Source organism: Sedimentisphaera cyanobacteriorum (assembly GCF_001997385.1).
GTDB lineage: Bacteria > Planctomycetota > Phycisphaerae > Sedimentisphaerales > Sedimentisphaeraceae > Sedimentisphaera > Sedimentisphaera cyanobacteriorum.
This window is the reverse complement of sequence record NZ_CP019633.1, coordinates 1,499,460-1,557,130: the sequence shown is the minus strand read 5'-3', so window position 1 is coordinate 1,557,130 and position 57,671 is coordinate 1,499,460. Positions and strand designations below refer to the sequence as shown.

The window sequence follows — 57,671 nt, the reverse complement described above, 5'->3', positions numbered from 1 at the left end:
GAAAACGCACAATATGCTTCATGCCCTAAAGTTTGCACCCGAAGATACAGAGATTCTCGCTTTTGCAGATTCAGATGCAAGGCCCCTGCCCGAATGGCTCGGAAGCCTTGTTCACCCGCTCAAGCAGGAAAAGAAAGTTGGTGCGAGTACGGGCTATCGCTGGTTTATCCCGATAGACGGGAATATCCCTGTGCTGTTCCTCTCAATCCTCAACGGCAAGGTTGCTCAGATTCTCGGGAAAACCAGATTCAATCAGGCTTGGGGCGGGTCTATGGCAATCCGGAAAGAGCTGTTCTACAAGCTCGAGCTGCATAAAATCTGGCAGACCTGCGTAAGCGACGATCTAACCCTCAGCCTTCAAGTCCTCAAAGCAGGCTATCGAATCCGCTACAGTCCGCTGTGTATGGTGGCCTCATACGAGGCGTTCACTTGGAAAAGGCTATTCGATTTTATTTACAGGCAGCTTATGATTACCCGAGTTACCTCGCCGATTGTCTGGATTCTCGGGGTTATAGCAGCGATGTTTTCGGTTTTTGGTTCGTGGGGAGCTCTTATTTACGGCCTCTACGCCCTTGCAAACTCACTGCCCTCGGCTTACTATGCACTGGGAACATCGCTAATCTTCTTTTCTGCTATGTGCGTCCGGGCATACTGGAGGCAGAAAACAATGCAGAATCTGCTCTACAGATACCGCGAAGATATACAGAAATACTCCATCTATGATATCACACTCTCCAGCATTGTTTCGCTTTTTATGATTGTATTCCTGTTTGTTTCAGCCTTCGGCAGAACTATAACTTGGAGGGGGGTACGGTATAAGATGATAAGCGCATACAGGGCTAAGCGGATTTAGCAGGCAATTCAATATTTAACAATTCTTTTTTGAACAAATATTTGTTTTCTTTAGTAAAAAACTTGACTGTAAATTCTGGTTTGGTAACCTTTATAAAGATTAAACAGTTTATTAGAATATTTTAGGAAAAGGAGAACAATATGGCGCTGGAAAGTCTCCACGAACCTGTGGAAAATTTACCCGAGCAGATCCTTGAGGAGAGAAGAGCTATATCAAGCCTTATGGAAGAGCTTGAAGCGGCTCATTGGTACGGCGAAAGGGCATCTTGCGCAAAAGACCCCGAGCTTAAAGAGATACTTGAACACAACAGGAACGAAGAGCTCGAACACGCTGCTATGCTTACTGAGTGGCTGAGAAGGAAGATTTCTGCATTTAATGAAGAGCTTCAGACTTATCTCAACACAACTGCACCCATAACTCAGATTGAGGATGCAGAAGAAGGCGGCGGCGAAGACCAGCCCGCAGGGAGCGATGGTTCAAGCCTTAATATTGGTTCAATGAAGAATGGAGGATAATTATGCCTACTATACTTAAAAGAGAATTTGCCCCAGTTAGCGAAAATGCATGGGCTGAAATAGACAATGAAGCAGCAGATGCCATTAGAAATGTTATAACCAGCAGAAAAGTGGTGGATTTCAACGGCCCATTCGGCTGGGAGCTCGGCGCGGTAAACACCGGAAGGCTTGAGCTTGAGAGCAAAGGCAAGGATCAGCTGTGCTGGGGAATAAGAAAAACTCAGAGCCTAATAGAGGTTCGCGAGCCTTTTGTTCTGAAGCAGATGGAGATCGATAATCTCACGAGAGGCTCAAGCGACGTTGATCTCGACCCAGTACAGGAAGTAGCAGCGAAGGCCGCTGTATTTGAGGATAAAGTGATTTATCAGGGCTTCAAGGAAGCCGGAATCACAGGAATCATTGAGGCCAGCGAGCACGATAAAATCAAGCTTCCTGAATCTGCATCTAAATATCCTGCTGCTGTTGCCAAGGCTGTAAAAGCCCTTACCTCAGCAGGAATTACAGGCCCGTTCAATCTTGTACTTTCCGCAGACCAGTACTACGAGCTTATGGGAGCTGCCGGCGGAGGGTATCCGCCTTACAGAACAGTTTCAGACCTGCTCGCCGGCGGAGAAATAATCTTGTCGAAGGCTGTCGATGGCGGCGTCCTGCTTTCTGGAAGAGGCGGAGATTTCGAGCTCACAGTCGGCAAGGATTTCTCTGTAGGATATGCAAGCCACAACAAAACAGATGTAGAGTTCTTTATAACAGAATCATTTACTTTCAGAGTTCTCGAACCGAAAGCCGCTGCAGTGTTCGGCTGAATCTGAAATTATCATAAAGCTAAGTAAAGCTGCCGTTAATTGCGGCAGCTTTTTTTTTTATGCGCAAATTTAAAGCAGGGATGGTAAATTTCGAATTAAATTGCAAAAATTATTAGAAAAATTGCAAAAATTGTTCTTAAACTTGTATTTGTATATAAAGCGTTTTAATGTAAATGACTGACAAAACCGTAGGAATTAAAAATTTGTGTTTAGTCAGGCAAAAATAAGTAATTAGTAGCGGCGTCGCGGACGCTGCCTGTTAATATTATTTTTTTTATTTCGGAGGCATTATTATGAAAAAAGTGCTTTTAACCTTTCTTTGTTGTTTTTTTGCGGCATCCGCCATGGCAGGGGATATAGTCTCTTGGTTTGACGACGGCGATGCCCTCGTGGATTACACTGCTGCAAAAGACGGTTCAGGTGGAGATATTTCTGCATTGAATCCCGGCAGCACTATCACACACGCAGCCAAAATCACCCCCTCACAGCTGGACGTTACCGAAGAATCCGGCCCAGTTGTAATAATCGAAGCAGGCGGAACGCTTCACGGAAGCGGAATTTACATCTGCAACGGTGAGTTTGTATTCGCCCTCAGAACCGGCGCAGATGATGGAGCTCGCGAACTGACAGACCTTGACGGTACTGACGGTGCTATGTCTGTTGAGATGGGAGAGGCGATAGCAGGGCAGGAAAATACTGTTTATGCATCGCTTAATCTAACTACCGGCATGATCTTAACTTCCGTAAACGGAAACACCGAAATCCGCTATCTTGTTAACGCTGTCAGCTCTGATAACCTTACTGGAAATCAGACAGTGGCTTTCTTGGGTGATCAGGCTCTGTCTATTCATATGGGCGGATTGAGCGGCGGAAATGATCAGGAAAATCCTTTCTTAAATCAAAGTAACACATGGATATTTGACGGAGTTGCCGGCGAGCCCGTAAGAGGGCAGATTTTTGGAATTGCTGTAAACCCCAACCTTATGGCTAACAACCCAGCTCCTGCAACATCTTCCGTTAATATTGATCCAGATGTTGTTTCTGAGGCAGCCTTTGAAACCGCAGAAGACCCTGCTAACCCGGGTTCTCAGCATCCTGATGTTACAGGTCATTTCGTTACATTCTATCAAGGCCTGAACGGCGATCCGAATCTTGGGCTTCCTCCGCTGTACGAAACTTTTGTTCCAGCAGGAAGCGATCCTATTACTGTGCCCATCAATACCCCTGAAACATTCGAGCTCGATCTCGGGCAGGAAGTTTTCTGGAGAGTTGAGGAGCAGATAAACGGAGCTCCTGAAGGTGATTCGGCTAACATACTAAGCCCGGTATGGAGCTTTGAAACGCTTCCTCCAGTTCCTGCTGCTGTTTCTCAGCCGGAAGATCAGGCAGTATTTGCAGGCGAGCAGGCTGTTTTCGAATTTTCTTTCACAAGCAAAACCGCTGCATCCGCTGCTTGGTATAAAGAAGGCGACCCTGATACCGAGCTTCTTGAATCCGATCCGGATGTAACCATTGAGCTTGCTCAGGACGGGGACAGCTACACCTCAACGCTCTACATTGATAATGCAGAAGTTGCAGACCAAGGCTATTACTACTGCCTTGCATCTAATACCGACGGAGATACTCAGTCCAGCTCAGCGGCTTTAGCTGTTAAGCGTATGGTTGGCTACTGGCCTCTCGACGGGGACTATCAGGACTATTCCGGGGAAGGTCATGATGTTACGCCTTACGGAGAACCTGATCCGGCACAGTGGGTTGACGGCGTTGCTCCAGCTCAGACAGGCCAGGCATTAAGCACAATCGGCAGAAGGGAATCAACAGGCGAAACCGAGCCCTTCAACGCCGCTGAATACACAGACGAAATTACGGCATCTCTCTGGCTGAAATGGCCGGGCACCGATGATTACGGCGTAATCTGGCGCGGCATTTTCAGCTCTCGTGATGATTCAGTGATTAACTGGTTCTTGGAGATAGACAACAGAAACGGAATAGTCAGGGTAAATGCTCCGGGATATGACGCCTATCAGTTTGCCCAGATTTCTCCTGATGAATGGGTGCACATAGCATTCACCTCTTCAAAAGATGAAGTAGGAGCGTTCTATATCAACGGCTCTCAGGTTGCTATAACCAATCCTGGCAGATACAGCATCAACGACACCTCCCGTCCTGTTATCCTTGGCTCTACTCAAGAGAACATTGACAATATGATTGAGGCGGTTATGGACGATGTAAGGCTGTATAACTATGCTATGAGTCCTGAAGAAATTGCCGGAATCTATTACGACGTAACCGGCGAGCAGATTTGTGTTGAGCCGAATGCTGAGAACCTCGTTTACGACATAAACGGCGACTGTGAAGTAGGGCTTGATGACCTTGCTGCTGTATCAGTTGACTGGCTGAATAGTAAGATATTCACCGGAGCAGCTGAGTAGTCAGCGTTTATAAGGTAGATACTAACTTTTTTATGGAGAATATAAAATGACGAATATATATAAAATTCTTGTATTTATATGCTGTCTTGCTGTTTCATCATCGCTTTTTGCAGGGGCTATTGTCCCCGGCTTTGATGACGCCCAGGCCATGGTTGATTATACAGAAAGGCAGTGCGGCAACGCCGATGATATGGGGGGCATAACCGGTTCAGGCACGATCACGTTAGCTGCGAAGTTTACACCCTCTGAAGCTGATACCACTAAAACCGACGGCCCTGTCGTTATTCTTGAAGTAGGCGGCGTGCATTACGGAAACGGAATCTATATCTGCGACGGTATGCTTACGTTTGCCTCAAAGGGGGCTAACGGAATTGGCGGTTCAAATCAGCCAATAGACGGCCTATATGATACCGATGCATCGGACAGCACAGCAGCAGTTGTTATGGCTCCTGTTTATCCGAACATAGAAACAGAGGTTGTGGCTTCATTCAACACGAATACAGGCGAGCTAACTGTTCTTATCAACGGCCGGCTTTATACCGAAACAATTTCCGGAACATCAGGCTCAGCGAATCTCTCAGGCAATACTTCTGTAACTTTCCTCGGTTTTACACCGGAAGGCGGAGGCAACTGCTTGGATTACGGGGGACTTGGGACTCCGGAGGACGACGTACCCGAACTTCTTGTGCAGGGTTACTCTGATAATCTGAACGGCACCACCGGAATGGAAATGAGAGGACAGATTTTTGATGATGTAATCGATATGGAGCAGCTCCCGAGGAATCCTGTCCCTGCAAACGGGGCAGTAAATGTTGACCCTGCTGCCGTTACCTCGCTTCAGTTTGATACAGCAGGCGATCCGGCCAACACATCTAATCCAAACCCCGATGTTACAGGCCATTTCGTTACAGCGTATTCAACTTACGACCCGGAAGACCCGAGCAATAATGTTGAAGCTGTAAGCGCGTTTTTGCCTGCCGGCAGCGACCCTCTGGAAATTCCAATATCGTTCTCGCTGGGTGATGAGATCTACTGGCAGGTGGAAGAGCAGATCAGCGGGGCAGCTGAGGGCTCTCCAAGCAACATAACTGGCCCTATCTGGCATTTCGAGGCTCTTCCTGCAATACCCGCTATTACTGACTCCCCGGAAGATGCTGCAGATTTTCCGGGCTCTGAGCTTACATTCAATGCAGCCTTCACAAGCAAAACTCCAGCAGCAGTTGAGTGGGTGAAGGCAGGCGACCCGGAAACAATAGTTGACGATTTTGATGCCGATATAACAATCTCAGTTTCCCAGCATGGCGACAGCTACGCATCAAGCCTCACCGTTTCAAATATTGAAAAAGCAGATCAGGGCGAATATTTCTGCCGTGCGAGCAACACAAACGGAAATGCTGATTCTGATTCTGCCAGGCTCGGCGTTAAGCGTATGATTGGCTACTGGCCTCTCGATGGTGATTACCTCGACTATTCAGGCGATGAGCATCATGCAGACCCGAACACCACGCCTCTGGAAAGCCAGTGGGTTGACGGGGTTGACCCTGCAAGCACCGGACAGGCTCTTGATACAGAACCCAATGCTCTGGCAGCAGCTGAGACTGAGCCTTTCGAGCCGGCAAAATACACCAGCGAAATTTCAATAACTTTCTGGCTTAAATGGGCAGGCCCTGAGGCAGCTACCGATTTTTTGACAGGACTCGTTTGCTCTACCGACCGTGAGCTTGAGAATAACTGGTGGTTTGGTCTTAACCAAGATGGGCAGATTGCTGGAAACACCCCTAATTATAATCCCTTAACAGCCCCCATAGATAACCAGATTACTCCAGGCGAATGGTCGCATCTGGCTTTCGTGAACAATGAAGACTCACAGCTGAATCTGTATGTTAATGGTGCACTGGTCGCAGCAAGTGATTCGTTTGAAATTAATAAACACCTGCTCCCGGTTCAGCTTATGTGCGATAGGCGTGATCAGGACGGCGTTCTCTGGCGGCATACCCCCGGCGTTTTCGATGAGATAAAGATGTACAACTACGCACTCACAACTGACCAGATTGCTCAGGAGTATTACGATATTACAGGAGAAAGCTTCTGTAAAGATCCGTACTCTGAAGACCTCCAGTTCGATTTCAATGGAGACTGCAAGGTTGATTTGGCTGATTTCGCTATGATGGCCGTGGACTGGAATGAATCTAATCTCTATCCTCAGCTTGACTAATCTTTACCCGAAGATACTTTAATAACTCTAAGGAGCTCCCTGAAAAGGGGGCTCCTTTTTTTTGCTATCTCGTAAAAATGAGCAAGGCAGTAAAATTATTTCAAAAATTGTCTGAGGATTTCGTAAAAACATTCATTCAGCTGATATATGAAATAAACGTAAAATGCTTTTTGATTTATAAAGCATTGCGTGTGGAATATTATTTAATTAAAAGGATTTTGTGAAATGTTGTTTAAATTAAAGCTTACTGTTTTCTTTATCTGCTGTTTGCAGGTTTTCTGCCTTGCATCGAAGCTGGATTTCCTTGAAGGCGGCGAGATTCAGCCGTCCGGCTGGATCAAAGAGCAGATGCATCTCGACCTTGAAGAAGGCTACTACGCCCGGTACGACGAGGTGAACCACACAGTTACTCATAATCTGTTTGTAAAAAAGGACAGAATCAGCGGAGAGAGGTACCACGGGCTTAAGTGCTGGTGGAGCGGCGAGCACGAAGGCTACTGGAAAGACGGCGTTTTGCGTATGGCTTTTCTTTCCGGCCATAATGCCTTCAAACAAAAAGCGATTGCATGGCTTGATGAAATTGTTGAGGCTCAAAAACGCTACATTGGAATCTATAAAGCAGGAGACGAGCCGAATACCCGTTTCAACCATACAGGCTTGAATGGTGAGCTTTGGACGCAGAGCAGGATTTTTCAGGCTCTTATTGCAGGTTATGAGTTTACAGGAGAGCAGAAATACTTTAAGGCTGTGAAAAAGGCTGTTGATCTAACTATAGCCGAAGACCCCGGAAACTATTTCAATGCAAAACAAGGCGGCGCGAGTCATGGTGTAGGCTTTTTTGATACGCTCTGGTATCTCTATAATAATACAGGAGATAAAAAATACGCCGCCTACGCCGTAAAGCTCTACGAGGATTTCAATTCAGGCACACCCAGAGACGACGACCTTAAAACTGATATCCTGCTGAGCGATAAGTACTTCCAAAGACACGGCGCTCATATAGCGGAGGGGTTTTTCGTTCCGCGGTTTATTGCTTCTTTAACAGATGATGCAAAGTATGATAAAGCCGCAGACAGGGCTGTCGAGAAGCTCAAATACCACCTCACCCCGAGCGGGGCGATGGTATGTGCGGAAAATGTTAAAGGAAATCCGGGAACAGCAGAAGCAGGTTATGAGTATTGCGGAATTGCTGAATTAGTGCAGTCTCTAACCAAGCTTGTGGCATTGACAGGCAAAGCAGAAATTGCCGAAATTGCAGAATCTATGACCTTTAATGCAGGGCAGGGAGTTCGTTTGCCTGTTCTTAAAGCCGTCGCTTACTTGAGCACTGACAACAGAATTGCCGCATCACCGGAAGGCCACGGACAGCGCTACGCATACGCATCCTTCCATGGAGCTGCTGCATGCTGCAGCCTCAATGCTGGACGTCTTATGCCTTATTACGTTGAAGGTATGTGGATGAGAAGCCAAAACGGGCTTACTGCCCAGCTTTTAGGACCCTGTACGGTTGATACAGATGTGAAGGGGACGAAGGTGCAGATTAAAGAGCTTACGGCCTATCCGTTTTCTGATAAGCTCGAGTTTGAAGTTTCTCCTGCAAAGCCCGTCGAGTTTGTTCTGTCTTTGCGTATTCCTGAAAAGGCCGAAGGAGTTAAAATCGCAGGTTTGAAAAACTTCCGCCGCAAGGGTGATTATCTTATTATCAGCCGCACTTGGGAAAGCGGGGACAGCTTTGCTGTTTCGTTTGATTTTCCAATTGAAATTACCCAAGACAAGCCTGATTCCCAGTTTTACATCCAAAGAGGCCCTCTTGTGTATGCTCTGCCGATAGAACATCAAATGACTAAGCTCCCGACGAACGGCAAGGTGTATGACACGAAGGCAAAAGAACGTAAAGGCTGGAATTATAAGCTCCCGCACAAACCGAACTTCTCATTTGAGAAAATTCAAGGCGATTACATTCACCCATGGGCAAAGCCGACGGTTCAGCTCTCAGGGGTAATGCTTGATAAAAAGGGGCGGCCGGTTAATGTAAATCTGAAGCCTATAGGGGCAACAGTACTTCGCCGAACGTCCTTCCCGCTCGCAACGCAGGGAAATTGAGGATATCGTAATATAATTACAAGGCTTTGTATAATAAAATCAACGATACTGCCGCAGGTGTAAGCTTGCGGCAGTTTTTTTATAACGCCGCGGTTCGTCTGGTTGGCTCATTTACCATTATTTTTAAGCTGATTAACCCTGCCGGCAGGCATTCTTTTAATAAACTCAGCAAAATTTCAAAAAATTATATTTTTATCCTTGACTCCCTCCGCACCTGTGGATATTATCTTAGCTCTTCACAGCCGAAGCGAGCACAGTTAGTAATGCTGTGCGTATCGAGTGGGGCTATTTGCACGCAGGGCTGAAGCAGTCTTGCAGGCTAATATCATCCCGCTCACTTACCAAACCTTGCGGTTCGCTTCGCTGAAGTTAGAAGAAAATTTTACTTTTAGTTAATGCCTCCGGCATATATTAAGCTGAAACTCTAAGGGAAATTATGGCAGCTGAAGTTGAAAAGATACGTATCCGTATGGAAGCATACGATCACAAAGCCCTCGACGGCTCGGCAAAAGAGATTGTTGAGCAGGCGAGGCGGACCAACGCTAAGGTATCAGGTCCGGTTCCGCTTCCAACAAGGATAGAACGCTACACTGTACTTCGAAGTCCTCACGTGAACAAAAAGGCTCGTGAGCAGTTTGAGATTCGTACTCACAAAAGGCTCATAGATATTCTCGAAGCCAACAGCAGAACAGTAGAGGCTCTCAACAGATTAGTCGTTCCAGCGGGTGTATTTGTAAAGATCAAGGCCTGATATGAAAAGCTGATAAGCTTTATTTAGGCTGAGAACTGAAGGAAACGTAAAATGACAATGTTGCTAGGAAAAAAAGTGGGCATGACAAGAATCTATGATGAAGACGGAAGCATCAAGCCCGTTACTGTCATAGAAGCCGGCCCCTGTATCGTTACTCAGGTAAAAAACGAGCAGACAGACGGTTATGATGCCGTACAAATTGGCTTTGATGATGTTAAACCGTCAAGAGCTAAAAAGCCTATGGTTGGGCATTATAAAAAGGCCGGCGCTGCTCCTAAAAAGTTTGTGCGGGAGATGAGGCTCAACGGTAATTCCGAATCTGAATTTGAGCTTGGTCAGAAGATTAATGTAGATGTGTTCGATGGAACAAAATATGTTGATGTGGTAGGCACAAGCAAAGGTAAAGGTTTTGCTGGCGGGATGAAAAGGCACGGCTTTGGAGGTTTCCCTGCTACTCACGGTACAGAAAGAAAACACCGAGCTAGTGGTTCGATTGCAAGTTTTGCCAGCGATGCAGGTGAAGGCGGAAACATCAAAAAGGGCAAAAAGATGTCAGGGCATACCGGAAACGTTAAAGTTACTACGAAAAACCACGAGTTGGTGAGCATTGATTCGGACAAGAATCTGCTTGTAGTTAAAGGAGCGATTCCAGGCCCTTCAGGCGGATATGTAATTGTGAAAACAGCCAAGACCGCTAAGAATAAGCAATAAGACAGGAAGCCGATAAAATGATTGACGTTACTGTATTTAATAAAGACGGCCAGCAGGTAGATACGATTTCTGTGAACGAAGAGTCGTTCGGAGGCGAAGTTCGCTACCCGTTGCTAAAGCAGGCAATCGTAATGTACCACGCTAATAAACGCGTTGGTACTGCGGCAACAAAGAGCCGCGGAATGGTTGCCGGTTCTTCGAAAAAGCTTTTCAGGCAGAAGGGCACCGGAAACGCTCGTGTTGGTAATATGAGAACCCACAAGCGTGTAGGCGGTGGTGCTGCATTTGCAAAAAGCGTGAGAGATTTCGGTAAGAAGATGCCGAGAAAGCAGAGAAATCTGGCTTGCAAAAGTGCTTTGCTTGCGAAGCTGCAGTCCGGTGCTTTGTTTGTGATAGATGAGCTTTCTTTCTCCGAGCCTAAAACAAGAGAAATGGCCGGAATACTGAAAAATCTCAATATAGACAGAAGCTGCCTTGTTACACTTGGCGATTATGATACGAATGTATATAAGTCAGCAAAAAATATTCAGAAAATTGATGTAGCTGCCCTGAAAGATTTAAATGCCGGCGAGGTCTGCTCTAAGCAGAAGCTCCTTTTTACTAAAGAGGCATTTGAAAAGCTGCTTAATGGTTGAGCGGAAGATTTGAACACGTATAAACCTGATTCGACAAGGTGAAAAAGTGGATTATTGCAACGTAATAATAAAGCCGATAATAACCGAACAGAGCATGCATTATGCTACCAGCAAAAATGCATACGCCTTTGAGGTTAATAAAAAGGCGAACAAATTACAGATTCGCAAAGCTGTAGAAGACATCTATGGTGTGAAAGTTGAAAAGGTTCGCACGATGAACCGCAAAGGCAAAACTCGAAGAAGAGGGCGCAGTTTCGGTATGACCCCAAGCTGGAAGAAAGCTGTGGTTGTGCTGAATGAGGAAGACAGAATAGACCTGTACTAAAAGTTGATTAAGGCATTATTATGGCTATTAGAATATATAAACCAACAAGTCCGGGAAGAAGATATTCTTCTGTAATTGATTACAGAGCTGTTCTGACTACAGACAAACCCGAAAAGACGCTCTGTAAAAGATTGCGTAAAAGCGGCGGAAGAAATCATCACGGCAGAACAACCTGTCGTTTCAGAGGCGGTGGAGCAAGAAGGATATACCGCATCATAGATTTCAACCGCGATAAAGACGGGCTCAGCGCTGAGGTTCAGAGCGTTGAATACGATCCAAACAGAAACTGCTTCATTTCACTTGTAGAATATGAAGACGGCGAAAAAAGATACATACTTTCGCCCCGCGGGCTTAATGTTAATTCAAAAATAATAAGCGGCGAAAATGTTGAGCCGGTAGTAGGCAATGCAATGCCTCTGAAAAATATACCGGTAGGCGTTGCCGTTCACAACATCGAGATGAATCCCGGTCAGGGCGGAAAGCTCGTGAGAAGCGCCGGGGGCACAGCCAGAGTGATGGCTAAAGAAGGCGGCTGGGCAACAATTATCCTTCCCAGCGGTGAAATGAGAATGGTTCGTGTTGAGTGCCGCGCAACAATCGGCCAGCTCGGCAACAGCGACTACCAGAATGTACGTATCGGCAAAGCCGGCAGAAAACGCCACATGGGACGCAGACCTCACGTACGAGGCAAAGCCCAAAACCCTGTTTCACACCCGATGGGTGGTGGTGAAGGCAGGAGCAACGGCGGGCGGCACCCCTGTTCTCCAACCGGCAGGTTTGCCAAGGGCGGAAAAACCCGCCATAAGAAGAAGCAGAGCAGTAAGAGAATAATCAGGCGTCGTAAGAACAACCGCGGCGAGCAGTTGGTTCTTTAATCCAATAGTGATAAAAAGGTGAAGTTTAATGGCAAGATCGCTGAAAAAAGGTCCTTTTGTAGATGACCATCTCCTTGAGAAGGTCGCACAGCAGATGGAAGCTGGGACAAAACAGCCAGTTAGAACATGGTCTAGAAGGTCAACAGTTATTCCTGAGTTCGTAGGTTATACCTTCGAGGTGCACAACGGACGCAGCTTTGTTAAGGTTTTCATAACTGAGGATATGGTTGGGCACAAGCTCGGGGAATTTGCCCCTACTAGAACCTTCAAGGGCCATGGTACTCGTCAATAATATTCGGTTGATGCCGGAGATATACATTAAGGTTTGCTATGTTAAACGTTAGAAGACTAAACGAAATTATCGACAACAGCACTTTCAAAGTGGAAGATATTGCTTCCTCTCTGGAAAGCACGCTGGGCGGTTCATCGAAGAAGGCTGTTAAAAACTGGAAAAACGGTCTTATGAAGCCCCAGCCGAAAAACGACCATATTGATGCCTTGGCTCAAACCCTGAACGTGGATGCCTCCGAGCTAAAGGCTTGGAATGCCACTTTCAGATACGCTCCTCAGTCTGCCCGGAAGGTTAGGCTTGTTGCAGACCTTATCAGGGGAAGACATGTGCGGGATGCTGAAGATATACTCAAATTTACCCCCAAGCGTTCTGCGTCTATGATTCTTCAGGTGCTTAAAAGTGCTGTGGCCAATGCAGATGAAGAAGAAGCGGATGTGGAAACCCTTTACGTTGCAGAGGCTCGGGTTGACGGGGCAGGAAGACGTATCGGGACAAAAGGTTTTATACCTAAAGACCGCGGTAGAGCTCATCCTATAAGGAAAGAGGCTTGTCATATTTACGTTACGGTTGCTCAATTTACAGAGGAATAAAATAGTATGGGTCAGAAAACATCACCAGTTGGTTTCAGGACAGGAATTAGGCTTGATTGGCAGAGCACTTGGTTTGCCCCTAAGGCAAATTACGGCGATTTTATTGTCGAAGACTGCAAAATCAGAGAATTTGTTGAAGAACGATTCAATAATCAGCCTCCCTACTCAGCCGTAGCGAAAACCGAAATCGCAAGAACCCGCAATGAAGTAAAGGTTACACTTCATACTGCAAGGCCGGGTATGGTAATCGGCCCGAAGGGTGCTGAGGTCGATAAGGTAAGAGAAGAAATCGAAGCGCTGATTAACAGAAAAGTCAGCGTGAATGTGGTAGAAATTAAGGAAGCCTCGCTAAACTCAAAGCTCGTTGCAGATTCAATTGCAATGCAGCTCAGCAGAAGGGCATCTTTCCGCCGAGTAATGAAAATGCAGTGCGAGGCGGTAATGAATGCTGGAGCGAAGGGCGTTAAGATCATCGTTTCCGGGCGTCTGGGCGGTTCTGAAATGTCCAGAAGAGAAACTCAGAAAATGGGCTCTATCCCGCTTCAGACAATCGATGCCAACGTTGATTACAACAATTCAATTGCCCGTACTACATACGGTACTATAGGCGTGAAGGTATGGATTTTCAAGGGCAAGTTTGGCGAAGAGGTTCAGCCGGATAACAAGGGACGCAGGCCGCGCGGCGGCAAAGGCGGCGGCAGAAGAAATAAACCGAAAAGAAACGGCTCATTTTAGATAGAAACTAACACTTATTACAGTGCGAGGATATTGCTATGGCTTTAATGCCGAAAAGAGTTAAATACCGCAAGCAGCAGCGGGGAAAAAATAGAGGAAACGCCACACGCAACAATACTGTTGCTTTCGGCGAATACGGAATACAGTCTTTGGAGCATTCCTGGATTACAGCCAGGCAGATTGAAGCCGGCCGTATTGCAGCTACTCACTACCTCAGAAGACAGGGAACTATTCATATTCGTATTTTCCCCCACAAGTCTTTTACCTCAACACCGCTTGAAACTCGTATGGGTAAAGGCAAAGGTGATATTGAGGGCTGGGTGGCTGTCGTCAAACCCGGTACTGTGATGTTCGAGATCTCAGGCGTTGATGAAAAGCTTGCTCGCGCAGCTCTTGCAAGGGTTGCTCAGAAGATGCCTGTCAGGTGTCGTTTCACTCAAAGAAAACACTCAATGGCGTAAGGTGGTATGCAGATGAAAGCTTCAGAATTAAGAGAATTGAAAAAAGAAGATTTACCCTCAAAGCTCAAAGAGTTTCAGAAAAAGCTTTATGAGCTGAGGATGCAGTCTGTTACTGAAAACCTTGAGGATAAATATGCAATATCAAAATGTCGCAAAGATATTGCCAGAGTTAAGACATTAATTAGAGAAAATCAGTTGAAGGCTCAATAATGGAAGGCAAGGTATTTAAAACAAGACGCGGGACAGTGGTCAGCCGCAGCGGTGATAAAGCTATTAGGGTGCAGATTGATTATAATGTCAAGCATCCTGTGTATGGCAAATACGTTAAACGCCGCACTAAACTCGGCGTACATGACCCCAAAAACATTGCCAGTGTGGGCGATATTGTCGATATTGTTGAGTGCAGGCCTGTCAGCAAGACCATTAGCTGGCGTCTTGTAGGCCTCGTTGAACAAGCAAACATTAAATAATCGGTGAGGACACTCAAGTGATACAGCAAGAGACAATGTTGGAAATAGCCGATAACAGCGGCGTAAAAACTGCTCAATGCATCAAAGTCCTTGGGCACAGCGGTACAAGCAAAGGCAAATACACAAGGCCTGCTGCTTCTGTCGGGGATATCGTAAGCGTTACTGTTAAGAGACACCTGCCGACCTGTCAGCTCAACGAGAAGAAGGTTTACAAGTGTGTGATTGTCCGAACAAAAGCACCTGTACGCAGACCTGACGGCAGTTATGTGCGTTTTGACAGCAATGCAGCGGTTATGATTGATGCGGACAACAATCCCGTCGGTACTCGTATCTTTGGTGCGGTAGCCAGAGAGCTTCGTGAGAAGAACTTTATGAAAATAATTTCACTTGCCAGTGAAGTAGTTTAAGAGATACAAATATGGCAGCACGTATTAAAAAAGGCGATCGAGTAGTAGTAATAAGCGGCACTAATAAAGACCGCAAAGGTGATGTTCTCAGTGTTATTAATTCTGAGAAGGTGATTATTGAAGGCGTCAATCTTGCTAAAAAGCACGTTCGCCCATCTCAGAAAAACCCCCAAGGCGGGCAGATTACTGTTGAACAGCCGATTCACATCAGCAATGTAATGCCTGTGAATCCGACTACAGAAAAAGGCGCTCGGGTTAAATTCGTTGAAAAAGAGGGCGGCAAAAAACGTGTTGCTCTCGATGGAACTGAGCTTGGTGTAGCACGCAAGAGGAAAGCTTAAAGATAGGTACGTAAATGGCACGATTGAAAGATCTATATAAATCTAAAATTGCTGAACAAATGCAGGAGAAATTCGGTTACAAGTCTGTTATGGCAATACCGAAGCTCGAAAAGGTTGTTTTGTCTATGGGTGTGGGCAATGCAATTCAAGACAAGAAATATCTGGACCAGGCAGTAAAAGATCTTACTGCAATATCGGGGCAGAAGCCGCTGGTTTGTAAGGCAAAGATCAGTGTTTCAAACTTCAAGCTTCGTGCTGGTGAGCCCATTGGATGCAAGGTTACTCTCAGAGGTGAGATGATGTATGAATTCCTTGACAGGCTTATTAACCTTGCGATTCCGAGAGTTAAAGACTTCCGCGGACTGAGCACGAAAAGTTTCGACGGAAGAGGCAATTATTCTATTGGATTTGCAGAGCAGAGCATCTTTCCCGAGATTGATTCGGTTAATATGTTTGCTCCTCAGGGGCTTAATGTAACGTTTGTTACCTCAGCGGATACCGATCAGGAGTGTCGTGAGATGCTTACTATGTTTGGTATGCCCTTTAAAAAATAATGTTAGCGGAGTGATCGATGTCAACAAAGGCACTTGAAAACAAAGTAAAAAAGAAACCCAAATTCAGGGTACGCGGATACACAAGATGTGAGCTCTGCGGTAGGTCAAGAGCGGTTTACAGAAAATTTAAGATTTGTCGTATTTGTTTCAGGAAGCTTGCCAACGAAGGCAAGGTCCCGGGCGTTAAGAAGACAAGTTGGTAATACAGAATTATTCCACTACGGAGTTTTATAGATGAGCTTAAGCGATCCAGTTGCTGATATGCTGACGAGAATTAGAAATGCAGTTATGGTGAAAAAAGAAGAAGTAACCGTAAAGGCAAGTAAAGTATGCGAGGGTATAGCCCAAGTGCTTTTAAGTGAAGGGTTCATAAAAGACTATGACCTCATCAAGGATACAGGCCAGGGTATTCTTCGCATAAAATTAAAATATTCTGAGCTGGGCACTCCGGTTATCAGTGATTTGCAGAGAGTCAGCACACCCGGAAAAAGGGTTTACAGCTGCTTTGAGGATCTGCCCAGGGTTCTCGGCGGATTGGGCGTGTCAATCGTCTCAACAAGCAAGGGCGTGTTGAGTGATGTTAACTGCCGCAAGAAAAAAGTTGGCGGCGAAATTCTATGTACGGTGAGCTGAATTATGAGTCGTATCGGAAGAAAACCTATAGATTTACCCTCCGGCGTGAGTGTCGAAGTTAGCTCAGGCAAGGTCAAAGTAAAAGGGCCTAAAGGCGAGCTTTCAGAAAATGCTTACCCGGGCATAGACATTAAAGTTGAAGAAAGCAGCGTTGTTTTTGAAAATACAGATCCTGCTGACAGAAAGCTGCAGGCTATGTTTGGAACAATGCGGGCTCTGGTAAATAATATGATTACCGGCGTTACCAGCGGCTTCTCAAAACAGATGCAGGTCTTTGGTACTGGATTCAATGTTAAGGAACAGGGCGGCAAGCTCATCCTAAACGTTGGTTACTGCCATACTGTTGACATCCCTGTTCCAAAAGGGATTTCGATAGAGATCAAAACCGCTGCTACTAAAGGTAATGATGTTCCGGCAGTGTTCACCATTTCCGGAATCGACAAACAGCAGCTTGGTCAGTTTGCGGCTAACGTAAGGGCGGCAAGACCACCTGAGCCGTATCAGGGCAAAGGTGTGCGTTATGCTGATGAATTTGTACGCCGAAAGGTCGGTAAGGCATTTGCATCCTAATTTGTCAGGTGAAAAATTTTGTTTCGGGCTTGAAAAATGAGATATAAAAGACTTAAGCAATCAAATAAAAGGCGCAAATACAGAGTTAGAAAAAAGGTCAAAGGTGATGCTGATCGCCCCAGACTCTCTGTTTATCGCTCTAATAAAAATATTACAGCTCAGGTAATTGATGACCGCAGCGGGGTTACCCTCGCTTCTGCGAGCACTATGCAGGAAGCTTTGAAAAAAGATATAGGCCACGGAGGCAATTCCGAAGCAGCGAAAGCTGTTGGTGAAACTCTGGCCAAAAGAGCTTCTGAAGTGGGCATTAAGCTTGTAAGATTTGATCGCGGTGCATACAGGTATCATGGCAGAGTTAAGGCTTTGGCTGATGCTGCCAGAGAAGCCGGACTTGTATTCTGAATTTAACGTTAGCGGAGATATAAATTGGCTAAAGCATCAGATAATTATACAGCTCAAAGCGATTCGGCATTTGAAGATCAGGTAGTTAAAATATACCGCTGTGCAAAGGTGGTTAAAGGCGGTCGCAAGTTCAGTTTCGCTGCTCTTGTTGTCGTCGGAGACAGAAACGGCACAGTTGGTATCGGCTACTGCAAAGCAAATGAAGTGCCGAATGCGGTAGAAAAGGCCGTTAAGGAAGCCCGTAAGAATACGGTGAAAGTGGCTTTGAACGAAGGTACTATAACCCACGAGGTTGTCGGGAAATGCAGGGCAACGGAAGTTAGATTGCTTCCTGCCAGCTCGGGTACTGGAGTTATTGCAGGTTTGAGCAGCCGTGCTGTTCTTGAGCTTGCAGGTGTCCACAACGTTCTAACTAAGATTTACGGGAGCACGTCTCCCAAGAACGTGGTTAAAGCAACTCTCGATGGGTTGTGCAAACTCAAAAGCAGAGAAGAAGTAAAAACTCTTCGCGGTGTGGAACTTGAAATCTGAAAAGGTGGTGAAAGTCGCTATGTTGAGTCACGAGATAACGAAAAATACCGGCAAAAATAAGGCTCCTTCCCGTGTAGGAAGAGGTCGGGGCAGTGGAAATGGAAAAACTGCTGGTCGAGGACATAAAGGACAGAAATCTAGATCTGGGCACTCCCGCAAGGCTATGTTTGCAGGCGGAAACATTCCGGTGTTCCGCAGACTGCCCAGAGTTGGTTTCAGCAATTATCATTTTGCAAATAACTACGAAATTGTGAACGTAGTCCAGCTTGAAAAATATTTCGACGACGGCTCTACAGTGGGCGTTGAACAGCTCGCAGAGCATGGGCTTGTTGGAAGTTCTTCAAGCAGGGTCAAGATTCTTGGTGATGGACATCTTACTAAGAAACTGACAGTACAGGCGCATAAATTCAGCAAAAGTGCACAGGAAAAAATATCCAGCTGCGGCGGTACGGCAAGTGTCGTGGCCTGAGGCTGTAAATGAGGTGTGAGTAATGTTCAGCAAGTTAGTAAACGTTTTCAAGATACCTGACCTACGCAAAAAGATTTTGTTTACAATAATGCTGCTATGCATTTACAGGGTAGGATTCCATATCCATGTACCCGGAACAGATAATGAAGTGATCCAGCAGCAGACAAGCAGCAGGGATTCTTCATCACCGCTGGGCAGAATGGCCGAGACAATGCAGATGTTCACCGGCGGTACACTGAGCCGGAGTTCGCTATTCGGGCTTGGAATTATGCCTTATATCTCTGCATCGATTATTTTGATGCTCTTGGGTGAAGTTTGGGAACCTCTCAAAAAGCTCAGACAGGAAGGTATGCAGGGGCAGCGAAAAATACAGGAGTACACCCGATATCTCACTGTGCCCTTGTGCGTCATTCAGGCGCTTATGATTATGACATGGCTAAGGTCGATGGGCGGTATTTATCCCGGAATGGAATTTTCCACAACCCTTCTCGGGGTCATAGGTATGACCGCCGGAACGCTCTTTTTGATGTGGCTGGGTGAGCAGATAGATGAATACGGCATTGGAAACGGCATCAGTCTTTTGATTATGGCTGGTATCCTTTCGAGAATGCCGGGAACTGTGGTTCAGGTTGCACAGAATTCCACATTGAAAGTTGGGGCTATTGAAGGGCAGTACGGCCCGGGTAAGATTATGTTTATCATTGCAGCTTTCTTGTTTGTGGTTGCAGGTGCTATCCTAATCACTCAGGCTCAGAGAAGAATACCCATCCAGCAGGCACGTCAGATGAGAGGACGCAAGATGGTTGGCGGGGTACGCCATTACCTCCCGCTGCGTGTTAATCACGGCGGTGTTATGCCGATTATCTTTGCCTCAAGTTTGATGATGTTCCCCGGAATTATTATCGATCAGATTGCAAAAATCGGAACGCTGGGAGGAAGTCCGGTAATGATGTATCTTGCTGGCGCATTTACCCCGCAGGCATGGACATACAACTTCGTTTATATAGTAATGATTTTCGCCTTCTCATACTTCTGGACAACGGTACAGTTCCAGCCGAAGGATTTAGCGAAAAGCCTTCGCGATCAGGGGAGTTTCGTTCCAGGACTTCGCCCGGGACACAGAACCGCTGAGTATCTCGAGAAGGTAATGACAAGAATAACCTTTTACGGGGCAGCTTTCCTTGCAGTGATTGCTGTAGTACCCCAGCTTGTTACAATACTTATGGGTGTTGACTGGGTAGTAGCCTCGTTTCTTGGGGGTACTGGTCTTCTGATTGTGGTAAGCGTTTCGCTTGATCTTGTTCAGAGGATTGAATCTCAGCTTGTAATGCACAATTATGAAGGCTTCTCTGATTCAGGTAAAATTAAAGGAGCTAGAAGATGATAGTCATACTTGTAGGTCCTCCGGGAGCAGGCAAAGGGACTCAGTGCAAGAAACTGGTAGAACAGTTTGATATGAAACATCTCTCCAGCGGCGACATCTTCAGAAGTGAGATTGCAGGCAAAACCGAGCTGGGGCAAAAAGCCAAGCAGCACATAGATAAGGGTGAGCTTGTTCCTGATCAGCTGGTGATTGGAATGATGATTTCAGCCGTTAAGGATGCTGATTACAACTGCATACTCGATGGATTCCCAAGAACTCTGCCTCAGGCTGAGCAGCTCGATATAGCTCTTGATAAAGAAAATACGAAGATTAATGCTGTGATAGAGCTCGCTGTTAATGATGAAACTGTTGTGAAGAGGATTTCAAAACGCAGAGTTTGCCCTGAATGCGGGGCTGTTTATCATCTTGAAACTATGCCTCCGAAAAAGGATGGTATATGCGATGAATGCGGGAGCAAAATTATCCAGCGAGATGACGATAAAAGGGAAGTTGTTCTTGAAAGACTCGAAACTTATCATAAAATGACAGAGCCGATTATTAGTCATTATAAAGAATCGACTGCTGAATATATTGAAATAGATGGTTCCCAGCAGCCAAAAGCGATAACTGATGATATCGTTAAAAGGTTGAAAGAAGTGTAATGAATGGGTTTTTCAATTAAAACAGAAAGTGATATTGAAAAAATGCGAGTCTCAGGCGGAATTGTCCGCAAGGCTCTTGAAAGTGTAAGAAATATATGCAGGCCCGGCGTTACTACAGCCGAGCTTGACCAAGCAGCAACTGAGGTTGCCGAGCAGGCAGGGGCTGCAACGCTCTTTAAAGGGCAGAAGTCCCCGCATACTCCAAAGCCGTTTCCCGGTGCAGTTTGTGCATCGGTGAATGAACAGGTAGTTCACGGGATCCCTTCCAGCAGGGTAAAGCTTGCTGAGGGAGATATAGTTAGCGTTGATTTCGGCGTAAAGCTTGACGGATACTGCGGCGATTCAGCCGTTACAATTCCCGTCGGTGAGATTTCCGCTCTGAAACGCAGGCTGATGGACGTAACTAAGGCAGTCTTGGATATTGCTATTGATAATATGGCTCCAGGGAAGAAATGGAGCGGGATAGCTGCTCAGATGCAGGCGAAGGCAAAGTCTGAGGGATTTTCCGTGGTGAAAGAGCTCGTAGGCCATGGTATTGGCAAAGAAATGCACGAGTCTCCCCAGGTGCCGAATTTTGTTGACAGATTTACGCTCAACAACGATTTCACCCTTAGAGAAGGGATGGTAATTGCTGTTGAGCCGATGATAAATGCCGGAAGAGGTGCGGTTAAAACTTTAAGAGACGGCTGGACAGTGGTTACCAGAGATGGAAGACCAAGTGCTCATTTTGAGCACACTATAGCCGTTACAGCCTCCGGCTGTGAAGTATTAACTGGATAGCTGAAAAGGTTACTATGGGTAAAAACGACGGAATAAGAATCGAAGGAAAAGTGCTTGATGCGATGCCGAATGCTGTGTTCAAGGTTGAACTTGAAAACGGACATCAGATTGAAGCACACGTTTCCGGTAAAATGAGAATGCATTTTATTCGCATTCTGCCCGGAGACACTGTAGTAGTAGAAATGAGTCCATACGACTTAAGTAAAGGTCGTATTGTTTTAAGAAAATAGAACGCCGCTTATTTAGCGGCCATTTAGCGGACAGGTGCTGATATGAAAGTTAGAAGTTCAGTAAAGCGTATCTGTGAAAGTTGCAAAATCATAAAGAGGAAGGGCGTGATCAGAGTAGTCTGTTCTGCCAATCCGCGTCATAAGCAGAGACAGGGCTAACCCTTTTATAACGTAAGGAGCAATTATGCCTCGTATAGTCGGTGTAGACGTACCAAACAATAAACAAATTTATTTCTCTCTTCTGTATATACACGGAATTGGGAAACATTATTCTAAAATGATCCTTGAAAAGGTTGGTATAGAGCCAACACGTAAGGCCGATCAGCTTACTGATGAAGAGCTTACCAAAGTTTCTCAGCTTATCACTGATGAGTATGAGATTGAAGGACAGCTCAGAAGGAAAGTTGTTCAGGATATTAACAGGCTCAAAGAGATTGGCTGTTACAGGGGATTCCGTCATAAGAGAGGTTTGCCCTGCAGAGGACAGCAGACACAGTGCAACTCCCGCACGCGTAAAGGCAAGAAGAAGACAGTTGCAGGCAAGAAGAGTGTTAAGGCATTACGCTGAATCTGTGAATTTTTTAGCAGGATGATATTAAATGGCTAAAGCTACGAAAAGAAAAACCAGAAAGAATGTGCCCAAGGGCGTGGTGCATATTAAATCCACTTTCAACAATACTGTCATAACTATAACCGATATGGAAGGCGCATCTCTATGCGCAGCTTCTGCCGGTCAGATGGGATTCAAGGGATCAAGAAAGAGCACCCCGTTTGCCGCTCAGAAGGCCGCTGAAAAGGCCGCCTCTGAAGCAAAAAGGCACGGCCTTAGAGACGTTGAAATACAGGTTAAAGGACCGGGACAGGGAAGAGAATCAGCTATTACTGCGATTCAGAGCTCAGGGATCAGAATTTCTTCTATTGAAGACGTAACACCTATACCGCACAACGGATGCCGTCCTCCTAAACGTCGTCGTGTGTAGGGTGCTGAAGATAACGATCTAATAAAAAATGGATTACAAGTAACAGATTGCATAATCCGGTTTGCCGATCGGTTATGCGGGAACCTTGTTTGAAGAGGCAATAATATGCGTATTACATGGAGAGGCATCGAACTGCCTACAAAGTTCGAAATCGACAAAGAAATATCGAATAAGTATTATGGCAGGTTTGTCGTAGAGCCGTTTGAAAGAGGCTTCGGTACTACAATCGGAAACAGCCTGAGGCGTGTTCTGCTCTCCTCAATCGAGGGAGCAGCAGTAACTCGTGTAAAGATAAATGGTGTTGACCATGAGTTTACAACTATCCCGGGCGTTCTTGAAGATGTTACTGACATCATCATCAACATAAAGAAGATTGTACTCAAGCTTCAGGGCAGCGGCGAGAGAAAAATCAAACTCTCGGCAAAGAAAAAAGGCCCTGTAACAGCGGATATGATCGAAACAGACCCCTATGTGGAAATAGTTAATAAAGACCACGTGATTTTCAGCCTTACCGAAGATAAAGAGGTCGAAATGGAGATGACAGTTCAAAAGGGCAGAGGCTACTGGGCTGTTAAAGACCGTATCGCCGACATGGACAGGTTCGATCAGGAAGTGGGAAATATCGAAGTTGATGCCCTCTTTTCCCCGATAGTTCGTGTACGTTACAACACTGAAGATACAAGGGTTGGCCAGCGTACAAACTATGATAAGCTCATCCTTGAAGTTTGGACGGATGGAACGGTAACCCCGCAGCTTGCGGTTATTGAGGCCGCCAAGATACTTCGCAAACATATTAATCCGTTCACCCATTTCAGTATTCCGGGAGAAGAGGTCGTTGACGGCGAGCTCGTAGTTCAGGACACTGAGAAAAGAGGAGAGGATGAAGAGCTCAACAGGAAGCTTGATATGCCGATCGGAGATCTTGAGCTGTCTGTTCGTGCAGGCAATTGCCTTGAATCTATCAAACTGCAGTCTGTCAGAGATTTGGTAAGATATAACGAAAGCGACCTTCTCAAGGTTCGCAGCTTCGGAAAAACCTCGCTCAGAGAAATTAAGCGTAAGCTTGAAGAGCTTGGACTTTCGCTTGGAATGGATGTATAAGAGCAAAGCCTCTTATTAGCGTTTTGATATAATAATGAAGTTATAAAGATATAAGGGAACAGAACAATGCGTCACCGTTTAGCAGGACGTCATTTAGGCAGAACATGCCAGCACCGTACAGCGATGCGTAGAAATATGGCCAGCTCCCTTTTTGAGCACGGCAGAATATGCACTACTCTTGAAAAAGCCAAAGAAGTTAAGCCGTTTGCAGAAAAGCTTATTACCCTTGCGAAGAAAGGCGACCTAGCCTCACGCAGGCGGGCGATAGCTCTTCTGGGCGACAGGAATATCTTTGAAGAAAAAGACGGCGTAAACCAGAGAGTGGGAACTGTTGTAGGAAGGCTGTTCAGTGATATTGGTCCGAAATTCATAGACCGCCCGGGCGGCTATACCAGAATTATCAAGCTCGCTAAAAGACGCCTTGGAGACAGCGGAAGCCTCTGCTACCTCCAGCTGGTGGAAGAAGAGCTTGAATTCAAAGAGAAAAAGGAATCGGCTCCGGTAAAATCTCAAAAACAGCATAATCAGCAGCAGGCTCAGGCCGTGGAAGCTGAAACACCTACCGCTGAAGAGCTTGCTCAAGACCAGCAGGCGGAAGATGCTCCCGAAAAGGGAGAAGAAGAAGGCAAAGAAGACAAGAGCTGATTTGCGATTATGGATTGTGTATTCTGCAAAATCATTGCGGGCGAGATACCCTGCAGCAAGGTTTATGAGGATCAGAACCTGCTTGCATTTATGGATATCAATCCCCTCGCAGAGTTCCATACTCTCGTTATACCCAAAAAGCATATTGAGTTTTTGTGGGATTGTCCCTCAGAGATTTCCTCCGCTTTAGGGGAGGCTTTGCCGAAAATCAGCAGGGCTGTTCAGAAGGCTTCGGCCAGCGACGGCTGCAATGTCCTAAACAATAACGCTTCAGCTGCGGGGCAGGTTGTTCCGCATATACATTTCCATATAATACCCCGTTTCGAGAACGACGGGGTGTTCACCGAGTGGCCGGCAAAGCAGCTTCCCGTTGAAAAGGTTCAGCAGGCCGCCGATAAAATCAAAGTATTGATTGATTCTTAAATGATTAAGAAAAAAGTTTTGGAATTGCTTATTTTTTGTTTGACAAAAAAATCTTATATAGTATCATTACAGTTCTAGTTTTAATTGCGGGATAGAGCAGGCTGGTTAGCTCGTCGGGCTCATAACCCGGAGGTCACAGGTTCGAATCCTGTTCCCGCTACTTACTGATATAAAAGGACTTGCATTGATTTGCAGGTCTTTTTTTTGTTTAAAACAAGCGATTTGTAAGTGAAATTGTTCCCTGCAAAATTTCATTTAGGCAATAGACACTTTACTCGCCGGCGGCTTATGATTTTAAAAATACTTGCATCTAAACGATTCCTCGAAGCAAGTATATATCAGTTCTCGCTTCGATTGCATCCGTTATAGACATCTTTGCACGGTTGCTTATAATGAAACTGAAGGTAAAGCAGTTTATTTAATTGTGCTGAGGAAAATAATGCTAAAAAAAGTTGCGGCAGCATTTATATTTGCAGTTTCGGTATTTACAGCCCCTTTTTCGTATGCTCAAGACCAAGAAGAGACCGGACTGCGTAAGATGGCCGGCCAGATGCTGATGGCTGGTTTCCGCGGGCTCACGCCAGAACAATGCCCCGAGATACTCGAAGATATCGAGAAACGCAATCTCGGAGGCGTGATACTGTTTGATTATGATGTATCGCTTGGTAAGCCTGTTCGCAATATCCAAAGCCCTTCACAGCTGAAAAAGCTTGTTGCTGCACTTAAATCCCGCGCGAAAACCCCTCTTCTCGTGGCAGTAGATCAGGAAGGGGGGCAGGTTTCGAGGCTCAAGGAGAAATACGGCTTCCCGAAAACATACTCAGCACAGCATTGGGGGAATCTGGACGAGCTGGAAAAAACTATGGCAGCAGGCAGAAGAATTGGCCGAACGCTTGCTGAAATGGGAATAAATCTGAATCTCGCCCCGTGTGTTGATGTGAACATTAATCCGCAGAATCCCGCTATTGGAATGCTCGAACGAAGCTTCTCGGCAAACCCGCATAAAACTTCCGTTCACGGCAGGGCCTTCGCACAAGGGCTCAGGGAGGCTGATGTGCTCAGCTGCATAAAACACTTTCCGGGGCACGGCAGCGCATACAACGATTCCCATAAAGGCCTTACCGACATAACAGATACTTGGCAGTCTGAGGAGCTTGTCCCGTTTCGCAGTATTATCCAGTCTGGAGCGGCTGATATGGTTATGACCGCGCATCTGGTAAATGAAAACATCGATCCCCGATACCCCGCAACGCTTTCAAAAAACTTTCTCACCACAATGCTTCGCCTCGGTATCGGCTGGGATGGAGTTGTTATTACTGATGATATGCAGATGAAGGCGGTAGCAGATGAGTATTCGCTCAAGAAGAGCATTGAGCTTTCGATAAACGCAGGTGCTGATATCCTGCTTTTCGCAAACAATCTGTCATGGCAGCCCGATATTGTGGAAAATGCCCTTGGGATGATAGAAGGCTTGGTGTTGGATGGCAGGATTAAACGAGCCAGAATCAGGCAGAGCTATGAGCGTATTATGAACCTCAAAGGAAAGCTACCAAAATGAGATTACGTCCCCTGTTCGCATATTGATTTATCGCACATTTATGCCGCTGTAGTTATTTAAAGCTTGATATTCTGCTTAAAATCTCCTATGTTTTTTTATGCCTTCAATCTTTACTGCTTCAGCTGTGTTGAGTGCTTTGTAAAATGGCTGCAATCTCTTTAGACGGTTGAGGTCGTTTTGAAGTGTTATAGCTGAATTCTTTAAGTTTCGTTAAATATTAAGGAGCCTAAAATGGATTTTAAATCAGTTGGTCGAAGAAATTTTCTTAAAAGTGCAGCATTTGGGATCGCCTCTGCATCACTTTCAAAACAGGCATTTTCAGCCTCAGGCAACAGCCACTCTCTCAGACCCAAAGACCTCAAAAACAAGCCCAACATACTTTGGGTTTATCTCGAAGATACCAACCCTTGGATGAGCTGCTACGGCGACAATACCATCAAAACGCCCAATATCGATAAGCTTGCAGAAAGAGGCGTACGCTTTAACAGAGCTTATATGCCCGCTCCGGTTTGCTCGCCCACACGTTCGGCACTGATAACAGGAATGTATCAAACTTCCATTGCTGCTCACGAGCATTACAGCTCTTTCAGCTCTTGGCGGGGCAGTGAAATGGAAACTTGGCATCCCAATCATATCGGCGTGCGAACTCTTCCAGAGATATTCAAAGCAGCAGGCTATTACACCTTTAACGAGGGCAAAAACCACTACAACTTCGTTTTTTCCGATGAAGACCTCTACGACCGCAAGGGAGATAACGGCTTCAAGGGAGCTGAAAACGGCACAGAATGGACAAACAGAGCAGATGGACAGCCTTTTTTCGGTCAGATTCAGCTCAGAGGCGGGAAGAAAGGCAGCTCTCCGAAAAGGGTCAGTCCGGAAGATGTTACGGTGCCGCCGTACTATCCCGACCACCCTGTTTACAGAAAAGAGATTGCCCATCACTACGATACAATCCTTAAGATGGACGAAATTCTCGGCGATATAATACGTCGCTTGAAGGAGGACGGGCTTTATGAAAATACAGCAGTATTCTTCTTCTCCGACCACGGTATGTGCCTGCCCAGACACAAGCAGTTTGTTTATGAGGGCGGAATAAGAGCTCCGCTGATAGCAGCCGGACCAGACATACCTGCAAATAAAGTTCGTAATGATTTAGTGAGCGGGCTCGATATAAGCGGAGCGGCGCTAAAGCTTGCCGGCATAGAAATCCCAGACCATATGCATGCAAAAGACCTCTTCGCAGACGATTTCCACAGAGAGTTTGTTTTCTCTGCAAGAGACCGCTGCGACTATACCCTCGACAGGATACGTGCGGTGGTAGGCAAAAGATATAAGTATATTCGCAACTTTATGACAGACCGTCCATACCTCCAGCCGCAGTATAGAGACGAGCATAATTATATGAAAGTCCTCAGGAAGCTGCACGAAGAGGGCAGGCTCAATGAAGTGCAGGATAGATTTGCCTGCGAGCGCAGACCCGCAGAAGAGCTCTACGACCTAAAGCAAGACCCCTACGAAACGGTTAATCTCGTTCATTCATGGAAAAAAGAACACGCCTTGGCGCTTGCAAAAATGCGGGATGCGCTATATCGCTGGATACTGGAAACCGACGATAAAGGCCGATTCCCCGAGACCGACGAAGCCCTGAAGGCTGTTATAGACCGCTGGGGCAGTGAGAAAACCTCTTGCCCCGAATACAACCGAGTGAAATAATCTTGCATAATCTAAAAATGACTGCTTTAGCGGGAATCGCAGAAGAAGGCCTAAAATAAGCCTTTTTGCAAGGATACTGTGATTTCTCGGCTTGGCAGGGGGGTATGTCGCAAAAAGACAAAATAATGTCGCATCGATGGGTTACGGTGCTGTCTATGAATTATTAAAATTAAAATGAAGATTTTAATAATGGTATTTATGGTTTAACGACAAGGTTAATATGAGCATTAATATCGAAGCTGAATACAAATTTGCCAAAGAGCAGTATGCCTCTTTAGGGGTTGATACTGAAACTGCAATTCAGGCATTAAAAAGCATATCAGTTTCAATACATTGCTGGCAGGGGGATGATGTTGGCGGCTTTGAACATAACGGTTCACAGCTCTCCGGCGGCATTCAGGCCACCGGCAATTATCCCGGACAAGCAAAAAACATCGAGCAGCTCCGCAGTGATATAGAGTTTGCAATGTCTTTGATTCCGGGCAAACACAGGCTGAATCTGCATGCCTGCTACCTTGACAATCTCGGCGGCTTTGTTGACAGAGACCAGATCGAGGTAAAGCATTTTGAAAGCTGGGCACACTGGGGCAGAGAGAGGCTTCAAGGCATAGACTTCAACCCCACTTTTTTTGCCCACGATAAGTTTTCCGACGGGCTTACTCTAAGCCACCCGGACAGGGCAGTCAGGGATTTCTGGATTGAGCACGGTAGAAGATGCAGGGAAATAGCAGCGTATTTTGGCAAACAGTTTAACACCGAATCAGCAAACAACTTCTGGATTCCGGACGGTTTTAAGGACGTGCCGGTTGACAGAGCTGCCCCGAGAGAAAGACTAACCGAATCTCTTGATGAAATTTTCGAAAAGGATTATCCTAAAGAGCTAACACTTGATTCAGTTGAGTCTAAGCTGTTCGGCATTGGTGCTGAGAGCTACACTGTCGGCTCGCACGAGTTTTATATGGGGTATGCGTTGAGCAGGGGAAAGATGATATGTCTTGACTCGGGACACTTCCACCCAACAGAGATGATCTCTGAAAAGATCTCAGCGATTTTGTTGTTTTATGAAAAAATGCTTCTGCATGTAAGCAGGCCGGTACGCTGGGACAGCGACCATGTTGTTACACTCAACGAAGAGCTAATAGAAATCGCTCACGAGCTTGTACGCAGCAGAAGGTTAAGCGATATACACATCGGACTTGATTTCTTTGATGCGAGTATAAACCGCATAGCGGCATGGGTGATAGGTGCGAGGAATTTGCTCAAGGCGATGCTGTTTGCGTTTCTCGAGCCTACAAAAATGCTTCAGGAGAAAGAGCGAGAATTCGATTTTACTTCAAGGCTTGCATACAGGGAGGAGCTCAAAACTATGCCTTTCAACGCTGTGTGGAAGTATTACTGCGAGCAGATGTGCGTTCCGGCGGGCATAAGCTGGCTTGATGAGGTAAGGCAGTACGAAAAGGATGTTCTGTCAAAGAGATAGACCAGCGAGGGCAATATGATTCTTGAAAACTTTCTAACTGAGATTAAGAAGACAACTGCCGATATGTGGCATAAAGGCTGGGTTGAAGCCAACGGCGGCAATATAAGTGTCCGAATTGATAGAGCTGTACTCGAAGAGATAAACCCTTGCGCGGGCAAGTGGGAAGAGCTGCCCAAAAAGTGTCCCAATCTTGCAGGTGAGGTGTTCTACACTCCCGGCAGCGGCAGTTACATTCGTAATGTAGAGATTTCTCCATCCTCAAACGGAGGCCTTATAGAGATTTCGCCTGAGGGCGGGGCATATCGTACTTTGTGGGGCTTTCAGAACGGTTTAATGCCCACATCAGAGCTGCCTTCTCACCTCTTAACGCATAATGAGGTTGCATCAGGCCAGCCCGGAGGCACGCGCGTACTGATACATTGCCATACGCCGAATCTCATCGCACTTTCCTGCGCTGTTAAGCTCGATTCAAATATCCTCAGCAAGCTGCTCTGGGTGATCCAGACAGAATGCCTGGTGGTATTCCCTAAAGGCGTTTCTTTCCTGCCTTGGCACGTGCCGGGCACTAATGAGATCGGCGAGGAATCTGCAAAGCTGCTAAGGCATCGGCCGGTTCTTCTTTGGGAGTATCACGGCCTGCTTGCGGTTGGAAACAACCTTGATGAGGCCTTCGGCAGGATACACGTTGCCGAGAAAACGGTTGATATATTTTTCAAGGCGCGTCTGTGTTCACCAAAGCTGAATTATCTAAGCGATGAACAGCTGGAGATGCTCTGCTCACGGTTTGATTGCCAAATCGACCACGATATAATGAAAACTAAGCTCCCTTTTTGATTAGAGGCTGTTATGCAGGAAGCTATAGCTGTGCTGGATGTAGGCAAGACGAATAAAAAAATCGTCTTGTTTGACCAGCGTCTGAATACTTTATCGATAATCAAGAAGGCCTTCCCGGCTGTTGAGCGAAACGGCCTGTTTATTGAAACTCCCGATAGGGTCTTGAGCTGGTTTCTTGATAACTTAAAGCATTTTAGCCAAGAATACAGAATCAGGGCGATATCTGTTGCAGCTCACGGAGCAGAGGCTGTTTTTGTGGACGAAAACGGGGAGCTTACAGTGCCTCCTCTAAGCTATACAAATTCCTCTCCCGCCAGCATTGTTGAAGATTTTTACCGAAAATTCGGCTCACGCAAACAGCTGTATATTTCCACTGCAACACCTGAAGTGGGCGATATGGTGAATTTAGCAAAACTGATTCATTTTGCTCAGCATAAGTTTCCGGAGCAGTTCAGAAATACCGCACGAATCTTGCCTTATCCGCAATACTTTGTTTACAAGCTCACAGGAAAGGCAGTTGCAGAGCCCACTATCCTAGGCTGCCATACGTATCTGCTTGATGCACAAACAAGAAAATATTCCTCCGTTGTTGATGGGCTGGGCATACGAAAAATGCTGCCGAAAAAAATCTCAAAATCTTGGGATTCCCCAGGCAAACTGCTTAATCATATTTGCCAAAATTATTCTTTGCCTGAAGACTGCGCTGTAACTTCCGGAATTCTCGATTCAAACTCAAGCCTGCTGCCGTATATTATAAGCAGTAAAAATGATTTCGTTCTGAATTCAACCGGTACATGGTGCGTGGCGATGCGTCCATCAAAGAAGGCCGAGCTCACTGAAGACCAGATAGGTAAGATGATCTTTTACAACTTCGATGTGTTCAATAATCCTGTAAAAACCAGCATTTTTATGGGCGGGAAGGAATATGAAGCATACACCAAACTTTTGGATAATATCAGCAGTCCCCGAAAAACATCAGAGCAAGAAAGAAGCGTCTATTCGAAGGTGCTTGAAGAAGCAGACAAATTTATACTGCCTTCAGTTTTGCCGGGTATGGGGATTTTCGGCGCAGGCAAAGGCCGCGCTGTAGAGGGCGGGCGAACAATAAACTTCGAAGATATGACAAAGGAAAACTGCCCCCAATTTTTCAAACACCGCAAAACAGCCGATGCTGTATTGGCATTATCTCTTGCGATACAGTCTTCAGTTGCTCTCAGGCATGCAGGTTATAAAGAAGGCGATAAGATATATGTGGAAGGCGGTTTTGCTGAAAATAAACCCTATCTCAATCTGCTTCAGAAGCTTTTCCCTCGCAGTGAGGGTTACACTGTTTCAATCCCTCAGGCATCATCAGCCGGAGCTGCTATACTTGCCCTTGCTGCGATCGAAGGCAAGGCTCCTGACCAGCTCGATATCGAGCTGAATTTTCAATCGCAGAGAGTCCCTCTGGATAATAATTTGAATCTGGATTATTACCTGCAAAAATACCTCAAGCTTTTGGGCAATGATGTTCAGGGGTCGGTTTTATCCTGATCAAAAGATAGGCCTTGTATATTTCATCTTCGCCCATGGTCGTAAGATTTATTTCTAAAACCCGGGCCTCTCGTTTGCGTTTTGCAAAAGCTTTCTAAGCTTGACCGCAGAGTTTTTTTGGTTATATAGAGTATGCGTTTTTTTCCTTACGTATAAACAGGAAGCGTATTTTGCTGGATTCTATAGAAAATCAATACCATTACCTGCCCATCAATCAGAAGGCTATAAGCTGGGATATTTATCTCACTGGCATAGGCCAGGCCTTTTTTGCCCCCGGCACGCCGTATCCTCCCTGCGGCCATCCCGACATCTATAACTTCAGCTGGGAATCTGGAAGAGTTCTTCCGGAGTATCAGATTGTTTTTGTCTCGCAGGGCAGAGGTGTGTTTGAGTCTTCAGCGACGGGGACTGTGGATGTGATGCCCGGAACAATGCTGATTTTGTTTCCCGAGGTGTGGCACAGATACAGACCCCTGAAAGAAACCGGCTGGCAAGAGAATTGGATCAGCATTAACGGCGAATACCTCTACAAGCTTGCAAACCGTAATTATATCTCGCCGGCGAATTGTGCTCTGCATTTAGAAAATTCTGATGAGATTGTGAAGATATATAAGGGCATGTGGGAGCTTCTAACATCCCAGCAGATGCAGAATTCTTTCAGGCTCTCTGCTATGGCTATGGAGATTTTGTCTTTCAGTATAGACCATAAGGATGATTTTTCCCCCGCAGATGAGTTTATCAACGCAGTGGGCGGGGACAGGAATCTGTTTAAGGACAGGCTGCTTTCAGAGGCTATGCATTACATCTGGAGCCACAGCCATAGAAATATGACTGTAAATGATGTGGCCGATAATCTGCCCGTTACAAGAAGAACGCTCGAAAGGAAATTTCATGCGCTGCTCGGTACAACTCTCGGCAAACAGATCACAAGATGCAGAATAGAGCGTGCAAAAAAAATGCTGACAAACACATCCCTGCCGGTATCGCATATAGCTTTGGCTTGCGGTTTTTCGGGGGCAGACAGGATGTGCAAGGTGTTCCGAAAACACCTCAGACAAACCCCGGGGGATTTTAGAAACAAAAAGAACAAGAAATATGACTAAAAACACTCCCTTTAAGCTGCCATGGTATGCCAGAAATCATCAGTTAAACCAAGGGCGTAACATCGCAGATTTTGTGTTTTTTTACCACGAAATGCTCGAAACACACGAAGGGGATATGGTTTCAATTTATTTTTTATCCAAAGATGGCCGCAGCATTTACGGACTGAGTCAGCGGTTCGCTGCTTAATAATGCAGCGTCTTACAGCGGAGGATCGCAAGCTCCCCGCTAGGATAGCGAAACGTGAAGAGCAGGCAGTAAGCGAAAAATCTTTTCGAAAAGAATGCCAGCGGGCGACTTGCGTCGCGCCGCTGTAAAAACAGGGGACAGTTACCTATTTTTAACAGTAATAAGCTTTATAAAATAATGAGATAGGGAATTGGCCGGCATAAGAATTTGGTTGAGATGAGACGGCAAGTGGTTCTTCAAGAGCAGCTGCCGCTCAACAAGCATATTTGCTCGGTTTAAAGCCTTGGTGAAGCAATTACACAGAAAAAAACTGTCGAGTAAAAGCCTGTGAATAATCAAAGAAGCTGCAAACTCACATCAGTTGAAAACAATTATTAGGTAACTGTCCACTATTTTACTCGCAGCGAAAATTATTATCCACTGATGACACAGATGATTTACAAATATAAAGCTTTGCTGTAAAACAATTTACAAAAAATCTTCGCGCCCTTGGTGCCCTTAGTGGTTTAAAAAATCCTGTCAATCCTGTCTAAAAAATAAACCTGTAAATCACTGCCCGAATATCAGTCTGCCAGGCTCAGGCTTCCCTCGCTGAAGAACGGATTGTGCTTTTTCTCGAGCCCTACGGTAGTTGAAGGGCCGTGTCCGGGGAGCAGTTTAGTGCTTTCATCCAGCACCAGCACCTTCTCGATCAGCCCGTTTATCAGCTGCTTCATGCAGTCTCCGTTTACGCAGCCGGGCAGGTCGGTTCGTCCGATTGACCCTGCGAATATGCAGTCTCCCGTGAAAACCACGCCCTTATCGCTCGCCTCCAAGCACATCCCGCCCTTGGTGTGGCCGGGGATGTGTATTACCTTGAATGACAGCCCGATAACTTCGATGATATCGCCTTCTTCCACTACTCTGTCAACAGATTCAAAGGTGAAATCGTCGTAAACAGCGCTCACCCCGCTCATATTGAGCTGCGGGTCTTTCAGCATCTTTTCGTCGTCTTTGTGTATGCAAACCTTCATATCAGGATAATCCTTCTTCAACGCCGGTATCCCGAGGATGTGGTCGAGATGTCCGTGAGTGAGAATCAGCATCTCAGGGGTAAGGTTATTCAGGCTCAGATACGCCAGCAGGTTATGGTTTTCAAGCCCTGTATCAATTACCGCGCATCTGCCCGGATGTTCTTCGCTGGTAACAACATAACTGTTTGTCTGGTAACTGCCTTGCTGTATTGTTTTTATATTCATAATTTCACCTCTTTCTTTATTTTGAGGCGGGTAATAATAACATAAATTATTATTTTTTACAGCCCTTTGATGAATTTGTTCATTTCCCTAAAACTATAATACATTAATTTAGAATTATAACGCTTTCGTAAATTGCTTTCAAGCTAAAATGCAATATAATCAGAGCTCAATTATTGCAGGGTTTTGTATTAAAGGAATTTATGAAGAAAAAAAATATCATAAGCTTTTTGCTGCTCTCAGTTTTATTTCTTGCTTCGTGCAGTGAATCGCCCAATCGGGAGGCGGACAACGCTAATATCGTGTCATTATCGCCAAATATCACCGAAATCTTATTCGCCCTTGGATTGGGCGAGCAGGTTGTCGGTGTAACTTCATACTGCGATTATCCGCCCGCTTGCAGTGAGAAGTAGAGTGTTGGTTCGATAATGGAGCCGGATATTGAAACTGTAATTTCCCTTTCGCCTGATATTGTGTTTCACTCAAACACCGAAATCCATAGACGCATAGGAGAGAGGCTCAGAGGTGTCGGAGCAGAAAGCCTGATTGTGGAAACGAAAAATATTGACGATATTTATTCCGCCATAGACCGGATTTCAGAAGCCGCGGGGGTTTCGCAAAGGGGGAAGCAGCTCAAGGCTCAGATAAGAAAGAACCTCTCCGAGCTGCGCAGGCTGAGCTCCGGAGCCAATCCCCCGAAGACGCTCGTAGTAATACAGCGCGAGCCGATTATAGCTGCCGGGAAAGGCACATATATCGACAGCCTGCTTAAAATTGTTGGCGCTGAAAACGCTGCCGAGCAAACCGGCTATCCAAAGTATAATGCTGAATCGCTGGTAGTGATGAATCCGGATATCATAATTGAAACTGATGTAAAAACACAGGGCTTTAAGAGGCTGAAGGAACAGAATTATTACAGCAGATGGAAAACCAGCGCCGCTGAAGCGGGGAATATCTATCAAATGAATGCGGATGTGGTTTCAAGGCTCGGCCCGAGAATTGTCAAGGCTGCAAAACTGCTTCAGGCAGCAGTGCAGCAAAGCGGAGAGGAAAAAAAACTTGCTGGAGATTGAACATCTTTCAAAAAAGAAACTCCTCCTGAGGATTGTAATCTTTTCTGCTCTGCTTGCAGGATTGATCCTGATATGCAGTCTTTTGGGCTCTAAGAGCCTTAATGCTGGTAATATAATCGACGGAATAATTTCCGGAGACACTTCTGAAAATGTCGATTGTCTTATACTCTTTGAGATAAGGCTTCCGCGCTGCGTGCTTGCAGCGATTGTCGGTGCGTCTTTGTCTATAGCTGGTGTTGTGTTTCAGGCACTTCTGAAGAATCCCCTGGCAGACCCCTACATCCTCGGTATATCCAGCGGTGCAGGGCTCGGAGCGGTAACAGCGGCTATAACGGGCTTTTCCTTTTCATGGGCGGGGGTCAGCGGGAAGGGCATAATGGCTTTCGCCTTTGCTCTTCTAACGATATGGATAGTTTGGACTATAGGCAAACGCACGGGCAAAAACAATATGACAGGCCTTCTGCTTGCCGGCGTTGTGGTTAATTCGTTCTTTTCAGCTGTAATAATGTTTATGATTACCGCTGTGAAAAGCGAAGACCTCCATGCAACTCTGCTCTGGCTTATGGGGAATGTGCGTGATGTTCGCCCGGGCAACCTGTCTGCGGGGCTTATTCCGCTTGTTATATCCGCATCGGTTCTGCAGGGGTTTGCACCGAAGCTAAATGTTATCACCTTCGGGGAAACCGATGCCAAAGCTCTCGGGATAAACACTGCGGGACTGAGGGGAATCTGCTTTGCCTGCGCAGCTTTCGTAACAGCATCTGCGGTTAGTTTGAGCGGTCTTGTGGGTTTTGCAGGGCTTATCGTGCCTCATACGGTGCGTCTGATATTCGGGCCCGACCACCGCCAGCTTCTTCCGCTCAGCGCTCTTTGCGGAGCGTGTTTTCTTGTGGTATCCGATACGCTTGCAAGGACAGTAATAGCGCCTCAGCAGCTCCCAGCGGGTATCATAACCGCCTTCGCCGGTGCGCCGGTGTTTGTGTATCTTCTGCTTAAATCTTCGAAAACGAGAAAAATTTACGGGTGAGAAAATGCTTCAGGATAATGAAGGGTCGAATGTGAAAAAGCAATGGCTTTATGTTTTCATTTTCTTCAGCCTTATCTACGGCTTCACAGCTCAGAGGGGCGTGAGCTGGCAGGATAACGGCGAGTATCAGTGGAGATGCTGGAACGGGCAGATAGTTTCGCAGGAATACGGGCTCTGCCGCAGCCATCCGCTCTATATGACGATTGGATACGGAATTTCCAAACTGCCTTTACCTTTCCCGATGAGCCTTAATATATTCAGCGCAGTTATGGGTGCGATTGCGGTTGCGAATTTCTCAGTGATTTCGCGTTTTTTCACGAAAAACAGCTTTCTGATCCTTGGTCTAACATTCTCCCTCGGGCTCTCTCACACGCTCTGGTGGCTCTCGACAATCACCGAAACATACACATCCCAGCTTGCTTTATTCACCTTCGGGCTGCTTTTTCTTTTCAGATATATCGAGAACGGGAGAGCTTCCAATTTGTATTGGCTCGCTCTTTTCAACGGTCTCGGTATTTCGGTACATAATCTTGCCCTTCTCTCAATCCCCGTTTATGCGGGCGTTGTAATATATATGCTTTACAAAAGGCAAACCGCCTTCAAGCATATAATTATAGCAGGGCTGTTCTGGATTGCAGGGCTCCTGCCTTTAATCGCTGCTTCTGTGTTTAAGCTCGGCAAAGAGCCAATGGGCATTGGAGAGCTTGTAATGGATATCTTGGTTGGCAGGTATGGTGATGAGGTGTTCAATGTTGCAGGCGTTACAAAATTTGCTTTGCCTAACGCATTCTTCTCCTCGCTCAATTTTGTCAATCTGCTTGCGGTTTTTGCAGCAGCCGGGATTTTTGCATTGCTGAAAAACTTCCGAGAGGCAGGCATCCATAGAAAGACACTTGTTTTTCTCGCCGCCGTTCATTTTTTATTTTTCATTAGATACTCTGTCCCCGATCAGTTTATGTTTATTCTTCCCTCGATTATTCTGATTGGGCTTTGTTCGGCCAACGCATTCGAGTTCTTTAAATTGCCGCAGAAGATACAGGAAAGGTTGTGTTATCTCCTGATTGGTTTCGCTGTGCTCCAGCCTCTGTTTTTTTCCGGTATTTGCAGTATTGCCCAGAAGAATGAGCTTGCCAAAAGGCAGCGAACGATAGACCGCAGGGACGAGGCAAGGTATTGGATTAAGCCTTGGAAAAACAATGAAAATTCTGCTCACCTCTGGTCTGAGGCGGTAGCGCAGATGGTTCCCGAGGGCAGCGTGCTCATTGCTGATAATTCTTCGAGGTATCCGCTGTATTTTGCGCAGGAAAGAAGCAGGAAGAATTTTGATGTAGTGCATGGAAGTCCGGAGGAATATGAACATGGCAGGGCTTATTTTTCCGTTAAACAAGTAAGCGATTCGCCCGAGGGGCGAAAGTGGGATAAGATAAGCAGTTTTCCGAGGCTGTACAGGCTCAAATAGGCTCAGGAAGTTTCTTTGAACAAATCACCCCGAAACCAAATTTGACTATTCCAGTTTTATCGATAAACTGTCAGGTCTTGAGTTTTCTTTCTAACCTCCACTAACACAAATAGCGAAGGATTATTATGATTAAGATTAATGAAAATTTTCTCAAGCTCCAGGCGGGATACCTTTTTCCGGAAATTTCTCGCAGAGTGAATACTTTTAAAGATCAGAACCCGCAGGCGGATGTGATAAAGCTGGGTATCGGCGATGTTACAAAGCCGCTCGTGCCGGCAATTGTTGAAGCAATGAAGAGTGCTGTGGATGATATGGGAACTGCTGAGGGCTTCCATGGATACGGCCCCGAGCAGGGCTACGGATTCCTTGCTGAGAGGATTATCGAATGCGACTATAAATCTCGAGGAGTATCGCTGGATAAGAGCGAAATATTCATCAGCGACGGTTCTAAATGCGATACCGGAAACCTTCAGGAAATCTTCGGTACAGATAATGTGGTAGCGGTGCAGGACCCCGTCTATCCGGTGTATGTTGATACAAACGTAATGGCTGGCAGAACAGGTCAGGCCGGCAAAGACGGAAAGTATGAAGGGATTGTTTATATGCCCTGCACAGCGGAGAATGGCTTCGCACCAGAGCTGCCGTCAGAGCAGGTGGATATGATATACCTCTGCTACCCGAACAACCCTACAGGCAGCGTGGCGGACAAGGCCTCGCTGAAGAAATGGGTGGATTTTGCGAGGGATAATAAAGCCCTGATTCTCTTCGATGCTGCTTACGAGACGTTCATACAGGATGATTCAATCCCGCATTCGATATACGAAATTGAAGGTGCGGATGAAGTGGCGATAGAGTTCAGAAGCTTCTCGAAGTCAGCCGGTTTTACAGGCGTTCGCTGCGCGTTTACGGTTGTCCCGCATAAGCTCAAGGCATACAAATCCAGCGGCGAGCCGGTGGAAGTGAATCCAATATGGAACAGAAGACACTGCACTAAATTCAACGGCGTTTCCTACGTTACCCAGAAGGGTGCAGAAGCTGCTTACACGCCGGAAGGTCAGAAGCAGATTCAGGAAGTGGTTCAGTATTATATGAACAACGCGGCGGTAATCAGGGAGTCTCTAAGCGGCCTTGGCTACAGCGTTTACGGAGGCGAGAATGCCCCGTACGTATGGCTTTCAACTAAAGACGGAATGAGCTCATGGGAATTCTTCGATCTGCTTCTGGAAAAGGCGCATTTAGTGGGCACGCCCGGTGCCGGCTTCGGCGCAGCAGGCGAGGGATACTTCAGGCTCAGCGCGTTTAACGAGCTTGATACCGTTAAAGAAGCGATGCGGCGGATTGCCAAAATCAGCTGAAAGCATTAAAATCAAATACAAGACCTTCAATACTCCGCTTGCCTGTAAAAGGCCTGCGGAGTTTTTTATTCTTCCGTCTTCAAGTTATTCCTTACAGTTCTTCTTTGCCAGCTCTGTAATTTGAAGGGGTTTTCCCTGTATGTTTTTTGAAAGTCCTGTGGAAGAAGTAAACATCAGAAAAGCCCACGCGGTTTGCGATTTCATTGCACCTAAGGGAGGTGGTTTTAAGGAGAGTTTTAGATGCGTTTATCCGTATGTTTTGCTGGTAGTTTATTGGAGAAACTCCGAATTTCTCCTTGAAGGCTCTGAAAAAATATCCTTTAGAAAGATGGACGATTGAAGTAAGCTTTTCCACAGGAATATGAGCGGTGTAATTTTCTTCAATATACGCTTTTGCTTTATCCATTGGAGAAATAGAGCTTGAATCAATTGCTGTTAAGATGTTGTGTTTTATTATGAAGTTGAATATTCCGAGCAAACTGTAATTGGCCTGATATTGAGATAGCTCGCTTGAGCTGTTCAGGTATTCTATCAAATCAGAGAACCTGTTTTTCAGAGTGTTTGTTTGTTCTTCAGAAAAGATTATGTCAGTATCAAACACAGTTTCAGTACCGGTAAGAAGAAAAATAATCTTTTCAAAAGGAAGCTCAAGCAGTTTTCCCTCTTCAGATTTGAAGGCAAATGTGATCTCAGAGTAAACCGTCTTCTGCCAGTGAGAAACGAAGTCGTGTTTCTGGCCGGGAGAGAGCAAAACGCATGTTCCAGGGCGTGCCTTGTGAAAGTGACCGTCTTTGCGGTATTCACCATGCCCGTTGGTGTAAAGCACTATGTGATAAAACGGATGTGAATGTTCTCTGAAAGTTCTTTTCGGTCCTACCGGCCTGTCCTGCTGAACTGCTCCGTGCAGAAATAGAGGTCTGTACTGCTTATCGTTATGAAATAATGATAAAACCTGCGATCTTTTCACAGTGTTAGCTGTATTTGCGAAATTCTTCATATATCACTATCATACAATAAAAAGTTGGGATAGTACATTTAATAATTGTCAATTTGAATTAAATTAAGCTAAAGGCAGAAAAAATATTGTCAAGCTTTGAATTTATCCATTAGCTTGCTGAAGATTTTACTTATTTTTTTGGTTTTGTGCTTTAAATTGAAATTTTGTCTGAAAATGGCAGACGGTAAATATTATTATTTTTAAGGGAGTTTTACTATGAAAAAATTGCTTTTGTTAATTGTTTTTGCATCCTCATGCGGATTTGCTCTGGCCTCAGTACCTGTAAGTAATGGGCTTGTGATGCATCTTTCCGCCGACGAGATACCCGACGTATCGCCGGGAAACACTGTAGGAGTGTGGCCGGACTCATCCGGCAACGGAAACCACGGAACACAGTTGGAAGCTTCAAGGTAGCCTGTGTTGCAAGATAGTGTGTTTGGAGCGCAGCCTGCTCTGTATTTCGACGGCACAGACGATGTTATGTGGTTAACTGACGCAGCTTCAAGCGTAACGGTTGACAGTCTTACAGTTATAGTTGTTGGGCAGTTCGTAAATCTTGAAGATACTGATCAGTATATGCTTGCAGGCTGGGACGACAGTGTAAGTGATTCCCGTTTGCGTATTTGCCTTTCATTTCTATGGTCGGATCAAGATGCACGTATCTTGAATGTCCGTGTTGGTGATTCTGGGGACAGGCCTGGTTGGGCACCTCAAGCAGATTCACAGCCGCACGTGTTCGCAGTAGATTCAGGTGTTGATTTCTACACCGACGGGGAGTATATCGGAACATCTTCCAACTCTTCGACCTCCAATCCCGCAGGACTGAATATTGGAGCTATACGCGGAACGAGCGGTTTCTTTAATGGGAATGTAGCAGAGGTAATAGTTTACGATCGCGTTTTAAGCGAACAGGACTATGACAAGATCGGTGTTTACCTAGCAAATAAATATCCTGTAATTGACGGTGTTTTCAAAAACGCAGCTTTCGATGGAAGCCCAGACGCAGAGATTAATGTCGCTCTTGATGCGAGCCTCACTTGGAATGCTGGGTTAAACCCGTCAGATATGACTTCGGTAAACCCGAATATTGAAAAGCATAACTTATGGATGAGCAATGGAGACCCGCAAGACAGCGAACTCAGCCTTGTTGGCTCTGTTGATATTACTGATTATACAGATCCTGCTGCTGATGGGGTTTATTCTCCCTCTTTATCTATGGACAGTAAATACTATTGGGCAGTGGAGGAAGTGATGTCAGACGGCCAGGGCGGAGTCTATCCGGACGGAGACCCGAACAACCCGATGAGCGAGGTTTGGAGCTTTGAAACTCTCAAATCTGTGCCGGTGCTGCAAGGGCCTGATAATATGAAGGTTTTCCCTTCTGAAACTGCGTCTATCCAAGTTGACATTACGACAATCAGCGATCTAATTTCTGTAGAGTGGTACAGGGCAGGAGAACCTGATATGCTTATAAGCGATGCCGATCCTGATGTTACAATTCTTACCGACAACACATCAACAACGCTTCAAATTGCTAATGCAGAGTTGGCTGATGAGGGCTCTTACTATGCCGTTGTTACAAACAGCGGGGGCAGCTCCACATCCGATACAGCAACGCTTTCAATAAAAAGAATGATTTCAGGCTACAAGTTTGAGCAGAATGTTGAAGACACTTTAGGCCTGAATGATGGGAGTTTAGTCAGCGATCCCCTCGCATATACTGCCGGTTTTGCTGAAACAGACGGTCAGCAGTATGCAGCAGACCCCAACGGCACAACTTATGTTGAACTGCCAGCGGATGCATATCCAAAAGCCGGTTTCGGAAATGGCCTCGAGAATTTCACTATAACTGCCTGGGTTAAACGATTAGATGATTCGGAGCAGTATTTCATCGGCAATTTCAATGAAGGTTCGAATACAGCCATTCAGTTTGGCTTTTTGAGCGGAGCAGATTTGCGTTTTCTGATAAGGCAAGATGGCAGCAACAGCTCAACAGACTATATACAGGCCACTGTTTCCTCTGAATATATTCCTGCAGAAGAGTGGCATCTTGTTACAGCTGTCTTTGACGGCTATGTCGCAAAGCTTTATGTAGATGGTCTTTTGAGAGATGAAGTTGATAATGGATCTGAGCTTGCAAACTTTTCAGAATGGGAGCAACCGTTTACGCTTTTCGGAAGAAATCTAAGGGGAAATGTAAGCGATAGGTTCTCTGGGCAAATTGATGATTTGAGATTTTTTAATTACCCGCTTTCCAACGAAGAAATTGCAGCACTGTATTACAACGAAACAGGAGAGAGGCAATGTATCTACGGTTATCCCGAGTTTGACATTGCTGGCCCAGAAGGAACTCCAGATTGCGTTGTCAATCTCTATGACTTCGCAGAATTCGCTTCAGAGTGGCTCTTAGATAACAGATACGCACCGGAAATGTAATCTAAAACTTTGTCTTAACCTTCTTATGCCGGGCAGTTTTAAAAGCTGTCCGGCTTTTCTAAGATAATATATCTTGCATCAAAGCTCAGCTGAAATACTCTTGGTGTGTATAGTTTTTTATGTCTGAGAAAACCTGCTGTTATTAAATAACGTACTGCGATATATTCGATCGTGGCTGATCAGAAGTTTTCGATAAATTATTTCCTAATCGCAATTAAAATATTCTTTCTGATACTCAAATAAGGTTTACTATGCTTAAAAACACAGCTTCTTTTCTGTCGATAATGTTTCTGTTTGTTTCAGCAGGTTTAGCCAGCGATTCAATGCAAAGTCCTGCTGAATGCAATTTCACACTTTTCAGTGATTCGGAGACTGCTGAAATAATAATTGATTCAGAAGATTCAAAGGTGGTTCATACGGCCGGAGAGTGTTTTATCAAAGATTTAAAGACGGTTAGCGGAAGAGATTTCGATATACGATCCTCAATGCCTCAAATGGCTGAAAACGTTGTACTGATCGGCTCTGCCGGTAAAAGCAGCTTTATAGATCAGCTTATCAGCGAGGAAAAATTCGATTCTTCCACTGTCGCTCAGCAGCAGTGGGAGAGTTTCGTGCTGAGCGTTGTTGAAGAACCGTTCGAAGGGGTTTATAAAGCTCTGGTTATAGCGGGCAGCGATCCGAGGGGCACGGCTTTCGGAGTGTTTGAGCTTTCTGAAATGATGGGGGTGTCCCCTTGGGTTTGGTGGGCTGATGTCCCTGCAGACCATAGAAACGAGTTTCAGCTCAGCGATAATTTCTACAAGACAGACAAGCCTGATGTTAAATACCGCGGGATATTCATAAACGACGAAGATTGGGGGCTCCACCCGTGGGCAGCCAATACTTTTGAGGATGAATACGGCTATATCGGCCCAAAAACATACTCCAAAGTTTTTGAACTTCTGCTCAGGCTCAAGGCCAACCATATCTGGCCTGCTATGCACGCATGCTCAACACCTTTTTATCAGCTTCCTGAAAATAAGCGTGCTGCTGATAAATACGGGATCGTTATAGGTTCGAGCCATTGCGAACCGCTTCTTTTTAACAATGCAGCAGAGTGGGACAGTTCCACTGACGGCATTTGGGATTACACTCAAAACAGCGAAAGAATCAAAGAGGTTTTAGACCAGCGAGTTGAAACAGCAGCCTCAAACGAAAATATTTATACTGTAGGAATTCGCGGGATGCACGATACGGGTATGAGCGGAGCCGATTCGCTTGAGGAAGGTGCGAGTATTCTTGAGGATGTGATAGCTGATGAGAGGGAAATATTAAGCCGCCATATAGATAAGCCGGTAAGCGAGATACCGCAGGTTTTCGTGCCCTATAAAGAAGTGCTGGACTATTATGATGCAGGCCTCGATTTGCCCGAAGATATAACGCTTATGTGGGCGGAGGATAATTTCGGATATATAAAGCGTTTCTCAGACAGCTCAGAACAGCAGAGAAACGGGGGCGGAGGAGTTTATTATCATTTATCTTATCTTGGCGTGCCGCATCCATATCTCTTGCTTTACTCTACCAGCCCCTCGCTTGTATGGCGTGAAATGAATCGGGCATGGCAGATGAATATGCGAGGCGTTTGGATTGTTAATGTTGGGGATCTCAAGAGACGCGAATGGCATACGGAATTTTTTCTGCAGATGTCTTGGGATATCAACAGATGGACAAAGAACAATATAACTGAATATTTCAAAACTGCTGCCTCTCGAGATATTGGGCAGGAGTATGCCGATGATATTGCCAGTATTATGGAGCGTTATACGGCTCTGGCCAACCAGAGAAAACCCGAGCTGATGGGCTTTAACAAACACTGGGCCGGCAGACGGGAGCTTAATGACCCTGATTTTGCTCTTTTTACGCACTCAGACCGTTCCGCTGAAAGAATTGAAAAATATAAATCTTTAAGGCGTGATTCTCAGGAGATTTTCGATAATCTTCCGGAATCTGCAAAAGACGCATATTTTCAGCTTGTTCATTATCCTGCCGTTTGTGCGGCGAGCATTAACGAAAAAATTCTTTACGCATATAAGAGCCGGGAGTATGCACGTCAGGGCAGGGCGATCGCTAATTACTATGCTGCACAGGCAGAATCAGCGTTTGAAAGGATTAAAGAGCTTACCAGGATTTACAACGAGGATATTGCTGAAGGGAAGTGGAATAAGGTAACCAGCTGGCACCCGCTTGACAGTGATGTTTTCTTGTCGCCAAATACTGCAAAACCTGATCTCTCTGGGCAGGGGGAACTTGGGGTTTGCATTGAAGGTTCACCCTCACAGCTCGACACTCAGGCGAATTATCCAAACCAGTCTCTCGATACTTTGGTTTTCCATTCAAGCGATGCAGAGCTTTATGGCGAGGATATTGAAATAGGTTCGGATTCCTCCGGCAGCTATATCTCCGTTCCGGAAGGCAGGGGCAGGGATCTGAGTTTCCCAACTGAGAACAGGGCAGATTTCTCATTTGAAATTCCCGCAGCAGCGGGCGGGCTTTATAAATTGTGCGCTGTGATTGAACATCCAAATCCCGATGCTGATTCGTGGTTTATAAAAATGGAAGGCAGACCGCATATCCTCTGGAACGATAATGTAGGCAGAGGGAAGTATCATATTACAGATTTCGAGTTAAGCGAAGGGCAGCATACGCTCAGCTTCTACGCAAGGGAAGACGGGGCAAGGCTCAGAGGGGTGATGCTTTTGCCGCCGTCATTTAATTTTCTTCCCAAATTCAACCGTTATACAGATAAAGAATACTTTATTGATATTTTCAGCAAGGGGCAGCAGCAGGTGTCTTGGCAGGCATCAGCGAGCGATTCTTGGATAAAGCTCAGCGAATCCTCCGGCACTCTCAGTAATAAAGACCATAGGATATGGGTGAGCATCGATTACGCCGATGCCCCAAAAAAGGATAATGTACGGGGCAGTATAGATATAACATCAGAGGGGAAATCTTTTACTGTGAACGTTTCTGCATTCAATAAATATTCTGCAGCTGTAGAGAATTCTTTTGTAGAAGACAGAGGTGTTATTGCTTTTAATGCTGAAAGCTACTCCGCCAAACGTTCCCGTGGTTCAAGGAGCTGGGAAGTTCTTGAAGGGCTTGGGAGAACCGGTGCGAGTATGGTTCTTGAGCCGCTTACCGGATGGTATGTAGAGAATATTGGCAATGTTCGCAAATCAAGCCCTTATCTGGAATACGATATAAAAGCTGCATCAGGCGGGGCAGCTGTATTGAATGTTTATGCTGTGCCTTCTTTCTCTTTGAAAAACGGCAAAAAGCTGCGATGTGCGGTTTCAATTGATGGTAACAAACCTTTCTGGATCGAATTTGAGATGGGCAAAGACGGTTCGGCACTTTGGCAGGAAAATGTGGCTTCAGGAATTATTAAGTCCTCTGAGATTGTTGAGATAGCTCCGGGAAACCGCAAACTTCGAATTTGGGGTACCGACCCGTCAATAAATATCGATAAGATAGAAATTGACTTCGGCGGTCTTGTTCCTTCCTACCTCGGTGCAGACCAGACCGAGACTGAGGAGTTTAGCGTTTCGTCTGATTTTTTTAACTTACTGCGTTTTGCAGGGTCATGGCTTGAAGACGGGCGAGTTGAAATAATGTAACAGTTTTTTTGTAAACATTGCCTTTTTACTGCTGGAATTGCTAAAAATATTTGTAATTTCAGCAGTATTTTAATATATTCTTCGGGAAATTAATGATAGGGCAGAATTTGAAAGATCTTACAAAACAATTTTCCGAAGCTAAAAAACTGATTGAAAAATCAGAAAAGGTGATAATCACGGCTCACCAAAGGCCCGACGGCGACGCCTGCGGGAGCGTGAGCGCATTATCAAGGATAATTGCTGATATGGGAAAGCAGGTTTTTCCGCTGCTTGTGGATGATTTCCCCGAGTGGATAAATATGCTTTTTGGCGGTCATCAGCCAACGATAATAAATTCAAGCGAAGATAATCAGCTCTGGAAAAAGACGCCTTGGAAAGATGCAGACCTCATCATACTCGCCGATGCCCTTCATCCGGACAGGGCTCCCGGGATAGAGCAGCTTGCAGACGGGAGGATCCCCTCAATAGTTTTCGACCATCACCTCGGAAACGACAGTTTCGGGGATGTGAAGGTTGTTGATTCAGGCTCACCGGCAGCTGGTGAGATTGTTTTCAGATTTGCAAAGTTTCTCGGTTATAAGCCCGATAAACAGGTTGGGCTTTCTCTGTTTGCCGCCATGGCAACAGACACAGGCTGGTTCAGATACGGCAAGAACCTCAAGGCCGCTTATGAAGCCGCAAGTGAGCTTCTGGAAACCGGCATTGATACAGCAGAGCTTTTCAGCGTTATTTATGAGCGGGAATCGCTTGCGAAGATGCGGCTTACCTCCCGTATGCTCGATTCTCTAAAGCTGCATGGGGCAGCTGTGGTATCCGGCAGGGTAACCCATCAGGATTTCAGAGAAAGCGGAGCTGTAGAAAGTGATACTGAAGGACTCATAAACAAGCTTCAGGCCCTTGAGGGCATTCAAACAACATTTCTCCTCATTGAAAGAAGCCCGGGCGAGATAAAATGCTCTATGCGAAGCAAAGGCGATATTATTGTTCGAGAAGTTGCCGAAGCTTTGGGCGGAGGCGGACACGATCTCGCTGCAGGCGTTTCTTTCAAATGCGGATTTGAAGAGGCTGAGAGGCAGATTCTCGAACAAATTGCAATTCAGACTCATTAATTCAGACTGATGCTGAATTTTTCCAAAAGAACATTTCCAAATTGGGAACTTTTGTATATTCGGTTTGTCAAACCTTAAGTATAAATTATGTAAAACGTGCTATTATAGCTATCTGGAGTGATTAATGGTAAAAAAATACAGGTCATTGAAAGGCAAATTCTTGTCTATAGCTTTGCTTACAGCAATGCTGGTGGTTTCTCAGCATCTGCTCTTTGCTCAGGAAAGCGAAGAGATTTCCGACAGGCAGAAAAGCATTCTTGAGAGGCTCGATATAGAGCTTCAGGAAGGAGAAACCTTTGATGAAGCGATGATGCGGGCAAGGCAGGAGCGGTCTTCCCAGAAGGCCGGCGCAAGGGCGATACAGAATCAGGCCGCTGGGCAGCAAAGCCCGGAACAGCAGGCTGCAGATGCCCGGCAGACAGCTCAAAACAATTCTGCCCAGCAAGACCAAAACGCCCAGCCCGACCAGCAGGAGCTTACTCCCGACCAGCGGGAAGCGATGGAGAGAAACAGAGAGGCCATGGAAAAGGCCATGGAATTTCTGAAAAAGGCCAGGCAGCAGCGTCAAGAAGCTGAAGAGATGTATCCGGAAAAATTTGAACAGCAAAATCAGCCCCAGCCTTCACGCCAAACTGCAGAATCTCAAACTGCCCCTTCAGACGGTAAGACATTAAAGCAGATTGAGCCGGGGGGTACCGTTCAGGCCACCCAGCTTCCCTCTGCTGAACAGGCAGCTGAGGGTGATTTCAATGTCCCTGAAATAACGGATTCAAATAAGCAGCTTAATCTCAGCGTTACCTTGCCGGAAAAGGTGGAGATTACATCTCTTATCGAGCTTGTAGGCAAGCAGCTCGGCCTGAACTACATCTACGACCAAAACAAGGTGCGCGGCGAGGTAATGCTCAAAGTTCACAACGGCAAGATTAAGGTTAAAGACCTTTACGGCCTGCTTGAATCCGTTTTGAAGTTCCGCGGCTTCATTATGACACGCCGAGGGAATCTTGTAACAATAGTTACCAAGAATGAGGCCTCAGAGCTCGACCCTGCAATAGTGGAGGGTGATGAGGACGTAAAGCCCGGCGATGTTATTATAACGCGGGTATTCAAGCTTGAACACATAAACACAGATTCTGCCAAGAAGATGCTGATGAGTATGAAGCTGGGCATCAGTATTGTGGATTTACCCGAAACGAAGAGCCTGATCGTTACAGGATATTCGTACAGAATGCCTCGTATCCAGAAGATGCTGTCTCTGGTGGATGTTGCTGGCGAGAAAAGGACATTTGAATACAGAAGGCTCGAATACACCCTCGCATCTTCGCTTGTAGATAAGGTTGAGGCTCTTGCCCAGAATCTCGGGACGGTGGATGTTACGGTTTCCTCATCCTCTTCCTCGCAGCGGCAGCCTGTAAGGCGGGACTCAAAGGGCAGGATAATCCCGAACCAAAAAAATGGCAGCTCGTCCTCAACAGTAGGCCAGGGGAAAACTGAAGGCGTTTATCTGGATGTAGATGACAGAACAAACCGCATACTTATGATCGGTACCGAGGATGAGATTGAGGAAGTAAACAGCCTAATTGAGGCCTTCGATGTTCCAAAGCAGGATCTTCGCAAGATACAGCAGTATGATATTGAATTTGTCGGGGCGGAGGTAGTGCTGGATGCCCTCGAGCAGCTCGGAATCGTTGCAGGCCAAGACTCTTCCCAGAGCAGACTTGCAGCAGCAAGAAGAAACCCGCGGGGAAGCACTCAGCAGAAATCAAACAGCCCTTCAACCGCTGTGATTGAAGACGCCAAGGAGGTGCTGGAGGACGAACCGCAGGTGGTTCTGCTCGAAACGAGCAATTCGCTTCTGGTTAATGCTACAGATGAACAGCACGAAAAGATCGATTCGATAATCGGCTATATTGATGCGGAGCCGGAGGAAGATGCGGCGCCCGTGAAGGTGTATCCGCTTGAGAATCAGTCTGTGCAGGATATCGAGGAAACACTCGTGGAAGTGGTGGAGAGGATCGCAAAGGATAAGGCCGAAAAGGCAGGCCTTGCAGGACAGGGCTCCTCCGGCGGAACATCTTCTTCAAGGGGCAAAATCCAGAAAACTTCTATCAGCTCCAGAGGAGCAGGGAATACCGAAGTTACCATAACAGGCGACGAAGGCACAAACTCTATTATCGTTTATGCAAACAAGAAGGATCAGGACTGGATCGAAAAGCTTATTACAGAGCTCGACAAAAAACGCCCTCAGGTGCTCATCGATGTTACGCTTGTGGAAGTAAGCCAGAAGGATGAATTTGAATACGACCTTGATGTTGCGGCCAGCAAAAACGGGCTCGATGATACAAGCGGTGCTATCTCTGCACCTATAGACGCGGGTAATGTTGCTTTGGGCAACTTTCTTGAAGGAAGATGGGATACTGAAAACGATAAATTCAAAGGTTTTTATTCAGATTCTGATATCCAATCACTTCTTACCGTTATGCAGAAGAAGAATTACGGGCGGATTATGGCCAAGCCAAAACTGCTTGTAAACGACAATCAGGAAGGTACCATCGAAACCACCACAACCACATACAAGCCTCAAACACAAACGGATTATGTGGGAGATGAAAACCCCACTGCTGTGGAATCCCAAACTTGGGAATCGTATAATGCTGGTGTTAACCTCACAATTACACCTCATATAAGTGAGGGTGATCTTCTAAGACTTGAGATTAACGTAAATCGTACTGATTTTGATTATTCTACTTCAAGCTCTAGCAGCGAGCGGCCTTATGATGAAATTAAAAGCGACGTTAAGACAGTAGTTACAGTTCCCGACAGCAGCACAATTATTCTTGGCGGTCTGATTTCGATAAATCAGGGCAAGGGCGGAAGCAAGGTTCCGATATTGGGTGATCTCCCGTTAGTAGGAGCGCTCTTTAAAACTGTGAGCAACAGCGATGACCAATCCAAACTCTATGTTTTTGTTAAAGCTAATATCCTGAGACCTACAACCGGTACGGAAACAGGCCTGGATGATCTCTTAGAGCAGTCTGAGCTTCAGCGTGAATCGTTTGAAGAAGCTGAGCAGAATTTCCATAAATATCAGGATTTCCCGGGTTTGGAAAGCGAGCAAATGGCTCCTGAGAAGGTTCTCGAAATGGAATAGAGACTCTCAAGAGTCTATAGGGCTAATCTTTTTGGAAAAAGCCTGCATCAGATTAATTGAAAGCAGCTATTAGACAGTATGAAAGAATTATTAGTAAACAAAGCCAGAGAAACAGGGATAGTTGACGGGGAGCTTCTTGAGCGTTATCTCGGAGAGAATTCCGGGGACCCGCGCCGTATAGACGACCTTGTTCTGGGCTGTCATAACTTCACAGAAGAATCGGTTCTCAAGCTCTTTGCAGAGGCTCTTGATATGCCTTTTGTAGAAGAGATACGTCCTGCTGATGTGCCGGCGGAATTCGTCGATAATGTTCCGGCGGTTTATGCCCAGAATCATTATGTTGTAGCTGATTCCGGCGGCGGGGAAGGGATGCTTCGAGTGATAAGCTTCCAGCCGCTGAATTTCGAGGTGTACGACAACGTCTCCCGTATGACGGGGATGGAAGTGGAGCCGGCAGTTGCCACAAAAACAAACATAACAGCAGCCATCGACGAGGCCTACGAGCAGAAAAGCAGCGTTGCTGAGGAGGTTGCCGAAGAGCTTGATTCCCAGAATCTGGACAATCTTGTAAACGAGGTTTCCAGCTCAGACGACCTTCTGGACGTTGTAAACCGTCCGCCGGTGATTAGGCTTGTCAATGATATATTCTTCCGAGCCCTTCAGATGCGTGCGAGCGATATACACATCCACCCGTTCGAAAACAAAATCCAGATTCGCTATCGCATAGACGGGATCCTCTACGACAGCCTAAGCCTAAACCGCAACGTACTTCCGCTTATAATCTCGCGTATCAAGGTTATGGCGGGGATGGACATCGCCGAACGACGTCTGCCCCAAGACGGGCGAACAGCCGTAAGGCTCGGCCAGCGAGAGATAGACCTTCGTGTAAGCACAGTGCCCACTGCCTACGGCGAGCGATGCGTGCTTCGTATCCTTGATAAGTCCAAGGGTGTTCTGCAGCTTGAGGACCTCGGCTTTATCGGCGAAGACCTCAAAACATTCGATCAGCTGCTCAAGAAATCTCACGGAGTGATATTTGTTACCGGCCCAACGGGAAGCGGTAAGAGCACCAGCCTCTACGCGGCCCTGCAGATGATCAATTCCTCCGAGAAAAATATTATGACAGTGGAAAATCCAATCGAATACCAGCTGGAAGGCATCAGCCAGATGCAGGTATCAGAGAAAAAGGGGATGACCTTCGCAAACGCCCTTCGCCATATCCTCAGGCAGGATCCTGATGTTATTATGGTGGGTGAGGTGCGTGATGAGCAGACAGCGAGAATGGCCATTCAGTCTTCGCTTACAGGCCATCTGGTTTTCAGCACTCTGCATACCAACGATTCGGCAAGCTCTATGAGCAGGCTTATCGATTTGGGCGTAGAGCCGTATCTGGTGAGCTCTTCGATAATCGCAATAATGGCCCAGAGGCTTGCAAGAAGAATCTGCCCGAGCTGCAGAGTGGAGTATCGCCCAAAGTCTCACGAGCTTCGCGAGCTTGGCCTGAGCGAATCCACAGACACCCATTTTTATATGGGCGAGGGCTGCGAGAAATGCTTCAACACCGGCTACCGCGGCAGGATCGGGCTTTACGAGCTTTTAGTGGTAAATGAGGAGCTGCGCAGTATGGTTTCGGACAACCTCCCTGCGGGGGTTCTCAAGAAGAAGGCTGTCGAGCAGGGGCTCAAAACGCTTCGAATGGATGGTGCGATGAAGGTAATGGCCGGCGATACGACAATATCAGAAGTTCTCAGGGTAACACAAACTGACCTGCTTTAATACCGGAGAATCTTATGCCTCGCTACAGTTATACTGCCTACAACCAAAGCAGCAAGAAACAGAAAGGAACGGTTTCTGCGGAGAACTCCTACGATGCCCGAAAGCAGCTTAGAAACCGCGGGCTTCATCCGCTAAAGGTGGAAGAAGTGAGAGGGGAAGGCAGCAGTGAGGGTTTCAGTCTCAAGCCCACAAATCCTTCAAAGCTTGTAGGTGAATTTTCCAAAGAGCTTTCTCTTCTGCTCAAATCCGGCATCAAGCTTACAGATGCGATTGCAGTGCTCACCGAGCAGCAGTCTCATAAGGGTTTTAAGAATGCCCTTTCCGATATACGAGAGAGGGTGGTAAGCGGAGAATCTTTTGCAGAGGCGGTTAGAGATTATCCCCAGTATTTCGATGTGATTTACGTGAATATGGCAAGGGTGGGCGAATATACTGGCCGATTTGCGGAGAACCTTGCTTCTGTTGCAAATTTTATGGAAAAGCGTCAGAAGATGCAGGCTCGTCTTGCAACTGCTATGATATACCCTGCAATCCTCGTTACGTTCGGAATCGGGCTTATGATCTTCTTTACAAGCTTTGTGATTCCAAAAATGGCCACTCAGCTCCAGAAGATGGATCAGGAACTGCCCGCTGTTACCAAGGGAGTTATTGCAGTGAGCGAGGTGATTACTAATCTCAAAGCCGACCTTGCGATTGTAACCGTAATTGTGCTGATTGGGCTTCTGTTAAAGTATATCTTGAAAACAAACAGGGGTAAGCTCTTTTTCGACAGGCTCATTGTTAATATGCCTGTTACTGGCAAGCTTATGCGTGAGAGCATTGCTGCACGCTTTGCCATGACGCTCTCGGAGCTGCTTCGTTCGGGGCTGCCTGTAGCTGAATCGCTCAAGGTGGTTTCCGATGTTACAGGTAATATGGTGATGGTGAAGGCTATAGGCGAATCAAGAGACAGGATTATGACAGGCTCAAGCATTGCCGCTCCGCTTAAAGACAGCGGCATCCTCGACAGAACAACTGCCCATATGGTGGAGGTCGGCGAGAAAAGCGGCGAGCTCGAACTTATGCTCCAGAATGTGGGGCAGAAGCTTGAAGCATCCACAGACACATTTATTGAAAGACTAAATGCAATAGTTGAGCCGGTGATTATTATATTTATAGCAGCCGGCATTGCTACTCTTGCCCTTGCGATGATTCTCCCGATTGTAAGGTTTACAACAGGGCAGATTTAACGCAGTGTAATTATGCATTAAAATTAACAAAAAGGAGTATATAAAATGAAAAAAAGGAAAATGAATAAAGGCTTCTCTCTCGTTGAGGTTATGGCAGCGCTGATTATCATCGGCCTGCTCACAGCGATTGTTGCCCAGAACTTCCTCGCCCAGACAGACAAGGCCAGAGTTAAGCAGACAAAGGCCAATCTCAAGATGCTTCATAATGCGGTTTCGCAGTTCAAGCTTGATACAGGAAGATATCCTTCTGCCGATGAAGGGCTGAGCGTGCTTGTGGAAGAGCCGGCAGATGTCCAGGGCTGGAATCCCGGCGGATACCTCCAGACTACCGACCTCCCGACTGATGCGTGGGGTAATGATTTCTTCTATCAGGAATACCCCGAGAGCGGCAAGCCGTTTGTGATAATCAGCTTCGGAGCCGACGGCGAAGCAGGCGGAGAGGGCTACGATGCAGACCTTTATTCCACAGACGCCAACTGAAACAGAGCTGATAATGCCTTGTCCCCGAATTCTGAGTCTCGGCAGATGCTAACTGCGGGAAACGTTTTTCGGGCGGCCGGTGAGCGGTGAGATTATGAAGGTATCCCCGAAAAACAGCTTCGGTTTTTCCCTTGTTGAAATGATTATGTGCCTTGTGGTGGTGGGGCTTATAACAGGGATCGTTATCTATGTCTCAAGCACACTTTCAACAAGCGCGCGGTTTCAGAGGCAGGCTTATCATATTCTCGAAACCTTTAGAGAAGCTTCAATTGCATCCTCGCAGTCCGGCCGGCGATACGGCGTTATGTTTGATTTTATCAATTTCGAATACGTTCTTTATGAGATAAATACAGATCAGCCCTACAGCAAGGGCTTTGAAACACTTAGAGAAGAGGACATAATCGAATCACGCAGCTTCAATGAATACTGCGAGCTTCTTTATGTCCAGTTCGACGACGGCGAATACATAGACAGCACATCAGAGCAGGGCAAAGCGCTGTTTCTTGTTGGCAAAGGGGGCTGGGATTACGGCGGGAAGGTAGTTCTTTCCGATATTGAAGGAAAACTTCATTCTATTGTAGTAAACAGACTCGGAAACAATCCTGAGCTGGTCGATGGCGACCCTCAGCTTTTAGAGCCTGCTTATGATTTGAGTTTTTGATGAAAACTTTAAGCCAAAACACAAAAGCCTTTACACTGCTTGAATCGATGGCAGCCTTGTTTGTGATGGGAATCGTAACCACGGGAGTTATGGTTACCATCTCCAACTGCATTAATTCTATGACAGATATGCGTCTTGAGCAGGAAGCGGTTAAGCTTGCGAGGGAGAATATGGAATATCTCCTTGCAGAAAGTAATGTGCGTGAGTATGTTGAGAGCGGGGTGGATGAATACAATACGAATCTCAGCTGGGAGATGGGCTATGAGGTGAAAACCTTTCCCGATACAGACCAGCAGTGGGTGATGGCTTTTTCTGTGGTAGAATATTACAACAGCGAGAATGAGCTCGAGAGCGTGGAACTGGAGAACTGGCTTGCAAAGCTGAGTATGAGGGAATCACAACAGCTTGAAGAGCAGCGTCAATTAGAGCAGGAGTATTTAGACCAGCTTTCAGAAGAAGACGCTGAGTATGAGGCGCAGCAGGACGAAAGCTCCGAGCAATCGAAGGCTGATGAACAGGGCAAGCAGGACAATGACGAGGATAGCAGCGGCTCTCAGCAGGATTCAGCTTCAGGGCGGGGTCAGTCCCAGAGTAATTTTGAGGATCTTAAAGATGAAGTAAATGATATGTTCGGAGGGCAGGAATGAGAAAAGGGCTTACACTTCTCGAGCTTCTCGCAGCTCTCGCTGTTACTTCTATTATTCTGATTACCATGGTAACGCTTTTGTATGCCTCCCAGAATACGCTGAAAACTATTAATACCGAGCTGGACGCAAGCACAAGATCTCAGGAAATTCTCCAGAAGATCGCAGAAGACATAAATGAATTTGCTGCTGAAGGAGAAAACGTAACTTTCAAGCTTGAATCTAAGAATACCCCTGAAGGCCTGCTCTACAGATTTGAAATGACAAACTACTTTAATACTACTTCTAACCAGAAGGATGTTTTCAAGAAGGTAGTCTGGCAGAGTGATTTTGATGTAATGCTCGGCACATTCGTTATATACAGAAGCAGAAGCGGAATGCAGCTTGAAGACAGCGTAGTAAGCACTGAACAGAAGCAGAACCCGGAAAGAGAGATCTATGTGCCGGTAACTACCGGCGCTACATACTTCAGCCTGCAGGCCTACGATAACGATAAACTTCTTGACGAGTGGAAAGATGATGATATGCCAGGAGCGATGTTTATTGGCGTATCATTCGATCCGCCCGTGGAGCTTATAACAGGCGAGGTGGTTGTACCAGAGGAAGACAGATTTTACAGAACAGTCTCTGTGAGCAGGGCGAGAAACTACGACTTCAAGTTTGTAGAGAAAGACCTCGAAGCAGAGTATGAGGAGCTTCTCGAAGAAGGTCAGGAGGAATCTGAAAGCGAGCAGGATTCTGCTGAACAGGAAGATGTGAGCCGTGAAGACAATCCGGAAATACCCGCTTCCGAATCTGACCGTCAAGAAAGTGAGTCTGAGAGAACAGAGAGCAGAGAATGAAAAGGCAAAGCACTGGAAACAGAAAAGCAGCTGCTCTTATCATTACAATGATGGCTATGGCCGTTCTTGTTTCGATGAGCTATGTTACTGTATCCAAGCTTCTTTCGCGGGAAAGACGCCACAACTACATTGTAAACTATATGAAGGCCAATTATGCCTGCGACTCAGCAACCAGATACGCCGAGAATCGATTCAACAACAGCGTTGACCTTAAGCTGAAAAGCAGAAGATACCTCCCGGACTTCTCTGATTTGTTTATGCAGGATACAGAGCAGTACGAGTATATGCTTTCTCAATTTGCCGAAACCCTTGCTCAGCGTAAATCCGAACGTTATGAACATTACGTTCAGACAGGCGAATTCGATATTGAAACGTCCCAAGGCCAGGCAGAACTGCTCATTGATGAGCTGATTAACGAAGGCCAAGGAAGCTCAGGCGACTTTGCTAACAGCAGTGATAATTCACAGCTCTCAACCTCAGCTGCCAAGGCAAGAACGCTCGTTTCAGCGGTTGACCCCGCAAAGCTTACTGTCCCGGGCCCTTACGGCCCGAAATGGCCGAATATTATTGAGCCAAAGAAGATTGAGCTCTCAGAAGCAGAAATTGAGATTACAATTGAAGATGAAAACGCAAAATATCCAGTAGTCTGGGCGCTGAGCAATAAGAAAGGCAATGCAAGGGAAACAGAGGCCTCAACACAGATTTTTACCGAATGGATGGGTATGGACGAGCAGACAAGGAAAAGATTTTTAGAGTCTCTCGAAGAGGCAGGAGAGGTTAAGCCCTTTCAGATTGATATGGACCCGGGATATGTTACGAAAAAGGAAAAATTCAAAACTCGTTCGGTAGTGCGTGATAAAGACGGCAAGCGAAAATCGGTTTTTAAAACAAGATACCGAACTCGAAGAGTTCCAAGGGGGCAGAATTCGCTGTATATGGATTTTATGTTTGTTCTCAAAGGGCATCTGGATTTGCAGTCTCTCAGGCAGAATTACTTCTCTGACGATTACAGAAACGAAAATATTGCCAAATATCTCGGCCTCTGGGGCGCTAAGAGAGTGAATGTGAATACTGCTCCGCGTCAGGTGCTAGAGGCCCTTTTTGTTTACGGCGGCAATGAAGTGGATTTGGCAGACGCTGTTATAGCGGAAAGGTATCAGGAGCCTTTCAGGAGCTTTGATGATTTAAGAGACAGGCTCTACAGCTATTCTGATTCGCTCGATAAAGTAGAAGACAGGGTGCTTTGCAGGAGTATATGCTGGTCGGTACATATAAAGGC

At 46.1% G+C, this 57,671-nt stretch carries 61 protein-coding genes and 1 tRNA gene (2 of these 62 cut by a window edge); 60 read left to right on the top strand and 2 right to left on the bottom strand.

Translation table 11 applies throughout. From position 1 onward, the window contains the following. The 43 genes from L21SP3_RS06250 to L21SP3_RS06035 all read left to right on the top strand — a co-directional run. Positions 1–853, top strand: partial view of a glycosyltransferase gene (locus tag L21SP3_RS06250; protein ID WP_077540034.1) — the 3' portion only. Its footprint begins 362 nt before the window's first position; only the last 853 of its 1,215 coding nucleotides appear in the window; its start codon lies beyond the left edge, outside the window; it ends in the stop codon at positions 851–853. 140 nt (positions 854–993) lie between these two features. Next, complete coding sequence (locus L21SP3_RS06245) at positions 994–1,368, top strand: encapsulin-associated ferritin-like protein (RefSeq protein ID WP_077540033.1); 375 nt, start codon at positions 994–996, stop codon at positions 1,366–1,368. A gap of 2 nt (positions 1,369–1,370) precedes the next feature. Beyond that, positions 1,371–2,171, top strand: coding sequence for a family 1 encapsulin nanocompartment shell protein (locus tag L21SP3_RS06240; protein ID WP_077540032.1), 801 nt, complete (start codon positions 1,371–1,373; stop codon positions 2,169–2,171). Between the two features lie 344 nt (positions 2,172–2,515). Beyond that, a complete protein-coding gene (locus tag L21SP3_RS06235) occupies positions 2,516–4,603 on the top strand; it encodes a LamG-like jellyroll fold domain-containing protein (RefSeq protein WP_161488122.1) in 2,088 nt (695 codons plus the stop codon). 46 nt (positions 4,604–4,649) lie between these two features. Next, positions 4,650–6,818, top strand: coding sequence for a LamG-like jellyroll fold domain-containing protein (locus L21SP3_RS06230; protein WP_077540030.1), 2,169 nt, complete (start codon positions 4,650–4,652; stop codon positions 6,816–6,818). 225 nt (positions 6,819–7,043) lie between these two features. Beyond that, positions 7,044–8,921, top strand: coding sequence for a beta-L-arabinofuranosidase domain-containing protein (locus L21SP3_RS06225; protein ID WP_077540029.1), 1,878 nt, complete (start codon positions 7,044–7,046; stop codon positions 8,919–8,921). A 436-nt stretch (positions 8,922–9,357) separates the two neighbouring features. Then, complete coding sequence (gene rpsJ / locus L21SP3_RS06215; protein ID WP_077540027.1) at positions 9,358–9,672, top strand: 30S ribosomal protein S10; 315 nt, start codon at positions 9,358–9,360, stop codon at positions 9,670–9,672. Positions 9,673–9,723: 51 nt separating this feature from the next. Continuing rightward, complete coding sequence (gene rplC / locus L21SP3_RS06210; protein WP_077540026.1) at positions 9,724–10,383, top strand: 50S ribosomal protein L3; 660 nt, start codon at positions 9,724–9,726, stop codon at positions 10,381–10,383. 17 nt (positions 10,384–10,400) lie between these two features. Next, positions 10,401–11,018: a 50S ribosomal protein L4 gene (rplD, locus tag L21SP3_RS06205; protein ID WP_077540025.1), complete on the top strand. Its 618-nt coding sequence runs from the start codon at positions 10,401–10,403 to the stop codon at positions 11,016–11,018. Positions 11,019–11,064: 46 nt separating this feature from the next. Further along, entirely contained in the window at positions 11,065–11,343 is a 279-nt protein-coding gene (gene rplW / locus L21SP3_RS06200; RefSeq protein WP_077540024.1) for a 50S ribosomal protein L23, read from the top strand. A 20-nt stretch (positions 11,344–11,363) separates the two neighbouring features. Further along, the gene (rplB, locus tag L21SP3_RS06195) at positions 11,364–12,218 is read left to right on the top strand and encodes a 50S ribosomal protein L2 (protein WP_077540023.1); all 855 of its coding nucleotides are present in this window, start codon (positions 11,364–11,366) and stop codon (positions 12,216–12,218) included. Positions 12,219–12,246: 28 nt separating this feature from the next. Beyond that, positions 12,247–12,510 (top strand): 30S ribosomal protein S19, encoded by a 264-nt coding sequence (gene rpsS / locus L21SP3_RS06190; protein ID WP_077540022.1) that lies wholly within the window; start codon positions 12,247–12,249, stop codon positions 12,508–12,510. Between the two features lie 38 nt (positions 12,511–12,548). Continuing rightward, positions 12,549–13,100 carry a 50S ribosomal protein L22 gene (gene rplV, locus L21SP3_RS06185; protein WP_227806739.1) on the top strand — a complete coding sequence of 184 codons (552 nt, stop codon included), beginning with the start codon at positions 12,549–12,551 and terminating at the stop codon, positions 13,098–13,100. A gap of 6 nt (positions 13,101–13,106) precedes the next feature. After that, a complete protein-coding gene (gene rpsC, locus L21SP3_RS06180) occupies positions 13,107–13,835 on the top strand; it encodes a 30S ribosomal protein S3 (protein ID WP_077540021.1) in 729 nt (242 codons plus the stop codon). Positions 13,836–13,873: 38 nt separating this feature from the next. Beyond that, a complete protein-coding gene (gene rplP, locus L21SP3_RS06175; protein ID WP_077540020.1) occupies positions 13,874–14,296 on the top strand; it encodes a 50S ribosomal protein L16 in 423 nt (140 codons plus the stop codon). A gap of 12 nt (positions 14,297–14,308) precedes the next feature. Continuing rightward, complete coding sequence (gene rpmC, locus L21SP3_RS06170) at positions 14,309–14,506, top strand: 50S ribosomal protein L29 (RefSeq protein ID WP_077541873.1); 198 nt, start codon at positions 14,309–14,311, stop codon at positions 14,504–14,506. After that, positions 14,506–14,766: a 30S ribosomal protein S17 gene (gene rpsQ / locus L21SP3_RS06165; protein ID WP_077540019.1), complete on the top strand. Its 261-nt coding sequence runs from the start codon at positions 14,506–14,508 to the stop codon at positions 14,764–14,766. The genes rpmC and rpsQ overlap by 1 nt, the downstream gene beginning before the upstream one ends. Positions 14,767–14,783: 17 nt before the next feature. After that, entirely contained in the window at positions 14,784–15,173 is a 390-nt protein-coding gene (gene rplN / locus L21SP3_RS06160; protein ID WP_077540018.1) for a 50S ribosomal protein L14, read from the top strand. 11 nt (positions 15,174–15,184) lie between these two features. Then, positions 15,185–15,514 carry a 50S ribosomal protein L24 gene (gene rplX / locus L21SP3_RS06155; protein ID WP_077540017.1) on the top strand — a complete coding sequence of 110 codons (330 nt, stop codon included), beginning with the start codon at positions 15,185–15,187 and terminating at the stop codon, positions 15,512–15,514. Positions 15,515–15,528: 14 nt separating this feature from the next. Further along, positions 15,529–16,068 carry a 50S ribosomal protein L5 gene (gene rplE / locus L21SP3_RS06150; RefSeq protein ID WP_077540016.1) on the top strand — a complete coding sequence of 180 codons (540 nt, stop codon included), beginning with the start codon at positions 15,529–15,531 and terminating at the stop codon, positions 16,066–16,068. A 17-nt stretch (positions 16,069–16,085) separates the two neighbouring features. Then, entirely contained in the window at positions 16,086–16,271 is a 186-nt protein-coding gene (locus tag L21SP3_RS06145) for a type Z 30S ribosomal protein S14 (protein ID WP_077540015.1), read from the top strand. A 31-nt stretch (positions 16,272–16,302) separates the two neighbouring features. After that, entirely contained in the window at positions 16,303–16,701 is a 399-nt protein-coding gene (gene rpsH, locus L21SP3_RS06140) for a 30S ribosomal protein S8 (protein ID WP_077540014.1), read from the top strand. 3 nt (positions 16,702–16,704) lie between these two features. Further along, positions 16,705–17,271: a 50S ribosomal protein L6 gene (gene rplF / locus L21SP3_RS06135; protein ID WP_077540013.1), complete on the top strand. Its 567-nt coding sequence runs from the start codon at positions 16,705–16,707 to the stop codon at positions 17,269–17,271. A 36-nt stretch (positions 17,272–17,307) separates the two neighbouring features. Next, on the top strand, positions 17,308–17,673 hold the full coding sequence (gene rplR / locus L21SP3_RS06130; protein ID WP_077540012.1) for a 50S ribosomal protein L18: 366 nt from the start codon (positions 17,308–17,310) through the stop codon (positions 17,671–17,673). 24 nt (positions 17,674–17,697) lie between these two features. Continuing rightward, positions 17,698–18,204, top strand: a complete 507-nt coding sequence (gene rpsE, locus L21SP3_RS06125; RefSeq protein ID WP_077540011.1) for a 30S ribosomal protein S5 — start codon at positions 17,698–17,700, stop codon at positions 18,202–18,204. Between the two features lie 19 nt (positions 18,205–18,223). Then, entirely contained in the window at positions 18,224–18,673 is a 450-nt protein-coding gene (gene rplO / locus L21SP3_RS06120) for a 50S ribosomal protein L15 (RefSeq protein WP_077541871.1), read from the top strand. 22 nt (positions 18,674–18,695) lie between these two features. Beyond that, complete coding sequence (gene secY, locus L21SP3_RS06115; protein WP_077540010.1) at positions 18,696–20,057, top strand: preprotein translocase subunit SecY; 1,362 nt, start codon at positions 18,696–18,698, stop codon at positions 20,055–20,057. After that, entirely contained in the window at positions 20,054–20,698 is a 645-nt protein-coding gene (locus L21SP3_RS06110; protein WP_077540009.1) for an adenylate kinase, read from the top strand. Before secY ends, L21SP3_RS06110 begins: the two co-directional genes overlap by 4 nt. 3 nt (positions 20,699–20,701) lie before the next feature. Then, entirely contained in the window at positions 20,702–21,478 is a 777-nt protein-coding gene (gene map / locus L21SP3_RS06105) for a type I methionyl aminopeptidase (RefSeq protein ID WP_077540008.1), read from the top strand. 14 nt (positions 21,479–21,492) lie between these two features. Continuing rightward, positions 21,493–21,708 (top strand): translation initiation factor IF-1, encoded by a 216-nt coding sequence (gene infA, locus L21SP3_RS06100; RefSeq protein WP_077540007.1) that lies wholly within the window; start codon positions 21,493–21,495, stop codon positions 21,706–21,708. A 42-nt stretch (positions 21,709–21,750) separates the two neighbouring features. Next, positions 21,751–21,867, top strand: a complete 117-nt coding sequence (rpmJ, locus tag L21SP3_RS06095; protein WP_077540006.1) for a 50S ribosomal protein L36 — start codon at positions 21,751–21,753, stop codon at positions 21,865–21,867. 25 nt (positions 21,868–21,892) lie between these two features. Then, on the top strand, positions 21,893–22,276 hold the full coding sequence (rpsM, locus tag L21SP3_RS06090) for a 30S ribosomal protein S13 (RefSeq protein WP_077540005.1): 384 nt from the start codon (positions 21,893–21,895) through the stop codon (positions 22,274–22,276). A 31-nt stretch (positions 22,277–22,307) separates the two neighbouring features. Beyond that, a complete protein-coding gene (rpsK, locus tag L21SP3_RS06085; RefSeq protein WP_077540004.1) occupies positions 22,308–22,688 on the top strand; it encodes a 30S ribosomal protein S11 in 381 nt (126 codons plus the stop codon). Positions 22,689–22,793: 105 nt separating this feature from the next. After that, positions 22,794–23,789, top strand: a complete 996-nt coding sequence (locus L21SP3_RS06080) for a DNA-directed RNA polymerase subunit alpha (RefSeq protein ID WP_077540003.1) — start codon at positions 22,794–22,796, stop codon at positions 23,787–23,789. A gap of 66 nt (positions 23,790–23,855) precedes the next feature. Then, the gene (rplQ, locus tag L21SP3_RS06075; RefSeq protein ID WP_077540002.1) at positions 23,856–24,434 is read left to right on the top strand and encodes a 50S ribosomal protein L17; all 579 of its coding nucleotides are present in this window, start codon (positions 23,856–23,858) and stop codon (positions 24,432–24,434) included. 9 nt (positions 24,435–24,443) lie between these two features. Continuing rightward, positions 24,444–24,857 (top strand): HIT family protein, encoded by a 414-nt coding sequence (locus L21SP3_RS06070; RefSeq protein WP_077540001.1) that lies wholly within the window; start codon positions 24,444–24,446, stop codon positions 24,855–24,857. Positions 24,858–24,942: 85 nt separating this feature from the next. Further along, positions 24,943–25,017: transfer RNA gene (locus tag L21SP3_RS06065), tRNA-Met, on the top strand. A 279-nt stretch (positions 25,018–25,296) separates the two neighbouring features. Next, positions 25,297–26,415, top strand: coding sequence for a glycoside hydrolase family 3 protein (locus tag L21SP3_RS06060; protein WP_227806738.1), 1,119 nt, complete (start codon positions 25,297–25,299; stop codon positions 26,413–26,415). A gap of 231 nt (positions 26,416–26,646) precedes the next feature. Continuing rightward, complete coding sequence (locus tag L21SP3_RS06055; RefSeq protein ID WP_077540000.1) at positions 26,647–28,128, top strand: sulfatase family protein; 1,482 nt, start codon at positions 26,647–26,649, stop codon at positions 28,126–28,128. Positions 28,129–28,348: 220 nt separating this feature from the next. Then, complete coding sequence (locus L21SP3_RS06050; protein ID WP_077539999.1) at positions 28,349–29,608, top strand: L-rhamnose isomerase; 1,260 nt, start codon at positions 28,349–28,351, stop codon at positions 29,606–29,608. A 15-nt stretch (positions 29,609–29,623) separates the two neighbouring features. Then, a complete protein-coding gene (gene rhaD / locus L21SP3_RS06045; RefSeq protein ID WP_077539998.1) occupies positions 29,624–30,442 on the top strand; it encodes a rhamnulose-1-phosphate aldolase in 819 nt (272 codons plus the stop codon). Between the two features lie 12 nt (positions 30,443–30,454). Beyond that, positions 30,455–31,975: an FGGY-family carbohydrate kinase gene (locus tag L21SP3_RS06040; RefSeq protein WP_077539997.1), complete on the top strand. Its 1,521-nt coding sequence runs from the start codon at positions 30,455–30,457 to the stop codon at positions 31,973–31,975. A gap of 170 nt (positions 31,976–32,145) precedes the next feature. Next, entirely contained in the window at positions 32,146–33,078 is a 933-nt protein-coding gene (locus L21SP3_RS06035) for a helix-turn-helix domain-containing protein (protein WP_077539996.1), read from the top strand. A gap of 750 nt (positions 33,079–33,828) precedes the next feature. On the opposite strand, the gene L21SP3_RS06025 is transcribed toward L21SP3_RS06035, so the two are convergent. Next, a complete protein-coding gene (locus L21SP3_RS06025; RefSeq protein ID WP_077539994.1) occupies positions 33,829–34,503 on the bottom strand; it encodes an MBL fold metallo-hydrolase in 675 nt (224 codons plus the stop codon). A gap of 200 nt (positions 34,504–34,703) precedes the next feature. On the opposite strand from L21SP3_RS06025, the gene L21SP3_RS11900 reads away from it, so the two are divergent. The 5 genes from L21SP3_RS11900 (at position 34,704) to L21SP3_RS06005 (ending at position 39,414) form a co-directional block, all read left to right on the top strand. After that, complete coding sequence (locus L21SP3_RS11900; RefSeq protein ID WP_123785151.1) at positions 34,704–34,913, top strand: hypothetical protein; 210 nt, start codon at positions 34,704–34,706, stop codon at positions 34,911–34,913. Positions 34,914–34,925: 12 nt separating this feature from the next. Beyond that, complete coding sequence (locus L21SP3_RS06020; RefSeq protein ID WP_315850248.1) at positions 34,926–35,573, top strand: ABC transporter substrate-binding protein; 648 nt, start codon at positions 34,926–34,928, stop codon at positions 35,571–35,573. Next, positions 35,560–36,600 (top strand): FecCD family ABC transporter permease, encoded by a 1,041-nt coding sequence (locus tag L21SP3_RS06015; RefSeq protein ID WP_161488121.1) that lies wholly within the window; start codon positions 35,560–35,562, stop codon positions 36,598–36,600. Before L21SP3_RS06020 ends, L21SP3_RS06015 begins: the two co-directional genes overlap by 14 nt. Before the next feature lie 4 nt (positions 36,601–36,604). Next, positions 36,605–38,059, top strand: coding sequence for a protein O-mannosyl-transferase family (locus L21SP3_RS06010; RefSeq protein WP_077539991.1), 1,455 nt, complete (start codon positions 36,605–36,607; stop codon positions 38,057–38,059). A 125-nt stretch (positions 38,060–38,184) separates the two neighbouring features. Continuing rightward, positions 38,185–39,414 carry an LL-diaminopimelate aminotransferase gene (locus tag L21SP3_RS06005; RefSeq protein WP_077539990.1) on the top strand — a complete coding sequence of 410 codons (1,230 nt, stop codon included), beginning with the start codon at positions 38,185–38,187 and terminating at the stop codon, positions 39,412–39,414. Between the two features lie 91 nt (positions 39,415–39,505). On the opposite strand, the gene L21SP3_RS06000 is transcribed toward L21SP3_RS06005, so the two are convergent. Beyond that, positions 39,506–40,381, bottom strand: a complete 876-nt coding sequence (locus L21SP3_RS06000; protein ID WP_161488120.1) for an AraC family transcriptional regulator — start codon at positions 40,379–40,381, stop codon at positions 39,506–39,508. 246 nt (positions 40,382–40,627) lie between these two features. On the opposite strand from L21SP3_RS06000, the gene L21SP3_RS05995 reads away from it, so the two are divergent. The 12 genes from L21SP3_RS05995 to L21SP3_RS05940 form a co-directional block, all read left to right on the top strand. Next, positions 40,628–40,825 carry a hypothetical protein gene (locus L21SP3_RS05995; RefSeq protein WP_077539988.1) on the top strand — a complete coding sequence of 66 codons (198 nt, stop codon included), beginning with the start codon at positions 40,628–40,630 and terminating at the stop codon, positions 40,823–40,825. Between the two features lie 66 nt (positions 40,826–40,891). Then, positions 40,892–42,847 (top strand): LamG-like jellyroll fold domain-containing protein, encoded by a 1,956-nt coding sequence (locus tag L21SP3_RS05990; protein ID WP_152024009.1) that lies wholly within the window; start codon positions 40,892–40,894, stop codon positions 42,845–42,847. Between the two features lie 251 nt (positions 42,848–43,098). After that, complete coding sequence (locus L21SP3_RS05985; protein WP_077539986.1) at positions 43,099–46,503, top strand: glycosyl hydrolase 115 family protein; 3,405 nt, start codon at positions 43,099–43,101, stop codon at positions 46,501–46,503. Positions 46,504–46,610: 107 nt separating this feature from the next. Continuing rightward, a complete protein-coding gene (locus L21SP3_RS05980) occupies positions 46,611–47,612 on the top strand; it encodes a DHH family phosphoesterase (RefSeq protein ID WP_161488119.1) in 1,002 nt (333 codons plus the stop codon). 124 nt (positions 47,613–47,736) lie between these two features. After that, positions 47,737–50,760: a secretin N-terminal domain-containing protein gene (locus L21SP3_RS05975; protein WP_077539984.1), complete on the top strand. Its 3,024-nt coding sequence runs from the start codon at positions 47,737–47,739 to the stop codon at positions 50,758–50,760. A gap of 78 nt (positions 50,761–50,838) precedes the next feature. Continuing rightward, complete coding sequence (gene gspE / locus L21SP3_RS05970) at positions 50,839–52,536, top strand: type II secretion system ATPase GspE (RefSeq protein WP_077539983.1); 1,698 nt, start codon at positions 50,839–50,841, stop codon at positions 52,534–52,536. A 14-nt stretch (positions 52,537–52,550) separates the two neighbouring features. Beyond that, complete coding sequence (locus tag L21SP3_RS05965) at positions 52,551–53,765, top strand: type II secretion system F family protein (protein ID WP_077539982.1); 1,215 nt, start codon at positions 52,551–52,553, stop codon at positions 53,763–53,765. Positions 53,766–53,810: 45 nt separating this feature from the next. After that, positions 53,811–54,245, top strand: a complete 435-nt coding sequence (gene gspG, locus L21SP3_RS05960; protein ID WP_077539981.1) for a type II secretion system major pseudopilin GspG — start codon at positions 53,811–53,813, stop codon at positions 54,243–54,245. A gap of 79 nt (positions 54,246–54,324) precedes the next feature. Continuing rightward, positions 54,325–54,906, top strand: coding sequence for a pilus assembly FimT family protein (locus L21SP3_RS05955; protein WP_123785149.1), 582 nt, complete (start codon positions 54,325–54,327; stop codon positions 54,904–54,906). Beyond that, a complete protein-coding gene (locus L21SP3_RS05950; RefSeq protein WP_077539979.1) occupies positions 54,906–55,553 on the top strand; it encodes a pilus assembly FimT family protein in 648 nt (215 codons plus the stop codon). The genes L21SP3_RS05955 and L21SP3_RS05950 overlap by 1 nt, the downstream gene beginning before the upstream one ends. Then, positions 55,550–56,392 (top strand): prepilin-type N-terminal cleavage/methylation domain-containing protein, encoded by an 843-nt coding sequence (locus L21SP3_RS05945; RefSeq protein ID WP_077539978.1) that lies wholly within the window; start codon positions 55,550–55,552, stop codon positions 56,390–56,392. Before L21SP3_RS05950 ends, L21SP3_RS05945 begins: the two co-directional genes overlap by 4 nt. Beyond that, positions 56,389–57,671: the 5' portion of a type II secretion system protein GspK gene (locus L21SP3_RS05940; RefSeq protein WP_077539977.1), read on the top strand. 88 nt of this gene lie beyond the right edge of the window; 1,283 of the gene's 1,371 nt are visible here — the first part of the coding sequence; the start codon lies at positions 56,389–56,391; the stop codon falls past the right edge of the window. Before L21SP3_RS05945 ends, L21SP3_RS05940 begins: the two co-directional genes overlap by 4 nt.

Excerpts from the sequence above, each read along its gene's own strand:
- L21SP3_RS06245 (WP_077540033.1), top strand. The coding sequence starts at position 994 with ATGGCGCTGGAAAGTCTCCACGAACCTGTGGAAAATTTACCCGAGCAG.
- L21SP3_RS06240 (WP_077540032.1), top strand. The coding sequence starts at position 1,371 with ATGCCTACTATACTTAAAAGAGAATTTGCCCCAGTTAGCGAAAATGCA.
- L21SP3_RS06235 (WP_161488122.1), top strand. The coding sequence starts at position 2,516 with ATGGCAGGGGATATAGTCTCTTGGTTTGACGACGGCGATGCCCTCGTG.
- L21SP3_RS06230 (WP_077540030.1), top strand. The coding sequence starts at position 4,650 with ATGACGAATATATATAAAATTCTTGTATTTATATGCTGTCTTGCTGTT.
- L21SP3_RS06225 (WP_077540029.1), top strand. The coding sequence starts at position 7,044 with ATGTTGTTTAAATTAAAGCTTACTGTTTTCTTTATCTGCTGTTTGCAG.
- rpsJ (WP_077540027.1), top strand. The coding sequence starts at position 9,358 with ATGGCAGCTGAAGTTGAAAAGATACGTATCCGTATGGAAGCATACGAT.
- rplC (WP_077540026.1), top strand. The coding sequence starts at position 9,724 with ATGACAATGTTGCTAGGAAAAAAAGTGGGCATGACAAGAATCTATGAT.
- rplD (WP_077540025.1), top strand. The coding sequence starts at position 10,401 with ATGATTGACGTTACTGTATTTAATAAAGACGGCCAGCAGGTAGATACG.
- rplB (WP_077540023.1), top strand. The coding sequence starts at position 11,364 with ATGGCTATTAGAATATATAAACCAACAAGTCCGGGAAGAAGATATTCT.
- rpsS (WP_077540022.1), top strand. The coding sequence starts at position 12,247 with ATGGCAAGATCGCTGAAAAAAGGTCCTTTTGTAGATGACCATCTCCTT.
- rplV (WP_227806739.1), top strand. The coding sequence starts at position 12,549 with ATGTTAAACGTTAGAAGACTAAACGAAATTATCGACAACAGCACTTTC.
- rpsC (WP_077540021.1), top strand. The coding sequence starts at position 13,107 with ATGGGTCAGAAAACATCACCAGTTGGTTTCAGGACAGGAATTAGGCTT.
- rplP (WP_077540020.1), top strand. The coding sequence starts at position 13,874 with ATGGCTTTAATGCCGAAAAGAGTTAAATACCGCAAGCAGCAGCGGGGA.
- rpmC (WP_077541873.1), top strand. The coding sequence starts at position 14,309 with ATGAAAGCTTCAGAATTAAGAGAATTGAAAAAAGAAGATTTACCCTCA.
- rpsQ (WP_077540019.1), top strand. The coding sequence starts at position 14,506 with ATGGAAGGCAAGGTATTTAAAACAAGACGCGGGACAGTGGTCAGCCGC.
- rplX (WP_077540017.1), top strand. The coding sequence starts at position 15,185 with ATGGCAGCACGTATTAAAAAAGGCGATCGAGTAGTAGTAATAAGCGGC.
- rplE (WP_077540016.1), top strand. The coding sequence starts at position 15,529 with ATGGCACGATTGAAAGATCTATATAAATCTAAAATTGCTGAACAAATG.
- L21SP3_RS06145 (WP_077540015.1), top strand. The coding sequence starts at position 16,086 with ATGTCAACAAAGGCACTTGAAAACAAAGTAAAAAAGAAACCCAAATTC.
- rpsH (WP_077540014.1), top strand. The coding sequence starts at position 16,303 with ATGAGCTTAAGCGATCCAGTTGCTGATATGCTGACGAGAATTAGAAAT.
- rplF (WP_077540013.1), top strand. The coding sequence starts at position 16,705 with ATGAGTCGTATCGGAAGAAAACCTATAGATTTACCCTCCGGCGTGAGT.
- rplR (WP_077540012.1), top strand. The coding sequence starts at position 17,308 with ATGAGATATAAAAGACTTAAGCAATCAAATAAAAGGCGCAAATACAGA.
- rplO (WP_077541871.1), top strand. The coding sequence starts at position 18,224 with ATGTTGAGTCACGAGATAACGAAAAATACCGGCAAAAATAAGGCTCCT.
- secY (WP_077540010.1), top strand. The coding sequence starts at position 18,696 with ATGTTCAGCAAGTTAGTAAACGTTTTCAAGATACCTGACCTACGCAAA.
- L21SP3_RS06110 (WP_077540009.1), top strand. The coding sequence starts at position 20,054 with ATGATAGTCATACTTGTAGGTCCTCCGGGAGCAGGCAAAGGGACTCAG.
- map (WP_077540008.1), top strand. The coding sequence starts at position 20,702 with ATGGGTTTTTCAATTAAAACAGAAAGTGATATTGAAAAAATGCGAGTC.
- infA (WP_077540007.1), top strand. The coding sequence starts at position 21,493 with ATGGGTAAAAACGACGGAATAAGAATCGAAGGAAAAGTGCTTGATGCG.
- rpmJ (WP_077540006.1), top strand. The coding sequence starts at position 21,751 with ATGAAAGTTAGAAGTTCAGTAAAGCGTATCTGTGAAAGTTGCAAAATC.
- rpsM (WP_077540005.1), top strand. The coding sequence starts at position 21,893 with ATGCCTCGTATAGTCGGTGTAGACGTACCAAACAATAAACAAATTTAT.
- rpsK (WP_077540004.1), top strand. The coding sequence starts at position 22,308 with ATGGCTAAAGCTACGAAAAGAAAAACCAGAAAGAATGTGCCCAAGGGC.
- L21SP3_RS06080 (WP_077540003.1), top strand. The coding sequence starts at position 22,794 with ATGCGTATTACATGGAGAGGCATCGAACTGCCTACAAAGTTCGAAATC.
- rplQ (WP_077540002.1), top strand. The coding sequence starts at position 23,856 with ATGCGTCACCGTTTAGCAGGACGTCATTTAGGCAGAACATGCCAGCAC.
- L21SP3_RS06070 (WP_077540001.1), top strand. The coding sequence starts at position 24,444 with ATGGATTGTGTATTCTGCAAAATCATTGCGGGCGAGATACCCTGCAGC.
- L21SP3_RS06060 (WP_227806738.1), top strand. The coding sequence starts at position 25,297 with ATGCTAAAAAAAGTTGCGGCAGCATTTATATTTGCAGTTTCGGTATTT.
- L21SP3_RS06055 (WP_077540000.1), top strand. The coding sequence starts at position 26,647 with ATGGATTTTAAATCAGTTGGTCGAAGAAATTTTCTTAAAAGTGCAGCA.
- L21SP3_RS06050 (WP_077539999.1), top strand. The coding sequence starts at position 28,349 with ATGAGCATTAATATCGAAGCTGAATACAAATTTGCCAAAGAGCAGTAT.
- rhaD (WP_077539998.1), top strand. The coding sequence starts at position 29,624 with ATGATTCTTGAAAACTTTCTAACTGAGATTAAGAAGACAACTGCCGAT.
- L21SP3_RS06040 (WP_077539997.1), top strand. The coding sequence starts at position 30,455 with ATGCAGGAAGCTATAGCTGTGCTGGATGTAGGCAAGACGAATAAAAAA.
- L21SP3_RS06025 (WP_077539994.1), bottom strand. The coding sequence starts at position 34,503 with ATGAATATAAAAACAATACAGCAAGGCAGTTACCAGACAAACAGTTAT.
- L21SP3_RS11900 (WP_123785151.1), top strand. The coding sequence starts at position 34,704 with ATGAAGAAAAAAAATATCATAAGCTTTTTGCTGCTCTCAGTTTTATTT.
- L21SP3_RS06010 (WP_077539991.1), top strand. The coding sequence starts at position 36,605 with ATGCTTCAGGATAATGAAGGGTCGAATGTGAAAAAGCAATGGCTTTAT.
- L21SP3_RS06005 (WP_077539990.1), top strand. The coding sequence starts at position 38,185 with ATGATTAAGATTAATGAAAATTTTCTCAAGCTCCAGGCGGGATACCTT.
- L21SP3_RS05995 (WP_077539988.1), top strand. The coding sequence starts at position 40,628 with ATGAAAAAATTGCTTTTGTTAATTGTTTTTGCATCCTCATGCGGATTT.
- L21SP3_RS05990 (WP_152024009.1), top strand. The coding sequence starts at position 40,892 with ATGTGGTTAACTGACGCAGCTTCAAGCGTAACGGTTGACAGTCTTACA.
- L21SP3_RS05985 (WP_077539986.1), top strand. The coding sequence starts at position 43,099 with ATGCTTAAAAACACAGCTTCTTTTCTGTCGATAATGTTTCTGTTTGTT.
- L21SP3_RS05975 (WP_077539984.1), top strand. The coding sequence starts at position 47,737 with ATGGTAAAAAAATACAGGTCATTGAAAGGCAAATTCTTGTCTATAGCT.
- gspE (WP_077539983.1), top strand. The coding sequence starts at position 50,839 with ATGAAAGAATTATTAGTAAACAAAGCCAGAGAAACAGGGATAGTTGAC.
- L21SP3_RS05965 (WP_077539982.1), top strand. The coding sequence starts at position 52,551 with ATGCCTCGCTACAGTTATACTGCCTACAACCAAAGCAGCAAGAAACAG.
- gspG (WP_077539981.1), top strand. The coding sequence starts at position 53,811 with ATGAAAAAAAGGAAAATGAATAAAGGCTTCTCTCTCGTTGAGGTTATG.
- L21SP3_RS05950 (WP_077539979.1), top strand. The coding sequence starts at position 54,906 with ATGAAAACTTTAAGCCAAAACACAAAAGCCTTTACACTGCTTGAATCG.
- L21SP3_RS05945 (WP_077539978.1), top strand. The coding sequence starts at position 55,550 with ATGAGAAAAGGGCTTACACTTCTCGAGCTTCTCGCAGCTCTCGCTGTT.